General features: G+C 44.8%; 53 protein-coding genes, 2 tRNA genes and 1 pseudogene (1 of these 56 running past the window's edge). 31 read left to right on the plus strand and 25 right to left on the minus strand.

Annotated elements, in window-relative coordinates:
- Nucleotides 1-110: 110 nt before the first annotated feature.
- From CLV31_RS19100 to CLV31_RS19125, 6 genes and pseudogenes are all read left to right on the plus strand, one after another.
- Nucleotides 111-329, plus strand: a pseudogene (locus tag CLV31_RS19100) (GIY-YIG nuclease family protein); the annotation flags it as partial.
- Nucleotides 315-381, plus strand: a tRNA-Ala gene (locus CLV31_RS19105). The pseudogene CLV31_RS19100 and the gene CLV31_RS19105, both read left to right, overlap by 15 nt.
- Nucleotides 382-424: 43 nt before the next feature.
- Nucleotides 425-676 carry a GIY-YIG nuclease family protein gene (locus CLV31_RS19110; RefSeq protein WP_111394689.1) on the plus strand — a complete coding sequence of 84 codons (252 nt, stop codon included), beginning with the start codon at nucleotides 425-427 and terminating at the stop codon, nucleotides 674-676.
- Nucleotides 677-1,349: 673 nt separating this feature from the next.
- Nucleotides 1,350-2,762, plus strand: coding sequence for a PKD domain-containing protein (locus CLV31_RS19115; RefSeq protein WP_111394690.1), 1,413 nt, complete (start codon nucleotides 1,350-1,352; stop codon nucleotides 2,760-2,762).
- 71 nt (nucleotides 2,763-2,833) lie between these two features.
- Nucleotides 2,834-3,253, plus strand: coding sequence for a hypothetical protein (locus tag CLV31_RS19120; RefSeq protein WP_111394691.1), 420 nt, complete (start codon nucleotides 2,834-2,836; stop codon nucleotides 3,251-3,253).
- A gap of 254 nt (nucleotides 3,254-3,507) precedes the next feature.
- A complete protein-coding gene (locus tag CLV31_RS19125; RefSeq protein WP_111394692.1) occupies nucleotides 3,508-4,353 on the plus strand; it encodes a Cof-type HAD-IIB family hydrolase in 846 nt (281 codons plus the stop codon).
- Between the two features lie 22 nt (nucleotides 4,354-4,375).
- Here CLV31_RS19125 and ccsA (CLV31_RS19130) read toward each other — a convergent pair whose 3' ends face one another.
- From ccsA (CLV31_RS19130) to ccsA (CLV31_RS19145), 4 genes are read right to left on the minus strand one after another with little or no spacing between them, the layout of a single operon-like run.
- Nucleotides 4,376-6,895, minus strand: a complete 2,520-nt coding sequence (ccsA, locus tag CLV31_RS19130) for a cytochrome c biogenesis protein CcsA (protein WP_111394693.1) — start codon at nucleotides 6,893-6,895, stop codon at nucleotides 4,376-4,378.
- A 28-nt stretch (nucleotides 6,896-6,923) separates the two neighbouring features.
- Complete coding sequence (locus CLV31_RS19135; RefSeq protein WP_111394694.1) at nucleotides 6,924-7,340, minus strand: cytochrome c maturation protein CcmE domain-containing protein; 417 nt, start codon at nucleotides 7,338-7,340, stop codon at nucleotides 6,924-6,926.
- 9 nt (nucleotides 7,341-7,349) lie between these two features.
- Nucleotides 7,350-7,595 (minus strand): CcmD family protein, encoded by a 246-nt coding sequence (locus CLV31_RS19140; protein ID WP_181452670.1) that lies wholly within the window; start codon nucleotides 7,593-7,595, stop codon nucleotides 7,350-7,352.
- Nucleotides 7,596-7,598: 3 nt separating this feature from the next.
- Nucleotides 7,599-8,273 (minus strand): cytochrome c biogenesis protein CcsA, encoded by a 675-nt coding sequence (gene ccsA / locus CLV31_RS19145; RefSeq protein ID WP_111394695.1) that lies wholly within the window; start codon nucleotides 8,271-8,273, stop codon nucleotides 7,599-7,601.
- A gap of 194 nt (nucleotides 8,274-8,467) precedes the next feature.
- On the opposite strand from ccsA (CLV31_RS19145), the gene rlmN reads away from it, so the two are divergent.
- The 3 genes from rlmN to CLV31_RS19160 all read left to right on the plus strand — a co-directional run bounded on the left by rlmN (nucleotide 8,468) and on the right by CLV31_RS19160 (nucleotide 12,799).
- A complete protein-coding gene (gene rlmN / locus CLV31_RS19150; protein WP_111394696.1) occupies nucleotides 8,468-9,532 on the plus strand; it encodes a 23S rRNA (adenine(2503)-C(2))-methyltransferase RlmN in 1,065 nt (354 codons plus the stop codon).
- A gap of 78 nt (nucleotides 9,533-9,610) precedes the next feature.
- A complete protein-coding gene (locus CLV31_RS19155; protein WP_111394697.1) occupies nucleotides 9,611-12,280 on the plus strand; it encodes a TonB-dependent receptor plug domain-containing protein in 2,670 nt (889 codons plus the stop codon).
- 48 nt (nucleotides 12,281-12,328) lie between these two features.
- Complete coding sequence (locus CLV31_RS19160; RefSeq protein WP_111394698.1) at nucleotides 12,329-12,799, plus strand: poly(ADP-ribose) polymerase family protein; 471 nt, start codon at nucleotides 12,329-12,331, stop codon at nucleotides 12,797-12,799.
- Nucleotides 12,800-13,074: 275 nt separating this feature from the next.
- Here CLV31_RS19160 and CLV31_RS19165 read toward each other — a convergent pair whose 3' ends face one another.
- The 4 genes from CLV31_RS19165 to CLV31_RS19180 are packed head-to-tail and all read right to left on the minus strand — an operon-like array spanning nucleotide 13,075 to nucleotide 17,052.
- A complete protein-coding gene (locus tag CLV31_RS19165; RefSeq protein WP_111394699.1) occupies nucleotides 13,075-14,013 on the minus strand; it encodes a rhomboid family protein in 939 nt (312 codons plus the stop codon).
- 1 nt (nucleotide 14,014) lies between these two features.
- Nucleotides 14,015-14,806: a rhomboid family intramembrane serine protease gene (locus CLV31_RS19170; RefSeq protein WP_111394700.1), complete on the minus strand. Its 792-nt coding sequence runs from the start codon at nucleotides 14,804-14,806 to the stop codon at nucleotides 14,015-14,017.
- A 1-nt stretch (nucleotide 14,807) separates the two neighbouring features.
- On the minus strand, nucleotides 14,808-16,655 hold the full coding sequence (gene mutL / locus CLV31_RS19175) for a DNA mismatch repair endonuclease MutL (protein ID WP_111394701.1): 1,848 nt from the start codon (nucleotides 16,653-16,655) through the stop codon (nucleotides 14,808-14,810).
- Complete coding sequence (locus CLV31_RS19180) at nucleotides 16,648-17,052, minus strand: hypothetical protein (RefSeq protein WP_111394702.1); 405 nt, start codon at nucleotides 17,050-17,052, stop codon at nucleotides 16,648-16,650. Before CLV31_RS19180 ends, mutL begins: the two co-directional genes overlap by 8 nt.
- 260 nt (nucleotides 17,053-17,312) lie before the next feature.
- On the opposite strand from CLV31_RS19180, the gene CLV31_RS19185 reads away from it, so the two are divergent.
- Nucleotides 17,313-20,255, plus strand: coding sequence for a glycoside hydrolase family 3 N-terminal domain-containing protein (locus tag CLV31_RS19185; protein WP_111394703.1), 2,943 nt, complete (start codon nucleotides 17,313-17,315; stop codon nucleotides 20,253-20,255).
- Nucleotides 20,256-20,274: 19 nt separating this feature from the next.
- Here the strand turns inward: CLV31_RS19185 and CLV31_RS22310 are convergent, their stop codons facing one another.
- The 6 genes from CLV31_RS22310 to CLV31_RS19215 all read right to left on the minus strand — a co-directional run bounded on the left by CLV31_RS22310 (nucleotide 20,275) and on the right by CLV31_RS19215 (nucleotide 25,620).
- The gene (locus tag CLV31_RS22310) at nucleotides 20,275-20,580 is read right to left on the minus strand and encodes a type II toxin-antitoxin system RelE/ParE family toxin (protein ID WP_111394704.1); all 306 of its coding nucleotides are present in this window, start codon (nucleotides 20,578-20,580) and stop codon (nucleotides 20,275-20,277) included.
- On the minus strand, nucleotides 20,577-20,798 hold the full coding sequence (locus CLV31_RS19195) for a hypothetical protein (RefSeq protein WP_111394705.1): 222 nt from the start codon (nucleotides 20,796-20,798) through the stop codon (nucleotides 20,577-20,579). The genes CLV31_RS22310 and CLV31_RS19195 overlap by 4 nt, the downstream gene beginning before the upstream one ends.
- A gap of 63 nt (nucleotides 20,799-20,861) precedes the next feature.
- On the minus strand, nucleotides 20,862-22,793 hold the full coding sequence (locus CLV31_RS19200; RefSeq protein ID WP_111394706.1) for an OmpA family protein: 1,932 nt from the start codon (nucleotides 22,791-22,793) through the stop codon (nucleotides 20,862-20,864).
- 37 nt (nucleotides 22,794-22,830) lie between these two features.
- Entirely contained in the window at nucleotides 22,831-23,319 is a 489-nt protein-coding gene (locus CLV31_RS19205; RefSeq protein ID WP_111394707.1) for a hypothetical protein, read from the minus strand.
- 77 nt (nucleotides 23,320-23,396) lie between these two features.
- Nucleotides 23,397-24,188, minus strand: coding sequence for a (Fe-S)-binding protein (locus CLV31_RS19210; RefSeq protein ID WP_111394708.1), 792 nt, complete (start codon nucleotides 24,186-24,188; stop codon nucleotides 23,397-23,399).
- Nucleotides 24,189-24,285: 97 nt separating this feature from the next.
- Nucleotides 24,286-25,620 (minus strand): 4Fe-4S dicluster domain-containing protein, encoded by a 1,335-nt coding sequence (locus CLV31_RS19215; RefSeq protein ID WP_111394709.1) that lies wholly within the window; start codon nucleotides 25,618-25,620, stop codon nucleotides 24,286-24,288.
- A 102-nt stretch (nucleotides 25,621-25,722) separates the two neighbouring features.
- Here CLV31_RS19215 and CLV31_RS19220 point away from each other — a divergent pair.
- From CLV31_RS19220 to CLV31_RS19250, 7 genes are all read left to right on the plus strand, one after another.
- A tRNA-Phe gene (locus CLV31_RS19220) sits at nucleotides 25,723-25,795 on the plus strand.
- A gap of 278 nt (nucleotides 25,796-26,073) precedes the next feature.
- Nucleotides 26,074-26,565, plus strand: coding sequence for an RNA polymerase sigma factor (locus tag CLV31_RS19225; protein ID WP_111394710.1), 492 nt, complete (start codon nucleotides 26,074-26,076; stop codon nucleotides 26,563-26,565).
- On the plus strand, nucleotides 26,562-26,990 hold the full coding sequence (locus tag CLV31_RS19230) for a hypothetical protein (protein ID WP_111394711.1): 429 nt from the start codon (nucleotides 26,562-26,564) through the stop codon (nucleotides 26,988-26,990). Before CLV31_RS19225 ends, CLV31_RS19230 begins: the two co-directional genes overlap by 4 nt.
- Nucleotides 26,991-26,992: 2 nt before the next feature.
- Nucleotides 26,993-27,529 (plus strand): DUF4252 domain-containing protein, encoded by a 537-nt coding sequence (locus CLV31_RS19235; protein ID WP_111394712.1) that lies wholly within the window; start codon nucleotides 26,993-26,995, stop codon nucleotides 27,527-27,529.
- Between the two features lie 18 nt (nucleotides 27,530-27,547).
- Complete coding sequence (locus tag CLV31_RS19240) at nucleotides 27,548-28,057, plus strand: hypothetical protein (protein ID WP_146250932.1); 510 nt, start codon at nucleotides 27,548-27,550, stop codon at nucleotides 28,055-28,057.
- Between the two features lie 6 nt (nucleotides 28,058-28,063).
- On the plus strand, nucleotides 28,064-28,543 hold the full coding sequence (locus tag CLV31_RS19245) for a DUF4252 domain-containing protein (RefSeq protein ID WP_111394714.1): 480 nt from the start codon (nucleotides 28,064-28,066) through the stop codon (nucleotides 28,541-28,543).
- 507 nt (nucleotides 28,544-29,050) lie between these two features.
- The gene (locus CLV31_RS19250; RefSeq protein WP_111394715.1) at nucleotides 29,051-29,620 is read left to right on the plus strand and encodes a hypothetical protein; all 570 of its coding nucleotides are present in this window, start codon (nucleotides 29,051-29,053) and stop codon (nucleotides 29,618-29,620) included.
- A gap of 54 nt (nucleotides 29,621-29,674) precedes the next feature.
- Here the strand turns inward: CLV31_RS19250 and CLV31_RS19255 are convergent, their stop codons facing one another.
- The 10 genes from CLV31_RS19255 to CLV31_RS19300 all read right to left on the minus strand — a co-directional run bounded on the left by CLV31_RS19255 (nucleotide 29,675) and on the right by CLV31_RS19300 (nucleotide 41,497).
- The gene (locus CLV31_RS19255) at nucleotides 29,675-30,661 is read right to left on the minus strand and encodes an SAM-dependent methyltransferase (protein WP_111394716.1); all 987 of its coding nucleotides are present in this window, start codon (nucleotides 30,659-30,661) and stop codon (nucleotides 29,675-29,677) included.
- Between the two features lie 240 nt (nucleotides 30,662-30,901).
- A complete protein-coding gene (locus tag CLV31_RS19260; RefSeq protein WP_111394717.1) occupies nucleotides 30,902-31,477 on the minus strand; it encodes a flavodoxin family protein in 576 nt (191 codons plus the stop codon).
- 3 nt (nucleotides 31,478-31,480) lie between these two features.
- Complete coding sequence (locus CLV31_RS19265) at nucleotides 31,481-32,272, minus strand: SDR family NAD(P)-dependent oxidoreductase (RefSeq protein WP_111394718.1); 792 nt, start codon at nucleotides 32,270-32,272, stop codon at nucleotides 31,481-31,483.
- A 35-nt stretch (nucleotides 32,273-32,307) separates the two neighbouring features.
- Complete coding sequence (locus CLV31_RS19270; RefSeq protein WP_111394719.1) at nucleotides 32,308-32,823, minus strand: YceI family protein; 516 nt, start codon at nucleotides 32,821-32,823, stop codon at nucleotides 32,308-32,310.
- Between the two features lie 10 nt (nucleotides 32,824-32,833).
- The gene (locus CLV31_RS19275) at nucleotides 32,834-34,390 is read right to left on the minus strand and encodes a hypothetical protein (protein WP_111394720.1); all 1,557 of its coding nucleotides are present in this window, start codon (nucleotides 34,388-34,390) and stop codon (nucleotides 32,834-32,836) included.
- A 123-nt stretch (nucleotides 34,391-34,513) separates the two neighbouring features.
- Complete coding sequence (locus CLV31_RS19280; RefSeq protein WP_111394721.1) at nucleotides 34,514-35,203, minus strand: hypothetical protein; 690 nt, start codon at nucleotides 35,201-35,203, stop codon at nucleotides 34,514-34,516.
- Nucleotides 35,204-35,485: 282 nt separating this feature from the next.
- Entirely contained in the window at nucleotides 35,486-36,316 is an 831-nt protein-coding gene (locus tag CLV31_RS19285) for a helix-turn-helix domain-containing protein (RefSeq protein WP_111394722.1), read from the minus strand.
- A gap of 169 nt (nucleotides 36,317-36,485) precedes the next feature.
- Complete coding sequence (locus CLV31_RS19290) at nucleotides 36,486-37,916, minus strand: AAA family ATPase (RefSeq protein WP_111394723.1); 1,431 nt, start codon at nucleotides 37,914-37,916, stop codon at nucleotides 36,486-36,488.
- A 245-nt stretch (nucleotides 37,917-38,161) separates the two neighbouring features.
- Nucleotides 38,162-39,898: a M14 family metallopeptidase gene (locus CLV31_RS19295; protein WP_181452671.1), complete on the minus strand. Its 1,737-nt coding sequence runs from the start codon at nucleotides 39,896-39,898 to the stop codon at nucleotides 38,162-38,164.
- Between the two features lie 12 nt (nucleotides 39,899-39,910).
- Nucleotides 39,911-41,497 (minus strand): M14 family metallopeptidase, encoded by a 1,587-nt coding sequence (locus CLV31_RS19300; RefSeq protein WP_111394725.1) that lies wholly within the window; start codon nucleotides 41,495-41,497, stop codon nucleotides 39,911-39,913.
- A gap of 209 nt (nucleotides 41,498-41,706) precedes the next feature.
- On the opposite strand from CLV31_RS19300, the gene CLV31_RS19305 reads away from it, so the two are divergent.
- The 9 genes from CLV31_RS19305 (at nucleotide 41,707) to CLV31_RS19345 (ending at nucleotide 52,691) form a co-directional block, all read left to right on the plus strand.
- The gene (locus tag CLV31_RS19305; RefSeq protein WP_111394726.1) at nucleotides 41,707-42,534 is read left to right on the plus strand and encodes a universal stress protein; all 828 of its coding nucleotides are present in this window, start codon (nucleotides 41,707-41,709) and stop codon (nucleotides 42,532-42,534) included.
- 3 nt (nucleotides 42,535-42,537) lie between these two features.
- Nucleotides 42,538-43,776 carry a cation:proton antiporter gene (locus tag CLV31_RS19310; RefSeq protein WP_111394727.1) on the plus strand — a complete coding sequence of 413 codons (1,239 nt, stop codon included), beginning with the start codon at nucleotides 42,538-42,540 and terminating at the stop codon, nucleotides 43,774-43,776.
- Between the two features lie 133 nt (nucleotides 43,777-43,909).
- A complete protein-coding gene (hemH, locus tag CLV31_RS19315; protein WP_111394728.1) occupies nucleotides 43,910-44,941 on the plus strand; it encodes a ferrochelatase in 1,032 nt (343 codons plus the stop codon).
- A 174-nt stretch (nucleotides 44,942-45,115) separates the two neighbouring features.
- Complete coding sequence (locus CLV31_RS19320) at nucleotides 45,116-46,279, plus strand: CynX/NimT family MFS transporter (RefSeq protein WP_111394729.1); 1,164 nt, start codon at nucleotides 45,116-45,118, stop codon at nucleotides 46,277-46,279.
- 60 nt (nucleotides 46,280-46,339) lie between these two features.
- Nucleotides 46,340-46,942, plus strand: a complete 603-nt coding sequence (locus CLV31_RS19325) for a DUF2179 domain-containing protein (RefSeq protein ID WP_111394730.1) — start codon at nucleotides 46,340-46,342, stop codon at nucleotides 46,940-46,942.
- Nucleotides 46,943-46,998: 56 nt separating this feature from the next.
- Nucleotides 46,999-47,649 (plus strand): tRNA1(Val) (adenine(37)-N6)-methyltransferase, encoded by a 651-nt coding sequence (locus CLV31_RS19330; protein WP_245943450.1) that lies wholly within the window; start codon nucleotides 46,999-47,001, stop codon nucleotides 47,647-47,649.
- A gap of 103 nt (nucleotides 47,650-47,752) precedes the next feature.
- The gene (locus CLV31_RS19335; protein WP_111394732.1) at nucleotides 47,753-49,213 is read left to right on the plus strand and encodes an IPT/TIG domain-containing protein; all 1,461 of its coding nucleotides are present in this window, start codon (nucleotides 47,753-47,755) and stop codon (nucleotides 49,211-49,213) included.
- Between the two features lie 10 nt (nucleotides 49,214-49,223).
- A complete protein-coding gene (locus CLV31_RS19340) occupies nucleotides 49,224-51,626 on the plus strand; it encodes a TonB-dependent receptor (protein ID WP_111394760.1) in 2,403 nt (800 codons plus the stop codon).
- 3 nt (nucleotides 51,627-51,629) lie between these two features.
- On the plus strand, nucleotides 51,630-52,691 hold the full coding sequence (locus CLV31_RS19345; RefSeq protein ID WP_111394733.1) for a DUF4249 domain-containing protein: 1,062 nt from the start codon (nucleotides 51,630-51,632) through the stop codon (nucleotides 52,689-52,691).
- Nucleotides 52,692-52,747: 56 nt separating this feature from the next.
- On the opposite strand, the gene CLV31_RS19350 is transcribed toward CLV31_RS19345, so the two are convergent.
- The gene (locus CLV31_RS19350; protein WP_111394734.1) at nucleotides 52,748-54,076 is read right to left on the minus strand and encodes a saccharopine dehydrogenase C-terminal domain-containing protein; all 1,329 of its coding nucleotides are present in this window, start codon (nucleotides 54,074-54,076) and stop codon (nucleotides 52,748-52,750) included.
- Between the two features lie 122 nt (nucleotides 54,077-54,198).
- Between CLV31_RS19350 and CLV31_RS19355 the strand changes: the two genes are divergently transcribed.
- From CLV31_RS19355 to CLV31_RS19375, 5 genes are all read left to right on the plus strand, one after another.
- A complete protein-coding gene (locus tag CLV31_RS19355) occupies nucleotides 54,199-54,678 on the plus strand; it encodes a cytidine deaminase (protein ID WP_111394735.1) in 480 nt (159 codons plus the stop codon).
- Nucleotides 54,679-55,326 carry an alpha/beta hydrolase gene (locus tag CLV31_RS19360; protein WP_111394736.1) on the plus strand — a complete coding sequence of 216 codons (648 nt, stop codon included), beginning with the start codon at nucleotides 54,679-54,681 and terminating at the stop codon, nucleotides 55,324-55,326.
- A 90-nt stretch (nucleotides 55,327-55,416) separates the two neighbouring features.
- Nucleotides 55,417-55,854, plus strand: coding sequence for a UPF0158 family protein (locus CLV31_RS19365; protein ID WP_111394737.1), 438 nt, complete (start codon nucleotides 55,417-55,419; stop codon nucleotides 55,852-55,854).
- A gap of 66 nt (nucleotides 55,855-55,920) precedes the next feature.
- Nucleotides 55,921-56,403: a GNAT family N-acetyltransferase gene (locus tag CLV31_RS19370; RefSeq protein ID WP_111394738.1), complete on the plus strand. Its 483-nt coding sequence runs from the start codon at nucleotides 55,921-55,923 to the stop codon at nucleotides 56,401-56,403.
- On the plus strand, nucleotides 56,390-57,671 hold the 5' portion of the coding sequence (locus CLV31_RS19375; RefSeq protein WP_245943451.1) for a M1 family metallopeptidase. Its footprint extends 317 nt past the window's final position; the window shows 1,282 of its 1,599 coding nt (coding positions 1-1,282); the start codon lies at nucleotides 56,390-56,392; its stop codon lies off the right edge, out of view. Before CLV31_RS19370 ends, CLV31_RS19375 begins: the two co-directional genes overlap by 14 nt.

A 57,671-nucleotide genomic window follows, 5' to 3' on the forward strand; every position in this document is an offset into this window, starting at 1 on the left:
GGCAAAACCAAACTGAGGTAATCCTTTTCTTCCAATTCTTTTTTTTAACAAAGAAACCACATTGACCTAAATCCCCCAACTTTTAGGACTGATCCCTTTTTAGCTCTAAAACCAATAAATTCTACATTGGGTCTACTGACAACCTTAATAGTAGATTAAATCATCATAATTCTGGTGCTACTCCTTCCACTAAGTCGGGCGCTCCTTTTTGGGAAATAAAATACCACGAAATTCATCCTGACCGATCAGAGGCACTCAAAAGAGAACTTGAAATCAAAAAGAAAAAGAGCAAAAGATATATCGAATGGTTGATCAGCTCTGTTGGCTAGAGCGTCCCGCTAGCTAGCGGGAAGGTCATCGGTTCGAATCCGTTATCCTCCACTTTAGGCTTGCAGAAAATGCAGGCCTCTTTTATTTTTCAAACATGTACTACGTTTACATACTTTTTAGCTCTAAAACCAATAAATTCTACATTGGGTCTACTGACAACCTTAATAGTAGATTAAATCATCATAATTCTGGTGCTACTCCTTCCACTAAGTCGGGCGCTCCTTTTTGGGAAATAAAATACCACGAAATTCATCCTGACCGATCAGAGGCACTCAAAAGAGAACTTGAAATCAAAAAGAAAAAGAGCAAAAGATATATCGAATGGTTGATCAGCTCTGTTGGCTAGAGCGTCCCTCAGACTTTTAGTAACACTCCAGATTTTTAGAAGATCTTTTCTGTCTTCCTATCGATCCTTTACCATTTGCCCATTGAATTCCTCCCCTCAGGCCAATTTGAAATTCCCAGATTGCTACTAAACAAAGATTTTGATTAATTGGCCAACGGAGCAAGTTTGGCATCTCGATCAGAAATGTTTTTTTTAAGAAACTCCATCAATTTTATCCTTTTTATTTTCGTTTTCAACTCTTTTTCCTCCAGCTTTTTGATCAACATTCCGATTTTTTATTGATTCGATCATTTACATTTTGGAGCACTTTATACAGATTATATACGCTCTTTTTAGATACACACAAATAAACACCAATAGTCACTAATTATCTGTATTTCAAAATTTTACCAAACCTAAATAGGAATGACTCTTTAATTACATATTGATACAAATCAGCTTGTTATTTCAATCCATTTTATAAATTTATCCTCAGTTTGGACTCTAGATATAAAGGAAATAAAACGTGGAATTATTTAGTAAAATAAGACCTCTTATATTAATTGCTATATTATATATAGCAACTGCATTTCCCTCTATACTTTTTGCACAATGCCCACAGAACAACTTCACAGTTACAGGCTTCCAGCTTCGGGACGCTAACGGAAATTTATTCAGTGTCACAGATAATTATGTGCTAGGTCAGCCCGTCACAGGAGAGCTTTGGGTAAATTTTGGCGGTTCGACCACCAATGGATACAACATGTTGATGTACTATGATGTGTTTGTAAATGGAACAAGAACTCAGGACGATGCCTATAATTGTCTCTTTTCAGGTGTTCAAGTAGTCCAAAATGTATGGGTCAAGGTCAGGAACTTCACTTGGAACTGGGGAGATATCATTGAAATCAGAGATATCTTCATGTACTGGGAAACCGGCACAGTAAAAGCAAATACCACCTGCACGGTCAGTACAAAAAGCAATATCAATTCCCAATGTTATAGCAACCCTTCGGGATTTACCGCAGCTGTCCCCTTATTTCCAAAATTCGATTTTGCCTCCAATGGCATTTGCAATACCACCATCCAATTTACCAGTCAAACCATAGGTGGGACACCGCCATTTAACTACACCTATTCCTGGGATTTCAACAATGATGGGGTCATGGATTCTAATCTGGCCAATCCGGTTTATAATTTTCCAAGTTCAGGCACGTACCCGATTCGCCTTACTGTCAACGATGGCACGTCCATCACCATGATCACCAAAGACATCTTTATCGATCCCAATTTTGGGATTCAAGTCAGTATTTTTCCAACCAAAATAAATGACAATTCGGGAATCATCTATGTCCAAAGTGTCACAGGTGGAACTCCTCCTTATTCATACTATTGGACAGGACCCAATGGATTCACCAGCACCAACAGGGATATTTTCAATCTTGCCGACGGGCTCTACCGTTTGACAGTCACCGATGCAAACGGATGTACCCAAACCGTCGAGTATGTAATGGATATTGCCTCTGTCTTGCAGATAGAGTGGAAATCCCTTGAGGTCAAAGAGATGGGATCTAAAATCGCGGTGAACTGGGAATTAAATTCGGAAAAAGAGGGAAGCCGGTATGAGATTGAAAGGAGCTTTAAAGACGCTTTCAATTTTTCCAAAATAGGAGAACTAACTTCCTCTCGATCCTCCCAGGCACCGGTAAATTATACCTTTTCAGACGAAACGTTCCCGGTTTTTGAAACCATCCTTTATTACCGTGTTGTCCTTCATCAGGAACAATCGATCAGCTACAGTCCGGTCAGGATGATTCAAAGAAATGGAGCAAATCCACTGAAAGGAAATTGGGCTGCCTACCCCAACCCCAGTAGGGATGGCAGAATTCAACTTAAACTTATTTCCGAAAACTTGAATTCAGACGAAAAAGTCCAGGTACAGGCTATAAATGGGGGTAGTTTTTTTAAAACAGTTGAACTTACCATGGGACATGACGGTGTATTGTCTGTAGATCAGGTAATCGGATCACTCCCACCGGGATTGACCCTTCTACGAGTGCAATGGAGAAACCAGTCTGAAACCATAAAAGTGATTAGGTCAGATTAGAAAAACACCTTCTTAAACGCTTCAAAACTCCGATTCTTAGTAACTTGAGCCAGCCCTGATTTGCCTGACTTATGAAAAGAATCTTATTCCTGCTTCCTGTATTTTTTCTCTTTAGCCAATGTTCCTGCAAGCCTGAAGAGCTTTTTAAATTGGCTTTTACCGGATTAGAAAGTTTGATGGGAGAAGGTTTCTTGCCCTCCGAAGAAATTAGGAATTTGGGCAATTTTCAGGGCATGAGTGTCCAACTTGGGCAATCCTCAGTAGATGGAATCACTGAAGCTGTAATTTTTCTGAGGTTGGAGAATGGTGATCCGGCAAAACTCTCCGGTCAGCGGGAAATTTTGGCAAGAAAATGTGCGGAACTTTACCTGAAAGACTTCGAAAAGGCCATGGATTATCAAAAAATCACCATTCAATTCATCCAGACTGACCCGAATGATCCACAGAATATGGCGCTGGAGGAATACACCTTTGAGGTAAGCGATTTTTGAGTTGACTTTTTTCTAATCTGCCTATCCGCTTTTTACCAGAAAGCTTAGGTAGCATAAGGAATTTCTCGAAAAGGTTGAAATCTGGAATCCTTCGGTCACTTGTACAGAGCTTCTCGAAGTATCGGTCGCCTGTGCTGAGCGTTGTCGAGGCATCCGACTCATAAATCAAAGCGTATTTGACTGGCGGTGCCATTGCGGATAATCATATTTTCTAAATATACCTTCTACTTTTACACTGAAAAATTTTCACTCCCATGACTTTCAAAGCGATTTGCTCAGACGTAGATGGCACACTGCTCAATTCCGACCGTGATCTTTCTCCACGCCTGAAAAACCTTATCCAATCTTTATCCCCTCAAATCCCGGTCATTTTGGCGAGTTCGAGAATGCCTGATGCGATGAGGCACCTTCTAACGGACCTAGGCAGGCCTTTCGAACCAATGGTCGCCTACAATGGTGGGTTGGTCTTGGATGAAAAGGGTCAAATACTGGATTCTGTAACCATCCCTTTGGAATTGGTAAAAACCATCATCGATTGGACTGCCAAAACAGAAATCCACGTGAGCCTATTTCACGGAGAAAACTGGTACGAGTCCAAGGAAGACTATTGGTCTAAACGTGAGATTCAAAACACCAAAGTCAATCCCACATGGATGAAAAGGGAGGAAATCATGGAATTGTGGTCAAGAGAAAATCTGGGAGCCCACAAGGTCATGGTCATGGGGGATTCAAATGAAATCAGCTGGCTCTTTGGAGAACTGCATTTACATCATGGGAGTGACCTCCATCTTTACCGGTCCAAAGACACTTACATTGAGATTGCTCCAAGAAAAATTTCCAAAGCCACAGGTCTTGAGGTATTGCTGAAAGCGAAATTTGATTTCGGAATCCAAGAGGTCATCGCCTTCGGGGACAATTACAATGACATTGATCTGCTACAGAAAGCCGGCTGGGGAGTGGCCGTAGCCAATGCCAGACCAGAAGTAAAAGCAGTCGCCAATGAAATCACCCTACATCACAAGGAAGATGGAGTGGCAGAAACACTTGAGCGCTTTTTTTGGCAAAAAAAACAGAGCCCTGAATTTCTTCAAGGCTCTTAGAAGTTTCTGATCGGCTGGAGGACTACTCCATTCCTTTATCCCGCATTTTGGCAAACTCGTCAAACCTACGGAAAATCGCCACAGTAAAACCAATCAGCATGATAATGGTCCCTACCCACAGTACATTGATGTAGGGTTTTACGATGGCTTTCATCACTACATAGTCTTTCTGGTACTGGTTTACTTTGAAAACAAACTTGTTTTGCTCGGGAAGAATATTTTCTAAGCTCACTTTTAGACCAAGCTCGGTGTCAATGACCGGAAGTTTGCCCACCTGATTGTTTCGGATGATAAAGGTTGGCTCAAGCAATTTTTCTACATCGTAGTCCAGAACACGAAGCTTTGCTTTGACAGCAATATCCCCTTCCTGCAAGGTATAGCCTTCAATTTCTTTGAGTACTTCTGCTCCATCAAAATAGGTCACAAAATCTGCAATGTGAAACTGCTCCCCAGGGGCCACCTCATAGTTTTCATCGGCCTTCCAGTCGGGATCGGCATAGTCATTCATTGCCGCCACATACGTGTAAAGATCCCGATTGAGGTAAATTTTGGAGTCAGGAGATGAAATCAATCCACCCATGCTTTGGTTAAACTGTGACATCGGAGCCAGCGAAAACTTAAGGGCTTCATTTTGATAATAGTCAATTTGGAAATAATCGTTTTCTTCCAAAACCAACTTTACTACATCCCCTTTTTTGAAATAATCCTTGTAATCTGCCAAAGCCAAAGCCTCATTCACATTGCCGGTAGATTCTAAAAGCTTTGCCGGAACATATTCTGGCACTCCCACCACCTTCTTTTGCCGACCTCTATAGATTACTGTATAATCTTTCATCTGCGTAGGCTTATTGATCCAAAGCAGCACATGCTCTTTGTTCATTTCATCCTCCCAGCTGTTGCTGTAGGTGAGCCCGGACATATTGATCGAAATCACATCAGAGTAGCCCGAACTGAACATAATGCCGATCAGAATCATCCCAAGACCAATGTGGGCTAAGGAGCCTCCGGCCAGTTTGAAGGTGGACTTTTTCAGTAATCTTGCCAAAATCACCGAATTGGCCACGATGGTAAACATCCCAGCCAAAACGATAATGATATATTTCCAGTCATACACTTTTGCCAATACAATCACCACTGCAGAGAGCAAAACGGATATGATGTAAGGGGTAATTAAGGCCTCTTTGAGGGCTTTTTTATCCATCTTTTGCCACCAGAAAAACTGACCCACCGCCGTAAGCAAAGCAATGACTACGGCAAACCAAAGCTGAAATTTGGTATAAAATTCCACCTGATCAGCGGGAGGTGCCATGTTGGAAATTCCTCCGAAGCTCTCGACCAGGGCATTCCAGGCCGGAATGGATGTGGGGAGGATCACCTGAAAAGACATCAATCCCAAGGTCACTGCACCCAAGAAAATCCAAAACTCACGGGAATAAACGGAGGCTTCTTTTTCGGAAGAAGGAATGTGCTTCCATGCCCTTGCGGCCAGGAAAATAGCAATCCCCATGAAAAACAGCATGTACAACAACAGCTGACCAGAAAGCCCAAGATCGGTAAAGGAGTGTACCGAAGCATCTCCAAGCACACCCGAACGAACCAAAAAAGTGGCATACAGCACCAAAATAAAGCTCAGAATTACCAATACTATCGAAGTCTTCAGAGCCGTAGCGCTTTTCTTAAAGGTAATCATGGTATGGATCGATGCTACCAGGATCAACCAAGGCACATAAACCGCATTTTCTACCGGGTCCCAGTTCCAATAACCACCAAAGTTCAGCGTCACATAGGCCCAATAAGCCCCCATGATGATTCCCATACCCAGAATCATGGCTGAAAAAATCGCCCATGGCAAGGCCGGACGAATCCACTCGGCGTACTTTTTGGTCACCAGTCCTCCCATCAGAAAAGCAAAAGGAACCAAGGTCGAAGCATATCCCAAAAACAAGGTAGGAGGGTGAATCACCATCCAGATGTTTTGCAAAAGAGGATTGAGGCCTGTGCCGTCTTCCGGCACAAAATCCGGATTTAGGTTAAATATGGGTGCTTGCGTAGCATCTCTCAGCAGAATAAATGGTGAACTGCCAATCTTCAAATCTCCGATAACCACTCCCATGATCATGGATACCAAAAACGCCTGCACCAAGGCAAATACGACCATGACAGGCGCTTCCCAATATTTATTGGTATGAATAAGGATCACCCCAAGGGCCACATTCCAAAATGCCCAAAGGATAAAAGCACCCTCCTGACCTTCCCAGAAGCTGGAAATCATGTAATGTACCGGAAGGGCTTTGGAACTGTGAGAGTACGCGTAAAAATATTCGTAACGATGATTGTAGATGATCTCAAAAAGAGACAATGCAATCATCGTGGTGGAAATCGCATGGATATAGAAACTGATTCTGCTAAATCTCCTCCAACTGGCCTTATCGATCTCGTTGGCTTGGAAATACCGGTAATAGGCAAATGCCGAAACCAGCGCACTGACAAAGGCCACGATAGTCATCAAATGGCCTAGATTACCCACAAAGGTATTGATCATGATTGTATACTTGGGATTTTACTCAACCTCACATTCCTGCTTCCTGCACCTCTGTTTCCTGATACTTGGAAGGACACTTCATCAGGATTTTATCTGCCACGAAAATCTCTTTATCACGGTATGAACCGATCACCACCACCTGTTCAGATCTCTGAAAATCTGCTGGTACAGGCTCATTATAAAACACTTTTTGCTCTGTTCCTTCATTGTCCACCAACAGGAAGGTAAACGAGGTTTTATCTTCCCTGACTTGGATCCCGGTCACTTGGCCTTCTCCGTCTTTTTTCAATTGACCTACTACGTGAATGGCTTTATCTTCTCCATCTTGCTTCATTTCCCATGCAGTACTGAAGCTTTCATAGCTACTGGCATCGCCGATGGAGGTCATGATGATTACGATTGCGACCGCGATGATCCCCAGTCCGATGATATGTCCTTTTTTCATACTCTGGATTTATTTAGTAGGAAGATTTTTTTCAAGCTTGCTGATCTTCCGATCAGTTTGGATCACATAGAGGGTGATCCCTGCGAAAACTATGGTAATGATACCGACCAGCACGTATATTTTCCCATCTCCTCGCATTCGGTCTGCCATTTCCACGGAATTATTAGCATAGTCTGCATCAGTCACGGGAATTTTCTCCTGAGCAAGTACACTCAGAGAAAACATCAAAAGGGCTATGGTAATTAGTTTTTTCATCAATCAAGAATTAATCAATCGGTCTTCAAGTACACGCTCTACCCTACGGATTCTTACCCGTACAGTTGCTATCCAAGTACCCAATAAGGTCCAGGCCAAGATGGCAGGGTAAAAAACCATCCTCAATTTGGAATCCAAATCATAAGCATTGAATCCGGGGTTTCCTCCATTTCCCGGGTGAAGGCTATCGGTCAATCGGGGCAACACAAAAATTAAAGGAATGAATGCGGCAAACGCAAAAATGTTGTAAACGGCCCCAATTCTTCCTCGCTGCTGCTGATCTGTAATGGAGCCTCGCAAAATCAAATAAGCGAAATACATCAAAAGACCTATCGCGGAAGCGTTTTGCTTGGGATCTCCACTCCAATAATCGCCCCAGGTAAATTTAGCCCAAAGCATCCCTGTCACGATGCCCAGTACCCCAAAAAGGATCGCTGCATTGGTGAATTCCAATGCCATGTCATCATGCTTGAGGTCATTGCTTCGCAAAAATTTGATGCTGTAGACCACCGCAACGACCAGCATCAGAATCATCCCAAACCACATGGTCACGTGAAAATGAAGAGCACGGATGGTCTCATTGAGGATAGGTAGACGCGGTACGTCCATCAACAATCCCGCAATCAAGGTGTACAATAAGAGTCCGATTGTCAGGATTTTCCACCAGGATTGGCGCATAGCTGAGATTTACATTTTCAAGCGCAAAAATAAGGCATAAGTTCCTGATTCCGCTTCTTTTTATGATAAAAGGAACGGGATATAGAGATAAAAAAAGTTCTTTTCGATTGCTTGATTCTTTTCGCACATGAACTACAAAAGGCCAATTTTTCGAATTTGAAATTTTTCAATTTTCCAATCCTTAACTTTGCCCCGTGGAAAATCAGAAAAAAGACATCCGTAAGTTGACTCTGGCAGAGCTGGAGGAGTTTTTTTTGGCTCATGGGGAAAAAAAATTCCGGGCCAAGCAAGTCTACGAATGGCTCTGGAATAAGTCGCTCAAGAATTTTGACGAGATGAGCAACATCTCCCTTTCCACCCGTGAACTGCTCAAATCACACTTTGCCATCAATCATATTCAGGTTGACTTGATGCAGCACAGCAGTGACGGCACCATCAAAAATGCAGTCAAGCTTTTCGATCATAAAATCGTGGAGTCGGTCCTCATTCCTACTACCAAGCGCATTACGGCGTGCGTTTCTTCGCAGGTAGGCTGTAGCTTAGACTGTAATTTTTGTGCCACGGCAAGACTGAAGCGGATGAGAAACCTCAATCCGGACGAAATTTATGACCAGGTAGTGGCCATCAAAGACGAGGCGGAAACGTATTTCCAGCGTCCGTTGACCAATATCGTGTTTATGGGAATGGGAGAGCCATTGCTCAACTACAACAACGTGATCGAGGCCATTGACAAAATCACTTCGCCGGAAGGACTCGGTATGGCTCCCCGAAGAATCACCTTGTCAACCGTCGGAATACCCAAAATGATCCGAAAGATGGCTGATGACGAGGTGAAATTTAACCTGGCTATTTCTCTTCACTCGGCGATCAATGAAACTCGCTCCAGACTGATGCCAATCAATGATTCCAATCCGCTGGAAGAACTCGGAGAAGCGTTGAAATATTGGTATCAAAAGACCAAGAGGAAAGTCACTTACGAATACGTGATCTGGGAAGGAATCAATGATGACGAACGACACGCCAAAGCCTTAGCCAAATTCTGCAAAATCATTCCTTCCAAAGTCAATATCATCCAATACAACCCCATCGATGAGGGAGAATTTCGTCAGGCCAAGCAAGAAGCTGTCGAAATGTATGTCCGGATTCTGGAATCTCAGGGCATTATTGCAAAAGTCAGAAAATCAAGGGGTCAGGATATCGACGCAGCCTGTGGACAACTTGCCAACAAAAATGAAGTGGCTCAACTCGCCACCGATTAACATTTTTTTATTTTGATCATATAGCAACCTTAGTTTAATTACGGAGTTTATAAACCTAGATTAAAAAAATATAAACTCATGAGAACAGCTTTTTTTGCGATCTGCTTTCTATTTTCTACTTCCATTTTTGCACAAAACGAATTACCTGAACGAATTCAAACCTATTTTGACAAATACCAGGAAGATTTCCCGGTCGAAAAAGCTTACCTCCATCTGGACAAATTCACCTACACCTTGGGCGAAGACCTTTGGTTCAGTGCCTATCTGGTAGCCGGGGGGACACAAGTCCCCTCTCCCTTGAGCAACACGCTGTATGTCGACTTCTTTGACGGAGAGGGATTGCTACTCACCCAAAAAATGATTCAGGTAGAGAATGGCCGTGGTGCAGGTGATTTTAAAATCCCAAGTTTCGCAAAAACCGGCATTTACCAGATCAAAGCCTATACTTCATGGATGAAAAACTTTGGGGAAGATTATTTTTTCACGCAGCGATTTGAAGTAATTGACGGTTTGGGTGGGTCGTTTCTTCCCAGAGTTGAATTCTTGGATCTCAGTGCTGCAGAAGGAAAAGTTCGATACCAAGTATCTCTTCAAGCTGTAAATTCCTCAGGAGATCCCCTTTCCAATAAAAATATTTTGGTCCAAGCAACGGGAGACGGAGAAGTCCTCTATTCTCAAGAATTGCAACTGAGCGCACAGGGAGAGGCGGAATTTATTTTTTCCATTCCGGCCGTAGCGCATGCCTCTCAAAGTCTGGAGCTGAGTTTTGAGGAAAATGAAGACTACGTGATCACCCAAAAAATCAGACTTCCTTATTCGCTTCAGCTTGCCGACATCCAGTTTTTACCTGAAGGAGGTCAATTGCTGATGGGGAAAAAGTCTAAACTTGCCTTTCGGGCAGTTGATCCCGACGGAACCCCCATAACTTTGACAGGCACTCTAGAAGGAGAAGAAGGGACCACTTTCAGTTCTAATTTTGCCGGATTGGGAAAGGTAGAAATCACGCCTTCTAAAGATTCTTACGTCGCCCTGATTCAGTCCACACTCTACGGCGAAAGCCGTAAGGTCGCTCTCCCAAAAGCAAGCAGCAAAGGATTGAATATCCAAGTCCAAAATCCGGAAGAAGGGGCCTTTCTTTCTGCCCTGGTACAGGGAAATGAAGTGGATGGAAATTTACTTTTGGTCTCTCATACCCGAGGCCTGATCAATTTTATGGTCCAAGGTAAACTTACCAACGGAGTATGGGGAGCAAGAATTCCGAAAAAAAACCTTCCCAGCGGAATCAACACCATTGCCGTTTTGGATGAGAAAGGCAAACCCCTTTTGGAGCGCTTGGTCTTTATCCAAAATGAGGACACCTTACAGTTGAACCTCAGCTCCTCATCCCAAATCACATCCAGAGGGAAAATCGATCTTTCCCTGGAATCTCTCTTTCAAAACAACCCAAATTCCGGTAGCTTCTCCATTGCGGTAGCAGATGTAGATCAAGTCCAGGATGAAAGCGAACTTTTTGGATCCATCTTTTCGCATCTGCTTTTGAGTTCGGACTTGAAAGGCGAAATCTATCGGCCAGGATACTACTTCCAACATCAAAATCCGGAAACCAAAGAAGCGTTGGATTTGGTCATGCTGACCCATGGTTGGAGTAGGTTTTCGTGGGAGGATATTTTTACAGAAAAATTCCCGGACCAAGGCTACTACATTGAGCAAGGCATCAGCATCAAGGGAAAAATAAAAGAACAATACCCGACTAGAAAAGGACTGGGAGGAGGTAAAATCAATGTCGTCATCGGAGAGGGAATAGAACTGCTCAGTACAGAATATGGTCCCGATGGCATGTTTCTCCTCACAGATCTTCAATATCAAGATTCTGTCACCGTCACCATCACAGCAGAGGACAGCAGGGCCAAAAACTTCATAGACTTGGAGCTGGAGGACCCAAAGCTGCTTTTTTCAAAATTGAAGGTGAAATATCCATTGGAAATTTCATGGCCGGAAGGATTAGTCTCCACAGTCAGAGAACGGTCACTCATGCAGCAGCTCAATGCTGATCCCAAAATCATTGATTTGGAAGAGGTCACCATAGGCGCCAAGACCCTTCAGGAAGAAAAAACCTCGAACAGAAAAATCTACGGATCCGGAGATGCCACGTTGAAGCCCGACGAAATCCCGGGAGGAAGTGGGTTTGTCAATATTTTCCAAATGATCCAGGGACGGGTAGCCGGAGTGAGGGTCAATTTGAATGGCTTCTCGGCAAGTGTGCAAATCCGAGGGGTAGGTTCAATCCAGGCAGGCACCGAACCCCTCTATCTTTTGGACAATATACCCGTGGATGCTGCCACTCTGGGTCAGGTCAGCCCCAGAGACGTGGAGAGCATTGAGGTATTTAAAGACCCTTCCCGTACAGCAATTTTCGGGTCACAAGGTGCCAATGGAGCTATTGCTGTCTATACCAAAACAGGAGCAGGATTGTCCAGCACCAGCGTGGGAGGAACGCTGGTCACCAAATATGGAGGGTATGCATTGCCACGGGAATTTTATTCCCCCAAATACGATGAAAAATCACCTGCCACCGCCGTGACTGACAAGCGGGCTACCTTATTCTGGAATCCTTTGATTTCCACCGATGCAAGCGGAAAAGCTTCAGTGGAGTTCTATAATTCAGATTCCGCGTCAAAGCACCTAGTGGTGATTGAAGGCATGGATAGTTTTGGAAGACTTGGCCGATTGGTCAAAGTCTTGGAATAATTTGCTTAACCGGGAGAACCCTCCTACCTTTTTCCAAAAAATAAACTCATGAAGAAATTTGCATTACTCCTCTTGCTTGGAATAGGTAGCCTTGGTTTAACTCAAGCTCAAAATCAGGGCGAATCGAGAATTCATGTTTTGGGACAATACGGACTACGGTTAAATGAACCCGGAATTGGTGCAGGTTGGGAGTATTTCTTTGCCGAAAAGTTCGGTTTTATGCCGAGTTATACGCGGATTTTCCCAAACGTGGGTAATGCAGGCAACTTCAGTGCAGATCTCCGGTATTACCTTTCTACCGGAAAATCCCAAGTGTATGCCATGGCGGGATACAGCCTGACCAGTGAAAACCCACAACCCGGATCTGCCGGAACGCGAAGAAACCAAAGCGGAGCAAATGTAGGGGTGGGGGCTGTCATTCCTTTGACAGAGTGGATAGGACTGAGCACGGAGTTTAAATTTCAGAGCCAAGGATTCCGACAACCGATCTTTCGATTTGGCTTTGCATTTCCGCTTTGATATAATCCCGAGTGCTGAAGATCTAAATTCTTGGCAAATTGGAGCAGTCCAGCCAAACTCATGATATGAACCATGACAACAGGTTATACTTGTAAAAAATGAGGGGAGTCGATTCCCCTTTTTTATTTTTCTGTTTATCCGCTTTCATACTAGTAGGCTTAGCCAGCTTATGAAATTTTTCAAAAAAGGCAGAAATCAAGAATCCTTCGGTCATCGGTCTTCCGACCCATTAACAAAGAGAATTTGGCTGGTGGTGCAATTGCGGACAATCGTATTTATTTTTTACTAAACTCAAATAGCTTTCGTTTTTCCTCTTTAGTCAGCCCATCGTATCCTTTTTCTGCAATTTTGTCCAAGATCCGGTCTATCTCGTCCTGACTGATCAACTCCTTGTTTGCAGTGGCAGGGCTTTCTGATGCAGGTTTAAATCCTCCAAAAGCACTTCCGGTGGATGTCGTTTTGGCTTTGCGATAGCTCACCTTGACCTTGCTTTTTTTGCCACTGAACAGGCCTTCAAAAAACAACCCGACTTTCTGAACGGGTTTACCCAGATCCACCCCTTTTCTCAGTTGGACAATATACAAGTACCCAAGAAGTGCACCTCCCAAGTGGGCGATTTCCCCGCCGGCATTGGCCCCGATCGAATTGGCAAAGGACAAAATCACATAAAAGGCCGCGATATAGACGATCTTGACCGGTCCCAGAATAAGCAAAAAGAAAGTTGTATTGGGAGTCAGCGTAGCCGCTCCTACGACTATGGCGAACACACCCGCACTGGCGCCAAGCATCATCGAAGAGTCAACTGAAGCGCTGAAATACGGCGCCAGATTGTAAATCAAGACATAAAAGACCGCTCCAAAGATTCCTCCAAGGATATAGAGATTGGCCAGTTTGCGACTACCGAGATACTGATGGATCAAGAGGCCAAACCAATAGAGGAAAAGCATATTGAAGAGAATGTGAAACAATCCCTCATGCAGAAACATATAGGTGAAAACAGTCCAAGGTTGCGTGGCAAGCTTAGGAAGAGATGCAGGCATCATCAGGTACTTCAATCCGGCCTGATACCATTCCCCAAATCCACTGATGGTCATCAATACTCTGAAGACCAAGACCACAAAAAAGACGAGGATATTGATCGCAATCAGCTTGTAAAGGCTGTTGTCCCGGTGCGTGAACGCATTTTTCAGATTGTCCCAAAAGCCGCCGTACATATCAATAGAATGAGTTTCTGTCTTTTTTCCAATTGTAAACCAACACCGCTCCGATCAGCAATCCACTCAAATGCGCAAAATGAGCCACATTATCTGTGGGACTGTTGAGTAATACGTTGTAAACCGTGTAAAGTCCGTAAAACAATACCAGATATTTCGCCTTCACCGGCATGGGAGGGAAAAGCAAAAAGAGTTGGGTATTGGGGAAAAGCATGGCAAAGGCGATCAAAATACCAAAGAGTGCTCCGGATGCACCTACCATGGGCTGATTGGCATGAAGTCTCAAGATTGCACTCAAGGTTTTTTCTGCCCGCTCGATATACATCGGATCCTCAGGATTTCGGCTGTATTGATCGACAAAATCAAACACCTCAGGAGAAAAGTATCCTCTGTTTTCGATGACCAAGCGATTAAAATACTCCGGGTCAGGAGAGGCTTCAAAGGTGATTACTTTTTCTTCCAGGGATTTGTACTGATAGATGGAATAGCCAGAATAAAGTACGCCGGCACCTATTCCGCAGACCATCCAAAGGGTAAAAAGTTTTTTAGGCCCCAGAAACTGCTCCAATAGCGGCCCGAAAATCAACAGTCCGAACATGTTGCTGAACAAATGCCAAAAATCGGCATGCATAAACATGTAGGTTAGGAATTGAAAAGGACTAAAATATTCACTTTGAATATTGTATAAAGCAAACCATTTATTTAAGACCGGAAACACAAAGCTGGCTACCAGAAAAACGATCACGTTGATCAGCAGCAGATTTTGAACGACCGGAGTGATATTTCTAAACATATTATTTTCCGAAGAATGCGTGAATGCTAGTTAAATCCAATTTGACAAAGGTTTTGTTCCCTGAAGGCGAATAGTTTGGATGTTGACAGGCAAAAAGCTGCCCCACCAAGGTCTCCATCTCCTGGGAATTAAGCTTCTGCCCTTTCTTTAGAGAGGACTTACGGGAAAGTGATCTCGCAAGATTTTCTCTTTTGTCCAAAGACAATTCACTTTTGAAATTTTTAAACTGTTCAATCAATCCTTCAAACAATTCTTTTTCATTTTTCACCTGCACATCAGCCGGCACGCCCTGAATCAAAACGGTATCTTTTCCAAACTCCTCCACGACAAAACCCAAACTGAAAAGTTCGGGAAGCATGTCCATGACCAGAGCGAAGTCAGCCGGATTGAGCTGCAAAGTAGGCGGAAAAAGACACTGTTGGGAGGCTCCCTGATGAGTTGCCAATTGTTTGATGTATCGTTCATACAAGATCCGCTCATGAGCCATCTGCTGATCCACAATGAGCAATCCGGTGGACATTTGGGCTACAACGTAGCTCAGTTCCACCTGAAAAGTGGTGCCGGTGGCTTCCTGTTCCGAGGGCTGGATTACCAGTCGGGATTCGTCTCCCGAAGCCCGGCTGGGAAAGGTCAGGATTTCCTGTTCTTCTCTGGGGTGGGATTGACCGGGATACTTTGGTGCATTTTCAAAATTTCCCTCAAATAATTTTTCCCATCCGGAGACAGCAGACTTTTTGAATTCCGGTGTATTGAATGTCTTATAGCTGTACTCCCGATCGACTTGGACAGCCGTTTCCGGGTTCTTGGTCCAATTTTCCTGAAAATTGACATCCACGCTAAAATCCAAGGCAGGCATCACATGATGTGCGCCGAGGGCCTGCTTGACGGCAGATCGGATGACCGCATAGACTGTCCGCTCATCATCAAACTTGATTTCGGTTTTGGTAGGGTGAACATTGATATCGATATGTGCAGGATCTATCTCCAAAAACAACACATAAAAGGGATGCTGATCCGCCTGAATCAATCCCTCAAATGCCGAACTGACGGCATGATGCAAGTAACTGCTCCTGATGTACCGGTTGTTGACAAAGAAAAATTGCTCCCCCCGAGTTTTCTTTGCGTGTTCGGGCTTGCCGATGTAGCCGGTTACGTTGAGATGAGGAGTGACCTCTTCACAAGGAACGAGCTGACCTTGGTAAGATTTTCCAAATAGACCAACGATCCGCTGACTGAGTTTACCCGGTGTCAGGTTATAGGTTTCAAGGTCTTGTTGATAAAGTGTAAATCCTATCTCAGGATAAGAAAGTGCTACCCGCTGAAATTCATCCACGATGTGGCGCATTTCCACGGGATTGGATTTGAGAAAGTTTCTTCGGGCAGGAACGTTGAAAAACAGATTCTTCATTGCCACCGAGGTGCCAACAGGAGCAGAGATCGGTTCCTGTTTCTTTAACTCCGATCCTTCGATCTGAATCAAAGTTGCCAATTCCGAATCTGCCTGGCGTGTTTTCAATTCCACTTGGGCTACTGCTGCGATGGAAGCCAAAGCTTCACCCCGGAAACCAAATGTCCGAATGGCAAAAAGATCCTGGGAAGTACGGATTTTAGAGGTCGCATGACGCTCAAAACTCATACGGGCGTCAGTGGGAGACATGCCTTTGCCGTTGTCGATGACCTGGATCAATTGCTTGCCGGCATCTTTTACAAGAACTTGAATTTGAGTAGCCCCTGCATCCACTGCATTTTCCAAAAGCTCTTTGAGCGCTGACGCAGGTCGCTGCACCACTTCTCCTGCTGCAATCTGATTGGCGATTGCATCCGGGAGAAGCTGGATAATATTATTCATTTCTCCCTTTCTTTTTTAGTCTTAAAAAGAAATAAACCGCCCCCACAATCACTGCAAAATAAATCAGATAGGTAAATATGACCGGCCCGATATAGATATAACCAAAGGCTGCTGTGATCATTCCGAAAAATAAAACAGTCCGAATCATTGCCGTGGAGTTAAACAGAGAAGTGTCTCGCTGTTTGATCCCCCGGTAGGATGAAAACGAACCCCGGATAGAAGCACCATAGCCTTTAGGATTATGTCCGTCTTCCCCGCTCAACAAGCCTTCTTCTTCCAATTCTTTTTTGATGCGGGAAGTACGCTGTTCAATCTCCTCTTTGACGGGATCGTAATACCTGGGTTTGATATCAAATCGCTGTGGGGAGGAAGTTTTGAATAGGGCGGGAAATTTCATCTTTGGTTCAAATTTTTCTGAAAAGCGTACGTTTTCATCCAACGAAACTGGCTTTGAAGAAGACTAACCGATCATCAGATTTCTAAGCAATTTAACCCGAGTAATCGATTAATGTTGCCCGATCTTTGCTATCTTGGTTAGAGTGATCCCTTTTCCAATGCATCATCAGCGACCAGGGACATTGATGAAGGCTGAAAATGCCAAGTCGTCGCTCGGACAAATTTACTTCAAAAGTTAAGGAATTAAAACCAATCTCATCCATGAGTACAAAGCATTGGAGACTTCTGTCTTTGGTCCTGCTAGTCGGACTGTTTTCCTCCGGAAAATCAGATCCATTTGTGGCCAATGAAGACCCACTGGAAAGCAAAGACCAAAATCATCAGCTCAGTTGGGTAGACAGCGTATTCAATGCTTTGAATTTTGAAGAGCGACTCGGCCAACTTTTCATGGTGGCGGCCTATTCCAACAAGGACCAAAAGCATGTGGATGAAATCAGTAAACTGGTCAGGGAGGAAAACCTCGGTGGACTCATTTTTTTCCAAGGCGGTCCCAATCGACAAGCCCGATTGACGAATTTTTACCAAGCTCAAGCCAAAACCCCGCTAATGATTGCCATGGACGCCGAGTGGGGTATCGGAATGCGATTGGATTCGGTTTGGAATTTTCCAAAAGCGATGACTTTGGGCGCTATTCAGGATCCAGCACTCATCTATCAGATGGGCTCTGAGATCGCCCGTCAGTTCAAAGAACTGGGAATGCATGTCAATTTTGCTCCGGTAGTAGATGTGAATTCCAACCCGCAAAATCCGGTAATCGGCTACCGTGCTTTTGGTGAAAACAAAGATGTGGTCACCCAACGTGCTGTGGCTTACATGAAAGGACTTCAGGACAATGGAATCATCGCCAACGCCAAGCATTTTCCCGGTCACGGTGATACGGAGAGTGACAGTCACTACACGCTACCTGTCATCAAGCATGCCGAGAAAAGAATCTGGGACGTGGATCTCTATCCTTATCAAGAGCTTTTCAGGGAAAATCTCATGTCAGTCATGGTCGCACACCTCAATGTACCCAGCCTGGACAACGGTTCCAATATTCCCACAAGCCTTTCCAAGCCTGTAGTTACTGACTTGCTCCAAAACCGAATGAATTTTCAGGGATTGATTTTCACAGATGCCTTGAATATGAAAGGGGTGGCGAATTTTAGCCGTCCGGGCGAGGTGGATCTAAAAGCTCTTCTCGCAGGAAATGACGTGCTACTTTATTCACAGGATGTACCCAAAGCAAAAGCCCTGATCAAAGAAGCGGTCGCTAATGGAACAATCAGTGAAAATGAAATCAATCGAAGGGTCAAAAAAGTCCTCAAAGCAAAATATTGGGCCGGCCTAAATGAATACAAACCCATCGATACATATAAAATTTCGGACCGTCTCAATACCGAAAAGACCAAAGAGGTCATCGAAAAACTTTATGCGGATGCGATCACCATTGCTTCAAACAAGGACGACTTGCTGCCTTTCAAGCAGCTGGATCTGAAAAAATTTGCCAGCTTGACAATCGGAGACGAAGGAAAAGAATTCAGTCAATACCTGAACAAATACACCAAGGTGGATCATTTCACCATTCCAAAAGCTTTGGGAGAATCAGCCCATTACAATCTGATGAAGCAGCTGGAAGATTACGATGTGGTGATCGTGGGCCTGATGGGAGTAACTAACAGCCCTCAACGCGCTTTTGGAGTTGCACCCGGAGATATTCAATTGATCAAAAGCCTTGAAAAAAGGCAAAAAGTGGCAACTGTACTTTTTGGAAATGCCTATGCCGCCAAGGCCCTGGAAGGTTTTGGGAATGTGGTTTTGGCTTATGAAAACACAGGAATTACCCAACAACTGGCACCTCAGATTCTATTTGGAGGGAGACCCGGAAAAGGAATTTTGCCGGTGACCGTCAGTGGTCAATTTTCACATGGGGTAGGAGGATATTTGGCAGACCTCAACCGTCTTTCCTACGGAGTGGCCGAAAGCGTGGGCTTGGACAGTAAAAAACTGGACAAAATCGATGAGGTAGCTAAGAAGATGATGCTGATTCAAGCCGCCCCTGGTGCCAATGTGTTAGTAGTTAAAAACGGAAAGGTGGTATTTGATCGATCCTATGGGTATTTGGATTATAAAAAATCAACTCCGGTCACTTCAGAAACCGTCTATGACCTAGCCTCTATCACCAAAGTCTTGGCCACTACACAGGCGGCCATGTTCCTCCACAGTCGTGGGGAATTGGATATGACCAAGACCTTGGGTGACTATCTGCCTGAATTGAAGGGAACCAACAAGGCCAATCTGGTCTTGAAAGACGTGATGGCCCACGAAGCTGGGCTCAAGGCATTTATTCCGCACTACGTCAACACCGTTCAGTCCGGACAATGGAAGCCAAGTTACTATCAGGCCAGCCAAAACCCCGGTTTCAACAGACCGGTGTCCAATGATATGTATGCCATGGATGGTCTCAGAGACAGCATTTGGCATTGGACGGTTAAATCCGAACTGCTGCCCAAGCCCAACAAATATGTCTACTCTGACCTGACTATGTATTTTATGCAGGCAGTGATCGAGCGGATTGTCCGGCAGCCATTGGACGAGTTTTTAGATCAGAATTTCTATGCGCCTTTGGGTCTTCATACCCTTACTTTCAATCCTTTTCAGAAAATGCCATTGACGCGGATCGCACCTACGGAAAATGACGTGGCTTTCAGAAAAAGACAAATTCAAGGATATGTCCACGATCCCGGGGCTGCCATGTACGGAGGAGTGGCCGGTCACGCAGGTCTGTTCGGTACCGCCAATGACCTAGCCGTCATGATGCAATTGATGCTCAATAAAGGTTCTTATGGGGAAATTTCCCTTATCAAACCTGAAACCATCGAAGCCTTCACCAAGCGGCAGTCCAATATGAGTCGACGGGGATGGGGATGGGACAAACCCGAACCGGAAAAAGGAAAAGGAGGCTCAGCCGGAAAATTGGCCCCAAAAAGCACCTTTGGACATACCGGCTTTACGGGAACCTGCGTCTGGGCCGATCCTGAAAATGACCTGATCTATGTCTTCCTCTCCAATCGGGTTTATCCGGATGGGGGAAATAACAAACTGCTAGACGCCGGTATCCGTACTCAAATCCATGATTTGATCTATGAGGCAATGGAAAATTGATAGAAGGTTTAATGATCTTTTAAACTTTTGTTTTCGAAGGATTTCTCCTTGTATCAAAAAAATCCGTGACAATAACCTGATTTTCAACTACCCGATATACAATCTTGAAATTGCCTTCAATTATCCGGCGATGCCCTAGATTCAAAAATGACAACATGGGCTCTTCCTGACCTAAAAATGGTTCAGAGGAAAGTTTTTTGCAGCTCGCGAGTAAGTTTGATTTTATCTTACGCACAGTCACTTTCGGTATTCCGACTTCCTTGATGTAAAAATCCAAGGTGTCTTTTAAACTCTCAAGTGCCTGTTTTGTGATTACTACCTTCACTCCAAAATATGCTGATCCAAAAGCTTTCCTGCATCATCGAGAGAGATCAAGTTTCCAGCGGCAATGTCTTTTTCAGAGGATAGTGCTCGGTTGACCATTTCTAGAAATTGGTCATTCTCCTGAGCTTGTGATAGGAGTTTTTCGACTTGGACAAAAAGTCTTTCGTCCATCGTTTCAATTGACCTGATCAGCGCTATTTTTCGCTCTTTGATACTCATTGTCAGTTATTTGATTTCAATTTAAACAAAAAGCGCTCCCATTGGAGCGCTTTAGATTAATTTCTATTCCTTGATTTCGATCACTTTAAACTCGGTTCGTCGGTTCACCTGATGCTCCTCCTCGGTCTTGGCATCTTTGATGATCAGCTGGGTTTCGCCATAACCCTTGGCCACCAATCGCTCGGCAGCTATACCTTGGGATACGATGTAATCCACGGCGGATTGGGCTCTTCTCTGGGAGAGGCTTAGGTTGTAGGCATCACTGGATCTGGAGTCTGTATGTGAGCTCAGTTCAATGCGGATCGAAGGATTATCCTTCAAGATTTTCACCAATTTGTCCAACTCGAGAGCAGCATCAGGACGGATATCTGCTTTGTCTAAGTCATAATAGATATTGTCCAGTACAATCGCTTTTTCTAAAATCAACTGATCCAAGATGATTGTAGTATCCAAAGACACATTAGTCACATCCTGCACCAATGTGGCCGGATCAGGCGTTTTTCCTTTTGTGGTATATGGGATGGATTTGGAGAAATATCCTCCCTTCGATGCAATGATGGTGTAATCCTGGTCGGGAGCCATGGTAAATCTCACCCTTCCCTGCGCGTTGGAGAAATCTCCCCCTTGTTGTTTGTTGTCTGCACCATAAAGCACCACTCGGGTTTGAGGTAATACCGCCTCACTGCCGTCCGCTTTTTCTTCTTTGGTAAAAACATTGAGAAGAACGTTAACGATTTTTGGTTTGGGCGTCTTATCCTCAAAAAAGTAGATGTCATCATCACCAACACCGCCTTCACGATTGGAAGAAATAAATCCTGCCTTGGGGTATTCTGTAAAGAAAATCCCGAAGTCATCGTCTTTGGTATTGAAATTTTGGCCAAGATTTTTGATGATTTGGGCACCCGATTCATCTTTTTCGGCTACAAAAAGGTCCAATTTGCCAAAGCCGGGATGACCGTCAGAAGCGAAAAAAAACTTACCGTCGGGAGCAGGTCTTGGAAACAGCTCATTTCCTGGAGTATTGATCGTAGGCCCCAAATTTACGGCATTCCCAAAGTCGCCGTTTGCCAGTTTAGTGGCTTTATAGATATCGATCCCTCCATATCCTCCCGGCCTGTTGGAAGCAAAGTAGAGTTCTGAACCATCGGGGCTAAATGCCGGAGTGGAATTCCACCAGAATTCATCCTCATTTACCGGCATCCATATCGGCTGGGTAAATCCAGCGCCCCTGAAATACGAAGCAAAAAGAGCGACATCCGGAAGATCTTTGGAAGAAGTCGAATTCCCTCGGGCATAGATAATGATATTTCCATCAGGACTGATCGCTATGGCAGCCTGATTGAGTCCTTCTTCATTTCTGAATTCGGGAAGTGCCTGAACGGACCCTACATCTACTCTGACGCCTTCGGCACGGGTTCGGAATAGCTTGGTATAGGGTGTCCCGGTAGCCGGATAAATTCCCGAGGCTTGACGTGCTGAGGTGAAATAGAAAAAATTTTCACTGACCAAAGGTGCAAAGTCCGGCCCTGTAGTATTCAATTCCTTAAAGTTGACCAAGACATGGTTTGGCCAGTAGTCGGCAATTCCTTCTGCAAGTTTGATAGATTCAATTTCACGCTGTGTTCGGGCAAGTAAACTTTCGTCAGAGGTATATCCCTTTGCCTTTTCGAAGGCCTCTTTTGCCTCGCTGTTTTTTTGTTGGGCCTTTAGACTTTGTCCCAAAAAGAAATAGCTGTTGAAACTGGGCTCTTGTTCGACTACTTGACGATAGTACGGTTCGGATTTTTCGATTCGGTTAGAGAGGCGATAGCTTTCCGCAACGGTCTGATTGGCTTTGAGATTGGTAGAATCTTCCTGAAGTATCTGGCTAAACGTCGATATGGCGTATTGATATTGACCGGAAAGGAACTGGTTGTCTCCTTTCTCCATTAAGCTTTTGCAGCTGCCCAAGCCAAGTGTTATCAGAGCCGATATCCAGAAAAAATGCTTTTTCATTAGTAGCGATTGAAGGTCTAGTCCTGAATATTACTAATTAATTTGGAAAATATTTGTTCAACCAGCTATTTCGGACAGGCTGCCACAGCTGGTGAAGATCGGCTTTAGTCCGAATCAGTGGGTTGATTACTTCCTGCTCCAGAGTCAATTCCCCTGCCTGAACTTTACTTTTTAGTCCCAAAGCCGGAAATACCTTTAAATCTCCGGAGGAATTGCGAACACTCACTTTTCCCTGATCCGTCAGATTGACTCCAAGCATCGATTCCAATTCTTTGAGCACTTTGACAGAGCTGTCAATCGAGCATCCACTCGCACCAAGGCCGCTTTCATCCACTGCCAAAACCAGTATTTGCTGTTCGAAAATATCAAATGAGGTCGGCATTCCATTCCCGTGCGTGTTCCAACCTTCGCAGAATCGAGTCAGTCGCTGCTTTACAATTTCGATCTCTTTTTCAGTCAATATTCGCTCCGCCTGATAGATCCATACTCGGGAGTGTGCAGGAAGTTGCTCAAATGGGATGTACATAGTTTAAAACTTTGGTCAAAGAAAAACCCTTTCTGCATAACGGCAAAAAGGGTTGAATTGATTCAATTCATACGCAGTTAAATGCCCATATCCTTGGCAATCATCTCTGCCAGGTCATAGACTTTGACCTCAGCCTCCCGCTCTTTGTTTTTCACACCATCGGTCATCATCGTGAGACAAAAAGGACAGCCCACCGCAATCGCTTGGGCTCCTGTGGCCAAAGCTTCCTCGGTACGCTCGATATTGATGTCTTTTTTACCAGCTTCCGGTTCTTTGAACATCTGTGCACCACCTGCACCACAACACAAGCCTTTGGTCTTGCATCGCTTCATCTCCACTAGCTCTACATCGAGTGCTTTGATCACTTCGCGAGGTGCTTCATAGACATCATTTGCCCGGCCGAGATAGCAGGAATCATGGAAGGTGATTTTCTTTCCTTTAAACTCACCTCCACCTTGGAGTCTTACTTTTCCTTCGTTGATAAGCTGTTGTAGGAACTGGGAATGATGGATTACCTCATAATTTCCGCCCAAAGCAGGGTATTCGTTTTTTATGGTGTTGAAGCAATGCGGGCAGGCTGTCACGACTTTTTTCACTTCATAGCCATTCATCACCTGAATATTGGCAACGGCCTGCATTTGGAAAAGAAATTCATTCCCTGCCCGTCGGGCAGGATCACCGGTACAAGTCTCTTCAGGCCCAAGTACCGCAAAGCTGACTCCGACTTTATTCAATATTTTCACAAAAGCCTGCGTAACGGCTTTGTAGCGCTCATCAAAAGAACCGGCGCAACCCACCCAAAAAAGTACTTCGGGTGTTTGGCCATTGGAGGCCATTTCGGCCATGGTTGGGACTTTATAGGTAGACATTTTTTCAGATTTTAGACGTTAGACACAAGACGCTAGAGACAAGAAAAGAGAGAAGGAATTTCCATCGGACATCGGTCACCTAGCTTCGGACATTTAATCACTTCATTTCCTCTTCTTTTACTTTTTCTGCCCAGTTGAATCGGTCAGAAGGACTGAATTTCCACGGGGAGAAGCTGGTTTCCATGTTTTGAAACATCGCATTCCATTGTGCGGGAGTGCCGGATTCCTCCATGGCCACGTATCGACGAAGCTGTAGGATGATGGAGAGCGGATCGATATTGACTGGACAGGCCTCCACACAGGCATTGCAACTCGTGCAGGCGTTGATTTCCTCCTTAGTGATATAGTCTCCCAATAGCGACTTGCCATCTGCCAATCCAGGTCCACCGGTGTCGATGCTTTTTCCAACTTCCTCTGCACGGTCACGCACATCCATCATGATTTTGCGGGGAGAAAGCTTTTTGCCGGTCAGATTGGCCGGACATTCGGAAGTACATCGACCGCATTCGGTGCAGGAGTAGGCGTTGAGTACGTTGATCCAACTCAGGTCATTGATGTCTTTGGCACCAAATCGTCCGATTTCGGCAGGAGGCTCGGCAGGATTTTCTACAGGAATACCCAGCATCATATTCACTTCATTGGTCACTTCAGGCATATTTTGCATTTCCCCTTTTGGCTTAAGGTTTGAATACCAAGTGTTGGGGAAAGCCAAGAATATATGCAGATGCTTGGAATAGGTCACATAAATGGCAAAAGCCAAAATCCCTACAATGTGAAACCACCAAGCGAAGCGTTCGATCGCCACTAAGGCTCCATAGGAAAACCCTTCGAATAAAGGCTGCAAAAAGCTGCTGAAAAAGAGCGTGCCCAAAGCCAAATAATGTTCATCTCCTCTTGCTGCCAAGATTTGATCAGTCGCATTCATGGTGAGGATGGCAAACATCAAAATAATCTCGATGACCAAAATCAGATTGGCATCCAGGGCTGGCCATCCTTTGAGTTCGGGTTTGGTGAAGCGCTCCACTTTCATCACATTTCTCCGAATGAGAAAAGCCACGCAGGAAACCAACACCGCCACAGCGAGGAATTCGAACATATTAATCGCTGCTGTATAAGCTCCTCCTAAAATCGGCGCAAAAAGCCGGTGCGTGCCCAAAATTCCGTCCAGCACAAACTCCAGCACCTCCAGATTGATCACCAAGAATCCCACATAAATTAACAAGTGTAAGAAAGCCGGAATCATTCGTGAGAACATTTTCTGCTGACCAAAGGCCACCAAAAGCATGGTCTTCCATCGGTTTTCGGATTGGTCATTTCGAGTCTCAGCCTTACCGAGCAGGATATTTCTCCGAAGAAATTGGATCCTTTTGCTCAAGATATACCCCGCTGCACCTAAAATCAGGAGAAAAGCGAGTTGTGGTAAAATGCTCATATTGATCAAATTAACTGGTTTTTATAAAATTTGGGCTTATTTTTTCTGAAAAGGGTTTGTACGGAAAACTCATTTTTCTACCTTTGCATCACTTTACAAAACGGTGATATAGCTCAGTTGGTAGAGCATCGGACTGAAAATCCGTGAGTCGGTGGTTCGAGTCCACTTATCACCACCCTCCCGATCCCTCAAGGATCGGGATTTTTTTTGCCCTTTTCCTTTGATTGATCGCTTAGATGTGGGTTGATTTTTCATGACTGCCAAAATATAAAATAGTCTGCATGCATACTATTTTTCAATCCAATTTAAAATGAATCTACTTTTTTTGAACCAAAATCCATAGCCATCTCTGTTGGGGTAACCTGGCCCTGTCTAAAATGGTTTTTGAAAAAAAAATCGGAAATTTTTATTTCACCTTGTAACTTTTTGATCCTTCACGCATCATCTTCCCGAATGAAGTCATTTTTCGAAGCGCACATCTGGCCCCTGAGAGGTAGGCTGTATCGAATGGTCTATCTCTGGACCAAAGATCGCGACCTGTCTGAGGACCTGCTCCAAAATGTCTTCACCAAAACCGTGGAGCGTCAGACGGAACTCCAAAACCATCCCAACTTGGGTGGGTGGCTGGTCAAAAGCCTGAAAAATGAAGCCCTCATGCACTTTCGGAAAGCCAACCGCATGTCTGGATTGGAAGGAACCGAGGAACTCCCGCAGCCGGAATCCCAAAGCTTGGAAAGCAGAGAGCAACATCAGCAAATCTTCGGCTTGGTAGAGCAGCTGCCACAAAAGCAAAAAGACGTTTTCCTGCTTCGTGAAGTGGAGGAGATGACCTACGAAGAGATCGCCCAGCAACTGGAAATCACTCTGGACCAAGTCAAAATCAACCTACACCGGGCAAGAAACGCGGTCCGGGAAAAATTAATCAATCACGGAATAACCCGATGAAAACGAGAATAGAAACACTTATCGAAAAATATTGGGAGGCAGAAACCAGCCTGGAGGATGAAAAGGAACTCAAAGCTCTTCTCAAGAATGCAAAAGGATATGATGCGGAAAAAGTCCTTTTTGGAATCGTAGCGGATTTCAAAAGCGAAGAGCCTCAACAACTCCAAATTCCTGCCGAAAAACCTGCTCGAACAATCCGAATGCATTGGTTGGGTTGGGCAGCATCGGTTGCCTTGATTGCCGGATCGATTTGGATTTGGCAGGATTATGAGCAAAAAAAGCAAGAAGAACTTGCGTATCAGCAGGTCATGGAAGCCTTGGCATTGATCCAAAACAACCTTTCTAAAGGTCAAGAACAAATGCAGCCGCTCAACGACCTCAAATATCTTAACACAACCAATCAGCTATTTCAAACTACGCAGTGATTATGAAAAAAATAATGATACTGGCCTTTTTGATCCTTGGAATCGGGATTCAGGCCTTTGCCCAGGAGGATGCGATTCAGCGATTTTTCTCCAAATACATGGAGGATGAGCGATTTTCCAGAGTATACATCTCTCCCAAAATGATGCAAATGGCAGGTGGTTTCTTGAAAAACAACTCAGAAGGTGACAAGGATGCTGAGCAGCTCGGTCAACTCATCGGGAAAATCAAGGGAATCCGAATCTTGTCTTCCGAGGGAGTAAATGGAAAATCCCTGTACACCGAAGCCATGGGTACACTGACCAGAAATAAGTATGAAGAGCTCATGGATGTGCAGGACAAAGGGAGCAGTTTGAAATTTATGATCCGAGAAGAGGGAGGGCTGATTCGGGAACTCACCATGATTTCTGGGGACACCAAGAGCTTTTCGCTGATCTCTATGCTGGGAAGCTTTACTTATGATGATCTGAACATGCTGGCCGAAAAGACCAACATCCCCGGTATGGAACAATACAACAAAGGCTCAAAAGGGCCGAAATAGACTTAAAATCAACAAACCATGAAGACATTATTTTCCACACTTAGCTTTTTGATCATTGCGATCTCAGCTGGATTTGCACAGCAAAATCCCTACGAAACCCTCAAAGAATCCTTGGGTTCCGAGCAGGTTAATCCTTCCGTACTTTTTCCCTTGGAAATCGAGGGAGTCAAGGTCACCGATGCAAAAGTGGATTACCGCTTTCCTTTAGAAGAAGGTAAATCTGAATTGATCCTAACTATGGATGACTTCAAATCCTTGGAAAGCGCCGTTTTCAAATTTGATGTGACCGATCGGGCGAAACTTATCGAGGCTTTTGATGCGGGGACTTCGAAAGGATTTACCGTCGATTTTGAAAAGGATGGACCGGTTAATTTCTGCCGACTGATCTCTATTGGAAATAATCCGGATGAAGCATACCTGTTGGTAGGCAATGAAAAACAGGCCGAACTTCTCCGAATCGTCTATCCCAAAAACTCCCAAAAACTCATTCAATCTCTAAAAATCAAACTCGAAAACACCTTAAACTAAACCACTATGAAAAAACTGATTTTGACCCTTTCCCTTTTTGCTTTAGTTCTTGGAGCACAGGCTCAAAGCAAAAGCATCGCAGCACTCAAAGACAGATACAAAAGCAATGATGACTTCTTTCACATGGAGTTGGGCGGCAACTTTATGAATTTTGCAGATGGCTTCAAGATCAATCTCAACAAAAACGACCTTGCTACTGTGGCCAAGTCGGTAGAGAGGCTCCACTTTTTCACCCTTCCTGAAGGATCACAGGCAATCGCTGAATATCGCTCACTCCAAAAAGGCTTGGAAAAAGAGAATTACGATCTCTTAATGGAAGCAGCCGAAGGTAAAAGTGGGGTGCTGATCTATGGCAAAGGCTCCAGATCTCTTTCAGATTTGGTGATTCTGGTAGGGGATGAAAAAGAAGGAGATTTGATCGTTGTCGAGCTGAAGGGGAACTTTACCCAAGAAATGATTGCCAAAGCAAAAAGCCAATTGAACTAATCCCCCTTACATTTTACCCCCTCTAAAGGCCTGAAATATCAGGCCTTTATTGATTATTCACATTTTTTTAAAGAAAATATCAGATTTTATCCAATTCCATACAATCGATTGCGAAACCTATAATAAGTATTTTCATGTAGAGACATGATTTTACTTTTATTTATTTATACAAAATAAAATTCTGTTATTTTTCGAAAAATCCAAACAGACTCATCACCGCTATCGATTGCGCTATAATTTTATGTTATTTTCATTTTTTAATATATTTTATTAATGATTTGAAAAATATTTTATTGTTTTATTGAAACTATTGCAATTAAGGTTCCGTTTGGTAACTTTGTATTCGAATTGCATCGAAGACCCTGTAGCCCAAAATCTCCCCCTGATGGAACAGTCCATCCAGCGGTTACACATCTTAAATCAAAACCTATTTAAACTTTATCTATCCGGACTCCATCCGGGTCATTATTCAATCATTCATCACAACTTATCAAACCAACTAAGAAAATGAAAAAATTCATGACTATGCTTTTTGTTGCGGGGATCGCATCAGGAGCTTTTGCCTACAACGACGAAAAAACAGTAGAAATCAGACAGACTGAACCTGCTAAAGTAATGGTGGCAGTTGCCGACGCTCCACAGGGAACCCTCGTGGTAAAAATTACAGACGCTCAAAATCAATTAGTGTTGAGAGACAGGATTTCCAAGACAGAAGCTTTTGCCAAAAGATATGACTTGAATGCACTTCCAGTAGGTCAGTACTCCATCGAGGTTTCTGATGCAAATGGAACTCTGAGAACTGCCACTTTCAACACGGCTGTGAAAACAAAACCCGAGGTATTTTCAAGAGTGACAGCACTGGGAGATAACCAATACAGATTATTGGTATCCAACTTGGAAGCAAAAGAGGTTACCGTCCAAATTTTTGACGGAGACAAGTTGATCCACACCGAGGTGATCGACAATCCACAAGGCCTTCATAAAGTATATACCATTGCTAAGCCAGGTTTTCCTGACGCGATCAGCTTTAAAGTATCTACTTCCAATGGATTCTCAGCATTTGTAGCTTCAAAATAAGCTAAGCCAACTTTAACTTGAACCCCTGCCCGTTTGGGTCAGGGGTTTATTTTTTTAGGCTTTCTCAAAAACCAAGCGGGCATGTCCCATGATCTCCCGCTCAAAGCATACTCGGTTTGGCCGAACCCTCAAGATTGCCAACTGATGTCGAAACTCTTTGTCAGTAAACAGTTTGGGAACCAAAGAAGCAAACCACAGGTATTTTTTAAGATTAAACTTATAAAACCGCTTAGTCCATTCCCGGTTGGTATGAATATAATCCAGGCGTCCATCGCTATGAAATGTGTTTTTCAAAAATGGACTCGCTGTCTTGACGATATGCTGATATCCATAAGGGACCCATGAATCGGGATTATGCTTCAAAAGCAACGCAAAAATGTAACTGTCCGAATCCTTGGGAGCATGGATATCGATTTGATCAAAGGGAATCATGTTTTTTTCAAATGTCATACTTTGCATGTAAAATTTACCTCCAGGATTAAGAAGGTTGGCTACATGTCGAAAGTAGTCTTGGTAAACTTCATCCTGCCTGCCTTCCAAGTAATCCTTCACTGTGGCCACATGCTCAAAACTCCCGAATGCAGTGATGGCATCAAAGGTCCCAAAGTCCTCTGGCTTCACAAATCTTGCATCCTTAAGATAGGCCGTCAACCCGTTTTTTCTGCACGAGTTTACTTGGCCATCAGAAAGATTTACGCCAATTCCCTCCGCCCCCACTTCATCTTTCAAATACTTAAGCCAACCTCCCCAACCACATCCAAGATCCAACACCCTCATTCCCTTCTTGATTCCGAGCGCCTTGGTGACAAATTCATGCTTCCTCCGTTGACCTTCTTCTAGACTGAGGGAATAATCTCCGTCAAACCATGCATTACTGAATACGGCATTTTCCCCGAGACTATACCTTATAAATTTATCAATATTGGTATAGGTAAAGTCCATTTCCTTTTTCTTATCCCATGCCTGCCCCTCCCGTTCGCTGACACTGCTTCCACTCCAGGATTTTGCCAATAATTCCTTGTTGATATCTGTTTGTTCCATTTTCGAGAGGGTTTTTGTTTCACAATAAACTATTGATTTTCATAGCTTTAAAAAGATACAGCTTCCTAGTCAGATAAAAAAGAAGAAGGAGGAATCATCTATGTATCAACTAAGAATGTCTATAAAAAAAACAGAACAAAAAGTACCACCCGAGTAAAAATCATGCATTCGGTAGAAAAAAGTGTAGTGCCCCAAGGAAAGGAAGTCGGCAGTAGATTTTTGATGCAATACAGCGGTATTTTACATCTTTTGAGGAAGGCGAAGCACCAATTGTGAAACTCGTCTGCCCAATCCATTGGCTTTGATCCTAAAAATCTCCTCCCAATCACCTTCTTTAAAAGGCCCCTCATCGGTAATCGCAGACGCTCCAAAAGCAGACTCCACCTTCTCTCCTCCTATGACGATCATGCCGTAAATCAACATGGACCGGAGAATATCAATCATAACTCCCTCTTCTCCTATCGAAATCCCTCCGCCTGTAGCGAAAGCGGCCCCGATTTTATCTTTCAATGGCCTGCCTTCAAAGGGCCAGGAATTGATGAATTCCTGTACGGCAGGTGCGACATTTGCATTGTAAACCGGGGAACCCACGATTATGGCGGCAGCCTCGAGCAAATCTTTTTCGCTCACCTCTTCGATCGACTTAAGCCTTACTTCCACTCCGGAAACTGACTTGGCTCCTTTGGCCACTTCTTCAGCCATTCGTTTGGTATTGCCTGATTGTGAATAATAGACCACCAGCACCTCAGGTTGAATTTGCGAGAAAACCGGAAAGGTCAAAAGAAAAAAAACGGAAAGGGCAAGAAATACCTTCATCGCTTATTTAGGAGTCATTTTGCTTACCAACTTCCGCATAATTCCCGGAAAATACTTACCCAAAAATACCGCCACTTTTCCGTGACCTGTGAAGACCACGATTTTCTTCCGTTTCAAAATTGCATTTACCATGACCTTGGCTGCCTTTTCAGCAGGCCACATCAGATTGGCCGGTCTGGGATCCGGGCGATCGGGATGAAACCTTCCGGAATTATCCACTCGGGCAATATTGCTTTCAACAAATCCGGGATGGATAGTGGTGCAACTCACCCCAGTTCCCGCCAATTCCACCAAAAGTGATTCTCCGATATTTTGGACTGCTGCTTTGGATGCGCCGTAAGCAGAAATCCCCGGATTGGGAACGAAGGCAGCCACGCTACCGATCAAGGCCAAACGGCCTTTGGTTTTCCTGAGATGTGGTAGGGCATACTTGCAGGTCATCGCCAAGCCTGTCACATTCACCGCCAACTGACGACTCCAGTCTTCGGCTGTCAAATCTTCCATCTTCCCAATGACCCCAAAGCCTGCATTAGCTATAGCTACATCTATTTGTCCAAAATCCCCGATGACCTGCTCCACACAAGAAGCTATGCTTTGAACATCCAACACATCGCAAAAATAAGCCTTGGCCTTTCCTCCTGCACCTTGGATTTCTTGCACTACCTCTTCCAGTAAGTCCATTTTCCTCGCAGAAAGCGCCACTATTCCACCCCGTCTGGCAAATTCCAATGCCATGGCCCGCCCGAGTCCTGAGGAGGCTCCAGTAATCCAGATGACTTGGTTGTTGATTTTCATGTTAGGGCTATTTTAAGTTAGCTAACCAAAAAAAGTCACTCTTTCCTTAATTTTATTTCCACCACCACCTCATCTCCCAGTACCAGACTTTTCTCCCCAATTCCGAAATCCAGGCGATTGATCGAGAATTTGGCTTCAAACTCATACCCTTTGCCTTTTGGAATTGCTGAAAATGAAATGGTCTTATCCTGGCGGAAATCCTTAATCTGGATTTCAAAAACTCCCTCATATTGATTTTTTCCCAAGCTTCGGATCCGCTTGGAGTGCATCTGTACCTCCGGATAGGAAGCGGATTGGAAATATTGCCTTCCCTGAAGGTGCTTGTCTCTAAGACCGATTCCGGTGTTGATGCTGGAGGGAAGGACTTTGCCTCTGAGGTAGGAATTGGATAGATCTTTAGGATTGAACTGGACATCAAAGGAAGACTCAGAGAAATGGCCCTCAACGGTAATCCCGGCATTTTTGATCTGGAAACGGACTGGAAAGGCAGATTGAAATCCGGCTGGAACGGACAGAAAAAAACTGAACAGAGCGACAAAAAGTAGTCTCATATACTGAAAGTCAAAGTGTTTTTAAATAGGCGATCAGTGCTTCCTTGTCTTCTTTTCCCAAATCCATCCCAAATTCATGTCCTTTCACCGCTCTTGTTTTAACCGTATGCGGCTTGAATCCGGTCGGCACATAATCCCCTCTAAGTCTCGCAGGATCAAATAAGTCCTCCAGTTTGGCCAAAGAAGCATCATGTAAAAACGGCCCCCGATACCATAATCCAAGCAAAGAAGGGATTTTGTAATATCCAGTCCCTCTTCTGGTATTCAAGGTATAACCGGGATCGGTCCCTACAGAAATGTCGAAGATGTCATACTTGCCGTAATGCTCCTCCGGGATCTCAAATCCATCCGCCGGGGTAAGCTGATTGTTGGTGAAAAGTGGCGGGGTATGGCAGGTCACACAACCTTGCTGGGCGAAGATAATTTTTCCTTTTTCGCTCAAGGTGGATAGTTTATTGGGGTTTTCTGGGGGAGTCAAGGAGTAGACATATTTGGCAATCGCCAGTAATTGCTCATCAGAATGACGGTCATAGGTTCCGGGAAAGATAATGGGCTGCCCGCTGTAAAGTCTTTCTTTGGTCAAGCCCAAAGGATTGTAATCCCCGTAAAAATTCAGAAAATCCAGCGCCTGATTCATTGCAATATAGCGCATCATGTCTTCGATATTCCGATGCTGCCCCAAGCCTCCATGATCCAGGTATTTTCTATCCTTCACCCCGATCAGATTGGGGGCTTGAGGAGGATAAAGGATACTGGTTCCCTGCCGACCAAAAGCACCCTCCGGCACAGCCCGATATGCTGCTACCAGAGAATCCTTCCCACTTGCGATCAATTTTCCATGGGGATCCCCTGCCACAAATGGACTGGAAAATAAGAATCCGGTCACATTTTGAATGGCTTTTTCAGAAGCCCCATCCTTTTCAAGTGCATAGGCAAAAGCCTTATCCCCGGGCCAGTTTCCCTGAGCTCCCTTAAGCAAAGAGCCATCTTCCATCACTCGGGTATGACACATGCCACAAGAGAGATTGCCAAGGTAAACTTTTCCCTTTCCTGCCACTACCCATTTGGCAAAAGGCATTACTCCCTCAGAGGTAAGGGGCATTTGGGTATCTCTGTAAAAATCCCTGTCGCGGACATGTTCAGTCCCAATCACTGCCCCCAAGGTGTCGATGGGATAGTCAAAAAGCAATTCACCCGCACGGATCCAGTCTTCTTCAGTTTTTAGATTTTTGGGATCAAATACGATTTCAGCCTCTTGCTCGTGAAGCCACTCCCAGTATCCATCCGGCTCGTAGTCGGGATGGTAAACCGGATAGGTCTTGAAAATGACTCTCTCAGGAAGGCTATAGTAAAACTCCTCAGAAACAGGTTGAGCCGAAAATTCAGGATTGGAATTGGGAAGTTCCCAATTTTTCATGGCCAAATCTGTCCAGATTCTTGGAATTTCCTGAATGAATTGCACACTGAAATTCCCCCATTTCCCTTTTCCAACCCCAAACGCTAAAAGGGGAAGAATTGCCAAAATCCAAGTCCAAAGAGGCAATTGTACAAGCTTATTTTTTCCCATTTCAATTTGGTTAAATCCTCTTTGAATTATTTAAACTATTGAAATTCATTGATTTCGCAAAACATCTTCTGCTCAATTTTGAAATTAGAAGATTAGGAAAATCGAAACCCGAATCTGATTTATTCACCAAATCCTCAACCGCACATCATGGGTAGATTTGGTAATGGATTTTACTTTGTATTCAAAGCGCTGATTAGTGGCTGAAATAACTCCTTCCGACTCGATGACCAAAAGATGATCTTCTGCAGTCCTGGGTTTGTTATATTCTTCATATCTGGAGGCTACTCCTTTTTTGGGATTGAGGGCTTCCAACTCATTCAGGGTAAGCTTCCCGTCTGCCATCGCATTTAGCAAAGGTGCCCTTTCCAAAAACCAAACTGGCATTTCTGTTCCAATCCCGTAAGCGATGAGGGGAAAAGTTCCCTCAGGTGCATTGGGTTCTATCAATCCCTTTCCAGAAAGGGTCAATGGGCAAAAAAATGCATTGGGTACGTGAAACAAATCCAGCAGATTAAATTCAGGATCGATACATCCCGGCTGCCTCATCATGGGAATAATGACCAAGCCATCGGCTTCCATAAACAACCTATCCGCTCCCATCTCGGCTATTCTGGCATAAAATGGAGGTCCGGGATTATCTTCCGGAAAGGCAAGTTCGACAAATCCCGGGTCAGCTTTCAACTTTTGATACTCCAATCTTGCTTTTTCAAGATCTGAGACGTCAAGCATGCCATCCCCATTGGAACAGGCAAGGACCAAAAAACAAAGACCAAACAATACGTTCAGCAGCAGGTAATTTTTTGTGCGTTTCATCTGTTTATAATTTGATTTTTAATGGCCAGATGGAATGCCCCGGATAATCATTCCCCTGTGTGAGAAGCATTTTCTCATGGGCATTTCAAGACTTTTTGAATAAGGTTTAGACTGATTACCTCACAAACCTAAAGTCAGCGCTAAAAATTGGATAGTAAGAAAACGACAAGTTGAATGAAGGTGTCTAATTTCAGAACCAAAGGCACGACTTAGCGCAATAAAAAATCGCTTACTCCTTTCTCGTGGCATTTTTTCTAGCCTCTTGCCTCAAAAATCCGGATTCTAAAAAGTAAGGGAAGCTTGAAACCTCAGCGGTTTCCTTAGCAACTCCTCCTCCATCATCGTGGGAGTAATTCCTGCAAATTCCTTGAAATCTTTGATAAAATGCATCTGATCATAATACCCGGAATGATAGGCAATCTCCGTCCAGTTCGGCTTTTGGGACCGTTCAAAAAGTCGATAAGCATGAGAAAAGCGGATTAATCGGGAATAAACCTTGGGTGAGAACCCCACCCTTTCTCTACACTTGCGCTCAAACTGCCTAATGCTCAAACAAGAATAATCCGCTGCCTGTCCAATGGATAAATTCCCTTGAAAGCGAAGCATCTCGGTTAGCGCTCTGTCTATGGGCAACTGCTCTTTTACCTTTGTTAATCTGCCTAAAAGGTAATTTTCAATGCACACATGGATTTTGCCCAAATCATTTATTTCCGAGCAACGATCCACCAACTCGTTGATGTCGTTTCCGATCAATTCAAAGGCATCAAATCCATCGTCAAAAATCTCCTCCATCGGGATACCAATCAATCGGTACAATCCTCCTGGCATAAACCCTATGATCGCCACCCGGTGATCATTTTCTACAGCCAACTCCATCCTGGTAATCTGAGGCCCCACTACCACTGCCCTAGGCCTCACTTGATAATCCAGGTCCGTAATTTTTTTGGCTTTAAATTTTTCTTTGATGTATAAAAAAATACAATGCTGTGGAGTGGGTGGATATTGGCCGACAAGTGGTGGAGCATTGGACTCCATCACATTATCGACCAAAATAATATTCTGGACGAAGCTCGATAACAGGGGATGGGGATCAAAAATCTGAAGTTTAATCATATCGAAAAAACATAAAGCTAAAGGTCTTTCAAGCTAGCAAAAGCCGAAATAATTTCCTCTCAAAATAGCATTAAATCTCTCAAAATCAATCCCCTATTAAATCAGCTCAAAAGTTGGGACGGCAAATTTACGTTCCCTAAAGGTCTTGGACCTGTTGAAATTTTCTGGATCAGTCAATCTTTTCAAATAATGCGTCCATCATCACCTCGCTCTGAACGAGCAGGTCGCTGTAGGCATTCCGGTGCAGTCCATAGGTGCTTATAAAGGTGAAATGCACGGCTTTTTTGGTTTTGGACACGTCCTTGAATACAGAGATTTTGGATCTCAATTGATCGGCATAGTCTTTAGAGATGCTAAAGCTGTCCAGGTGAAATTTGCATTCACAGATCGTAATCACATGATCTCTTCGGTCGATCAGCAGGTCAATCTGGGCTCCTTTGTCACCCGTAGTGCCACGCCAAGCAGCATGCTCGGCCTGAATCCCGCTGATTCCAAGTGCCTTTTTGATCTGCACTACATGATCAAGACAAACCTGCTCAAAGGTAAATTTCTCCCAAGCGCGATGAGCAGGCTGATCGATGAGTTGCATCCAATCGCTGCTTAGAGGCTTTTGCAAAAACCGAAAATAAAAGGCCGTGAAATAGTCGGAGAGCCGATAGACCGTGTTCTTTTGATTTCGGTCTAAGGATGGGTAGGAGGTGATAAAACCGCTTTCCTCCAAGTCAACCAAAACCTTCGTCAGCGTACCACCGGATTGCAATCCGGAGACGTGAATGATTTCATTCCGGGACATGCCGTAGGTTTTGGTGGAAAGGACTTCCACCACTTTTTCATAGACGTCATGTCGTTTAAAAAGGGCCCGATAGAGATTGTGAAATTCATATCGGAGAAGACCGCTTTTTTCAAAAAACAGCTCCTGAATAGTTTGAGCAGCACTTTTTCCCGGTTCCACGGCATCCAGGTAGTAGGGAATTCCCCCCAAACACATATAAAGTTGAATGAGCTGATAACGATCCAACTGACAGCCTTTGGCGAGGAGCAACTCTTCCGTTTCGCCGAGGGTAAAGGGTTCGATTTTTAGCTGAGCCGTGACTCGATTGTGCAGACCTCCGGTGCTGTTGATTACTTCAGTCAGCATCCAAGAAGCTGCCGATCCACAGACAATCAGCAAGACGTCTTTGCGATGGGTGGCCCAAGTGTTCCAAAAGTGCTCCAAACCCATCATAAAGTCCGATCCATGGGTGTGCATCCACGGCAATTCATCTATGAAAATGACTAGTTTCCCATCCTTCTTCTTGGATTCCAAATGCTCCCGCAGTCGCTGAAAGGCAATCAGCCAGTTGGCAGAAGGAGTGTCAAAAACCAAAGGGGATTGCCGGCTTAGCTCGGTATCAAAATTAAAAAGCTGCTGATCTGTCGTCGCATTGGCCATGCCGGTGATGGAGAAGTCAAACTGATACTGGAAATACTCTTTGATCAAAAAGGTCTTTCCCACCCGTCTTCGACCATAGACAGCCACAAACTCAGACTTTTTGCTTTTCAGAAATTTCTGGAATCGCTCCTTGGCTTTCCTCCGCCCGACCAGATCAGAATCATTCATAACCTATTTATTTTCAGCCAAAACCGAATCAAAAATATCATTTCTGGCTGGAAAGTGAAATATTTACAGCCAAAAATGTCATTTAAATATAAATTCTGGCTGTGAAAAATATTTATAACAGCCAGAAATGCCTATAAAAACTGGGTTTTGGCTGGAAAATTTTCTTTCCACACATCCTGAAAACCAAAAAAAATCCCGTCAACAAAGCTGACGGGACCTATTTAATACATTATAAATCAATCCATTTACTTCTTCCAGCTGGCTTTTCCACCTTTGGCAGAATCCACGGTGATACTATAGTTGGAAGCTGAAGAGACGATCCAACGGACTTTCACCGCTCCCATACCCGGGATATTTTCCACAGCCATCTTTTCAGGTGAGGATTTTTGTTCTTTGAATTTCTTCATGTCCTCATCTTCAACCACAAATCCCGCGACCACTTTTGCACCCGAGATCGTCACATAGTCCGGACGCTCGATTTTGTACTTCAGGTCTTGGCTGGCGTGAGTTGGCATCATGCGCTCATTGAAGATAGTGGCCGTGATGGCTTTCAAACCTCCACCCAGATCTTCTTCTTTCACATCCATCACAGAAAGCTTTGGGGTGTGATAGGCGTGGTAAATCGTAAAGGCGGCATTACGGTGTGCATCTTGCTCCAAAAGGAATCCCGGATGAGCCCGGCCAAAGGTCTTTTTAAATCCACCGATCTCCACGGTGCCAAATTGCGGATGCTTATACTCTTTGAAATCCACAAAAGCGTCTCCGAAAGTCAGCAATTGATCTACCTTCAACTGCTCATCCTGGCTGCCTCGACCCGCATTTTGGTGAAAATAAAGGTAAGAAACCATCAGTTCGTTAGAGTAGGTGAATATTCCCCGATTGCCATAAAACCAATCTAATTCTCCACCAAAAACGGAATAAAGATCTTTGTAAACGGTAAGATAGCGGTAGCCGGGGATCATTTCCTCACCCTTTTTGCCAATGGCATCGTAGATTCGGATATCATCTCTATTATAAGTGTTTACATCTTCCTCAGCTCCAGGGCCCCTTAAAATCATCCCTCCGGAATTGTGGAAACTTTGCGCACCAGCGATATTCGGGTGTTTCATCACAAATTCCATTACAGCACGATTTTCAGGAAGGGTAAATGGATATTTCAAAGCGCCTCGCTGAATGTAATCCGGCTGCCAGTTCCATCCCCAATCCCGGTTTGGGTCGTAATAGCCAATTCCATCCTCGTTGACAAATCCATCCCCATCATTATCCATGCCCTCTTGTCCCAGCATTTCATACTCACCGACTTGATCGGGACCTACTTGAATTAATTTTCTGGAATCCAGCGGATCCTTGATAAATCTTCCGGTAGGTGATTTTCGAATCATCATGGTAATATGCCCATCGCCGTCCAGGTCGTTCATCATGTCTTCACCAGCCTGTCCATCACCATCATTGTCGAGTACCAGCATACCTGAGCGTGGTGTATTGGCATTATTGGGTTCCTTGAAGAAATTATTTCTCGCGTCAGGATTGATTGTCGGCGTGATGTAAAAGGTCTTGTCCCTCAGCAATTGCTTGACAAATTCATTGTCGGCATACATCTCAGTCAGATACCAAGCTGCGTAAAGTGAAAATTCACCACCTTGAATCTCATTTGAATGGATATTACCATCGATCCACATGGCAGGTTTGTCTGTGTCTTTTCCGGTTGAAAAATCCGTGATGGTCAGGGTTAGAATATCTCGCCCTTCTACAGATTTTCCAATCGATTCCACTTTAGCCAGATTTGGATGGGCCGCTGCTATTTTTTTCATCCAGTCCCAAAGTCCCTCAGCGCTGTAGTAGCGATTCCAGGCGATTTCTACTTTGGGTTTATGTGGAGTTCCAATGGCACGGAAGTAGTTTTCCTGCTGCGCTGTGACTTCCATAGAACCCAGACTCAATGCTCCCAAAGCCAGGGCCGCAAGTATATTTTTGGTATTCATCATCTTCATGGCTTAGAGTTTTACAGTTTGGGTAGCAAATCCGGTATGTGAAGCGCCGGCTTTGATCGTCACATTGCCGGTTCCTCTGATGATCCAGCTAAAGGTGGCTTTTTCGTAAGCCCCCATCGAATCTACCAGCTTAACTTTGTCACCCGAAATCAATTTGTCAGGTGTGGCATCGATGTCGATCCGTACTTTTCTCAGCCAACGGGACCTTGCCCCCATTTCAGAATGGGTTGGCAGGGGAGAATTATTGTACAGGTCCAACGTGATACGGGTCAGTCCATTTCCCAAGGATTCAGTTTTTAGGTTGTGAAATTCCAACTTGGGCTGCATAGCCGCCAACTTGAGGATAAAGTCGGTGTGCTGCTGAGCGATTTCTCCTACTTTTTCAAAAGGTGGATTCACCATCACAAAGGGTTTGATACCACCCACTTCGACCTTTTGGTTCGGGAAATCAGGATGTTTTACTTCGGTCCAAGGGACAAAAGAATTCCATCCCAAGGAATCTGCCCAAGCTAGGTAATTAGCTTCTGCATTGGTTTTTCCCTTAAACTCGGGCGTCCAATATCCCGGAGTCGAGAAGCTTAACCGTGCAAAATGGAAATAGGCCCACTGGAAGAAGTCCCCGTCTGTGCCCTGATTGCTTTGTTGAAAAGCTTTTTGGCTGACAGTCTTGTTGTACATCTCCGACACCATGGCATTGATGGCTTGGTCTTTTTCCAAAATAGAAGTCACCACGCGCTTTCGCGCATCAGGAGCATTGTATTTCAGCGGAGAGCTTAGGTTATTTGCCGGCGAAAAGGTCACAAAGGCGAAGATGTTCCATTGCTCAAAGAGGTAATCCAACATCGCCCGTGTTTCCAGTTGAGATACCGCAATATCCCCAGCCAATGGTTCGAAAACCGGGAACTTGTAGGTTAGATTTCTGTTGAACGCAATGCCTTCTTTAAGATCTTCTGCAAAATTGCCGTCTTTGTCATCATCCTTGGATTCTTTGAATACTCGGTATTTACCTGCCTCACCTTTGGATCGATCCGCTTTGACCAAGACTCTTTCGTCTTCTTTGGAAATCATCCAGTCACCCATCGGATCTTCTACTCGCATCCAGGTGATCAGCCCATCTCCGTTGAGGTCAGTGTAGCCATTGTCATTTGGAGTTCCATCCCGGTCATGATCTGCGGCCACCGCATTTCCCCTTCGCTCATACTTCAATGCCGCATGATACTGCTCATAGGCATCGGGAGACATGTTGGGAAAAATATAGAAAGTGGTGGACTCTAAAGCTTTGGAATTCTCAGCCACTAGCTTTTCGGCAAACTGAAGGGCCAGTTCCACACTGAGAACATGAAAGCCTTCCACACCACCCACCACTGCTATGGCTGGCTTTTGATCCTTGTTTCCGGTACCGATTTTTAAGACTTGGATGTCTTTTCCGCCCTCGGTTTTGGTAAGGGTTTTCAAATCCACGGAGGCATTGCTGCCGAGCTTCTGGAGTCGCTGGGTGACCTGACTGAGTGTAGGGTAGTCGGTTTGGGCATTAGCACTGCCGCAAATCAGACTTCCCAGCAACAGTCCGGTGAGTAAGAATTTTCTCATAGGAAACTTGTTTTCGGGTTATTTCTGAAGAATTGAATGAAAAATCCATGGGAAGTTTATAAAAAAATGGGCGAAACTACAGCGCTACTTTTCAAGACAATGGAAATCAAACTCAGGCGGAAAAGGCTTGGGATAAATGGCTGACGTTTTTGTTTAAATTGGTCATTTGCCGAAAAATCTCTTATTTCAGAAAACTAAGCAGGTTTAGTATGTATCAAAAAGTAGCGTTAGCCATAGCATTTTCCCCCAGAATGGAAGCCTTAATTGCTGAAGCAAGAAGGCTGATTGGAATCTTTCAGGGGGAACTCATTCTGATCCATGTTGGAATAAAAACCGATGAACTGGAATCCAAACTGGATGAAATACTACACCGGCATTGTTCTGATTTAAAACAAATTAAGACTCTCTGGAAAGAAGGGAAACCTGCCAAAACGATCCTCAAAACCTGCGAGGAAGAAGGCGTGGACCTCCTGGTTTTAGGGGCCTTAAAAAAAGAAGGCCTGCTCACTTATTACTTGGGTTCTGTTGCGAGAAAAGTAATCCGCAAATCACCCTGCTCAGTACTGACTCTGATCGACCCGAAAATTGAAACCACTCGATTTTCCAAGGTAGTCATCAACGGAACACAGCTTGAAGTTACCCCCAAAGTCATCGCAAAGGGTTTGAAATTCTGTCAGGCAGAAGGCGCTTCACAAGTGCATATCCTGAATGAAATCAAACTATATGGATTGCAGATGGCTACTGCCGGTGAGGGTTCGGAAGATGAAGTGGCTCTGACCCGAAGAAAACTCGTTCAGGACGAAATCAAATATGTACAGGAAATTTTGGACGGACTGGACCAATCCGGCTTAAAAATCAACATCAAAGTCACTGCCGGAAAATGGGCTGTAGAACTGGTCCGCTATTGCGATTCGATCAATGCCGACCTGCTGATCATGGGTGACGAAAAAGGATACAGCTTTATTGATAGAATTTTCCCACACGATCTTGAGGAAATCCTCACCGAACTCCCCTGTAACCTTTTAATTGTGAAGTAAGGTATGGAGAGTTTAGCGCACAAGGACGTCATCAATCTGCTTTTACAGCTCGCCAGTATGCTGCTGATGGCCAGGGTATTTGCAGAAATCGCCCAAAAATTCAAACAGCCGGCGGTCGTGGGGGAAATTATTGCCGGGATCATTTTGGGCCCGACTATTTTAGGAATCATCGGTCCGGACTTTTTTGAATTTTTGTTTAGAAGTAATCCTTCAGCCAATCTTGCTTTGGATGGTATCGTCCAAATGGCCGTCATCCTCTTGCTATTCATTGCAGGACTTGAGGTGGAGCTTCATTTGGTCTGGTCTCAGGGCAAATCAGCTGTCAGTATCAGTTTGCTTGGGTTAGTGATCCCGTTTATTCTGGGATTTATTTTTCCCTATTTCTTTCCAACCTTCTTTGGCCTGGCCGAAGGTAGTCAGATGCTCTTCTCCCTCTTTATGGGTACAGCCATGTCCATTACCGCGCTGCCGGTGGTGGTGAGAATCCTCATGGACATGAATCTTTTCAAAACGAAAATGGGCATGGTAATCGTAGCCGGAGCAATGGTCAACGATATTATCGGCTGGCTAATCTTCTCTGTCATCCTTTCTTTCATGGGACAAAGCAGCAATCTATCGCTGATCAATACCATCGGGATTACGCTATTATTCACCGTTTTCATGCTTACCCTTGGCAAAGGGCTTCTCAACAAAGTGCTACCCTGGACCAACAAAAAATTGGCCTGGCCTGGTGGGGTGCTCTCTCTTTCCATGGCATTCTGCTTTATGCTTGCCGCCTTTACCGAATGGCTGGGAATCCACGCGATTTTTGGCGCATTTCTATTTGGGGTAGCCTTAGGAGATTCCGATCACCTTTCCGAAAAGGCCAAGGAAATCATCCATCAATTCATCAACAACATCTTTGCCCCGCTCTTTTTTGTTTCCATTGGACTAAAGATCAACTTCTTTACCAACTTCGACATTGGGTTGGTATTGGCTGTTATTGTCATTTCTTTTGCGGGTAAAATCATTGGGAGCGGCTACGGTGCACTCAGGTCGGGTTATGCCAAAATGGATGCCCTGGCAGTAGGATTCGGCATGAATGCCCGAGGGGCCATGGAGATCATTTTAGGTCTGATTGCTTTGGAAAACGGCTTGATTAATGAAAAGCTTTTTGTCGCTTTGGTAGTCATGGCATTAGTCACCTCGATGACCTCCGGACCGCTGATGAAGTGGGCGCTGAAAAAGAAGGCCGCTTCGTAACCCAAAAATCCCGATCAGCCCGGGATTTTTATTTTGGGAAAATCGCTGAACTATTCCTCTTAGAAAACTTCAATCAAAGAAATCGAACAAAGGGGCTATTTTTGGGCTTTCCAAAGGAAATTGAAATCAGTCCATGGCTAAAAATAAAGCAAAAATCGGTGTCCTTCTCGTCAATTTGGGCACACCCGACAGCACCAAGACAGGAGACGTTCGCAAGTATTTGAGAGAATTCCTGATGGACGGACGGGTCATTGACTTCCCTTTTATCCCCAGGTGGATGCTGGTCAACTTGATTATTGCACCTTTTCGAGCTCCAAAATCGGCAGGAGAATACCGGAAGCTCTGGACAGATCGCGGGTCCCCGTTACTTTTCCATACCGAAGATCTCAGAGACAAACTGATCAAAAAGCTCGATCCGGAAAAATACCTCGTGGCCATGGCCATGCGCTATCAAAACCCGAGCATCGAGAAAGGCTTGGAAGAATTGATGAAAGCGAAGGTCAAAAAGATAATTGTGCTTCCGCTTTTCCCACAATACGCCTCAGCCACCAATGGCTCGGTCATGGATCGGGTGATGGAAATCGCCCGCACCTGGCAGATCATCCCCGAGATCACTTTTATCAGCAATTACGTAGATCATCCGCTTTTCCTTGAAGCTTGGGCCGAACTCGGACGCGAAGCCATGCAAAAGCACGAATACGACCGCTACCTGTTTTCTTACCACGGATTACCCGAAAGACAAATCCGGAAAGGCAGTGTCGAAGGCTATTGTCAACTGGGTGCCTGCTGTAACAAATATGGTCTGAAAAATCAGTTTTGTTACCGTGCGCAATGCTTTCAGACTACCCGATTGGTGGCAGAAAAACTAGGTTTACCCGAAGATAAAGTTGTCACCTGCTTCCAATCCCGACTCGGAAAAGACCCTTGGATCAAGCCCTACACCGAAGATATGATCAAGGATTTGGCTAAAGAAGGCGTTAAAAAAGTATTGGTCTTCTCTCCGGCCTTTGTCGCAGACTGTCTGGAAACAACCGTAGAAGTAGGCGAGGAATACAAGGAGCAATTCGAAGAGCTCGGTGGCGAGCATTGGGACTTGGTACCAAGCTTAAACTCCAACGACACTTGGGTGGATTGCGTGAAGGATTTGGTCGAGTCAAGGGCTTGATAGAGCCTTCTCTTCCATATTCCCTAATTGATATTTATAAGTACGATATACGAATGAGGATTGACGACGTCTAGTTTGATTTCAATGGTTCCTACCAATCGTTATAGCCTTAAGAAGTAGAATTGAGGTTTAGAAAAATGTCGTAAATCGTAATTCAAAATTCGTCCATCTTTCATGTCCAAATCCTCCAACAAAGCCCTACTAATCCTCGGAATCATCCTGATCTCGATCAATTTGAGGACGTCGATTGCTTCGGTTGGGCCCTTGATTCCGTTTATCCGGGAGGACTTGGGGATTTCCAATGGGCTGGCGGGTTTTCTGACTACTCTGAGTTTGATCACCTTTGCGATTTTTTCCCTTTTCGCTCCGAGTTTGGGGAAAAAATTGGGACACGGAAAAGCTATTTTCCTCGGTATTGTCCTATTGACATTGGGTGTGGTAATTCGGGTTTTGGGAGGAATTGAATTGCTTTATTTTGGGACAGCATTGACTGGTATCGGGATCGTGATTGCCAATGTGCTGATGATTCCATTTTTCAAAGCACGGATTCCTGAGCAAATTGGTCTGATGACCGCGCTTCTATCTACAGGCATGTCTCTTTTTGCTGCGATCGCCTCCGGGGTGAGCGTGCCGCTAGCCATAGATTTGGGACTAGGCTGGAGAGGCTCCTTGATTTCATGGGTTGGACTGATGATTCTCGCGCTGATCGTATGGATTCCCCAGCTAAAACCTCAGGGAAGCAGCCAGCAGCGGGAAATATTTGCTCCCAAAAATGTCTGGAAATCCCGCCTGGCTTGGCAAGTCACGCTCTTTATGGGAGCCCAATCGGTGATGTATTTTACCATGATCACTTGGCTGCCTGATATGCTGATTGCCCGCGGGATCAGTCCGGTCAATGCCGGGATTGCGCTTTCTTACATGCAGCTGATCTCCCTGATCGGGACTTTTTTTGCCCCCAATCTCCTGATGAGACTCAAGCAACAGTCCGGAGTGGTACTGATCGTGGGAATCGGATATTTGATAGGCTATGGGGCACTTTTCCTCCCCAATGAACTCATTACTTTTGGGGCACTTACCATCATTGGCATAGGTAGCGGAGCAAGTTTGAGCATCGCCTACACCCTGATTTCCATGCGGACAGCTGAAGATCTGACGACTGCAAAGCTCTCCGGGATGGTCCAGTCGGCAGGGTATGTTTTGGCGGCACTAGGACCTTTGGTTTTTGGGATTTCCCTGGATTTGTTTGACAACTGGAACTTTTTGATTTGGTTTTTGCTGGCCATGACGGTACAGTTTATCGTCTTTGGATGGCAGGCCGGTAAGGACAAAAAAATCTAATCTTTTAATCCCGGAGTTTTCTACTCACCTCTGCGAATAAAGGGGTATTTTTGCACCATCATGCAAGACCTCTTTCATTCTCTCGGCATTTCGGACAATCTCCTCAATTATGTATTGATGCCTTTGTTGATTTTTGTGGCCCGGATCGGGGACGTGTCGATCAACACCCTACGCATCATGTTTATGATGAATGGAAAAAAGAACATTGTGCCGATATTGGGCTTTTTTGAAGCTATGATCTGGCTATTGGCAATCGGACAGATTTTTCAGAATGTCAACAACCCTTTTTCTTACATCGCCTATGCGGGAGGGTTTGCCACAGGGACCTATGTAGGAATGACTCTAGATGAAAAACTTGCCTTGGGCAGAGTCTTGGTGAGGGTCATTACCCCACATCCTCTACCGGCCCTTTTGGAGTTTATGAAGGAGAAAAATTACCGATTTACCAATGTGGGAGCAGAAGGTCGCTATGGAAAAGTGAACCTTCTTTTCACGGTGATGAAGCGAGATCAGCTTCAGGAGTTTATTTCCAAAGTAAAGGAAATCGATGAAAAGGCCTTCTACACCATCGAAAGCGTGAAGCGGGTATCTGAAGAAGAACTCAACGTGATGGAAGACAAATCGAGATTCCGATCCAAGTTCTTTAGCCGGGCACGTACTTGATGGGGAACAGCTGGTTTCAATTTCAACAATTCAGAATCCATCAGGATCGCTGTGCAATGAAAATCAGCACGGATGCGGTTTTACTGGGGGCACTTGCTGACAAAAAGCTTCCTCTAGGTATTTTAGACATTGGCACAGGTACCGGTGTGATCGGATTGATGCTGGCCCAGCGTTTTTCTGAGGCATTGATTACGGGGGTTGAACTTGATCCCGAAGCAGCAAGACAAGCCGAAGAAAATTTTCAGGAAAGTCCGTTTTCTGAGAGACTTCAACTTATCGAAGGAAGCTTCCAAGCATTGGCCGAGGATATCGCTTATGATCTGATCGTAAGCAATCCACCCTATTTTCCCGATCATCTCAAATCCAAAGATTCCAAGCGGAATCAGGCGCTCCATACGGATGCCCTTTCTTTTGAAGAATTGATCAAAAAGGCGGCAAAAATACTATCGAAAGACGGTGAACTCTGGATTATCCTTCCTCCAAGACAAATGAAGGATTTAGAAAATTTAGCGGCTAATGAGGGACTTTTTTCAATCCGAAGGATCTGGGTAAAAGATAGGAAAACAAAACCCGTGATTCGTGAAATAGTCGGATTTTCGAGAAAGCCTCGAGCTCATATACCCACAGAAGTCATCTTAAAAAACGAGGACGGAACTTTTTCAGATCCCTATTCCAACCTGATATCCGGATTTCTATTGGGATTTTGAAAAGAGACGCCGATTTATCTACCGTTTTTTAGTAAATAGGCATGATGATTCTTTTCCAAGGTTTGATGATGTTTTACTTTTGAAAGCACCACTGATTGACTGCATGCGAAAACTACTAACCCTTTGTATTTTTTCCATATTCCTTTCTTTTTCTTCCTGCAATCAGGAAGATACTTCTCCCATTTTGGTATCCACAGAGGACCTCCTGTTTGTAGGAGGGGACAAGGTCCGGATATCCGGGCGATTGTTGACCAACCGGGAAGTATTGGCGACGGACCATGGATTCCTTTTTTCTACAGAACCTTCTTTCTCCGGAGCCCAAACTCTATCCCTTGGGGAGAAAAATGGACCTGGGCGATTTATTGGAGAATCAGCAGGATTCAAGATCGGCCAAACCTACTTCGCCAAGGCTTTTGCCGAGGTCAATGGACAGCGGATTGAAGGAGATGTGGTGGAATTGAAAACGCTGACTCCTTTTGTAAACAACTTTTCTCCAAGGTATGCCTCAGCAGGGAGTCAAATGGTAATTGAGGGCAGGAATTTTCCAGAGGGCACCAAGGTGTTTTTCGGTACTCAAGAAGCTCAGGTAATTCAAAATCTGTTTGAATCACGATTGACGTTACGCATACCGGCAGCATCTGGTCAGGTGGTAGTCCCGGTCAGAATTGTCATCCAAGATCAAGAAATCATCCTTCCCCAGCCTTTTGAATACCAGGCTGGAAAGTTTACCAAGATCACCGAATTTCCAGGCGGGAGCCGGATTTATGACAATACCTTCTTTTACAATTCATCCGGGTTTCATGTAGGACTGGGTAGGCTGCGGTTGGCAGATCCTTATCCTCTTTTCCAACGCTATGACCCAGCTGGCAATACCTGGGCGGAGGTGAGTTTTCCGGGAGCACCCAGAAGGTTTGCCTTTTCTTCCCCTACCTATTTGGGAGGTGGGGCCTTGGAAACTTCTCGGGACGTTTTCCAATTTGACCGGAGCTTTTGGAAGATCCAAGGCAGCACATTTGAAAGACTTCCCGACCTCCCGTTCAACACACGAGAAGCCATGGCGGTAGATTGGAAGGGAAAGCTCTACCTTTTCGGTGGTAGAGATGGGGCAGGGTCGGTGGTAAGGGAATATAATCCAACAACGGGCAACTGGACTCTCAAACGTAACGCCCCCTTTGATATGAGTGGGACCACGGCAACATTTTCCTTTGGAGACCGGGTATTTGTATTATCAAGTTCTGGGGCTATTTGGGAATATTTGCCTCAAGAAGATGAGTGGAGAAGAGATTCGACCTACCCGGGGAGTACCGGAGAAGGGTATCCTTTTGCTCAGGTGATCGGAAACAAAGCCTACATGGGATTGTATCGTAGGACACAGGAAATCTGGGAACTCAACCTGGAAACCGGGATATGGAAATCAAAAAATCAAATCATCGGGCTGCCTCAAAGTATCAACATGGGTTCCTTTGTTTTTGGAGAAGCAATCTATATTCTGAGAGCAGCCGAAGAATCAGTAAATGGCGCCCTTCCCATGGAATTATACAAATTTGAACCTGATGCGATCTAAGCCTGATGGTATGAAAAAACTACTGCTAGTAACTTTTCTGTTTTTTGGGCTCACCTCTCTTTGGGCTCAAAATAATCCTATCAAACGGGAGGTCATCGGAAGGGATGTAGGACAGCTGAAGGGTATTCGGCTTTCTGGAAGGATCATAGATGAAATCACCGGGCAGGCCATGGTCGGAGCCACGGTCAGTATTCCTGAGCTTAACCTCACCCGAATCACGGACAACAACGGCAGCTTCGAGCTGGTCCTGGACCGGGCTGAATACACACTGGAATTCCGCTATGTAGGCTATGAAACCAAAATTTACCCGATTACAGCCGTTGGTGATGGAAGATTGTCGATACGGATGATTCAGGAAGATTTTACCCTCGATGATGTCGTCATCTATGGAAGTGATCCGGAGAAAAACATCCGATCCACTAATATGGGAGCAGTCACCCTGAGCGTAAATACCATGCGGGAGTTGCCTCCTTTTTTGGGTGAAGTAGATATTGTAAGATCCCTGGCTACGCTTCCCGGAGTGAGTCAAGTCGGTGAAGCTTCCTCGGGGCTGAACGTTCGTGGTGGCGGAGTGGATCAAAACCTGATCCAGTTTGCCGGTGCTCCGATATACAATCCTTCCCATATGTTTGGGCTTTTTACTGCGTTCAATCCGGACATGGTCAATGACGTCACCCTTTACAAAGCCGTAGTGCCTGCCCGATTTGGAGGGAGAAGTTCTGCCATTCTGGATATCGCCCCCAAAGCAGGCAGCGTGGACAAGTGGGGAGGTGAGGTAATGGCCAGTAGCTATTCCGGGAAAATATCCCTCAACGGGCCTTTGATCAAAAACAAAGTTTCTGTTTTGGGAGGCTTTAGGGCCTCTTATATCAATTGGCTCCTTCAGTCCCTCACCAATCCTACACTCAATACCTCCAATGCCAATTTTTACGATGGGAATCTGATCATTAATGCCCCTTTATCCGACAGGAACGAATTTACCTACAGCTATTACACCAGCTATGATGATTTTGCTTTTGCCTCCGACACCACCATTTCCTGGAAAAACACAGCGCATTCCCTGATTTGGAAAAGCAAACTCAGCGAGAAATTGGCCATGGAGGCCAACGGTTTTTACACCCTCTACGACTATGGAATTTTTAACAGGTCAGGAATCAATGATTTTGAGATCAATTCGGATATCAAAGACTTGGGGGGGCGCCTGTTTTTCAGTTATGCCTTGGGTGAAAACAATAAAATTACGGCAGGGGCTGAGTACAAACAGCTCAATATTCAGCCAGGAGAACTGATTCCAACCGGAGTCGAAGAAGAAATCTTACCCAAAAAGGTCCAAAATGAATCAGGCAGAGAAATGGCAGCTCATTTCCAACATGAGTTTGAACTTGGTGAAAAAGTCGGATTTTCCTACGGATTGAGATACGACCTTTATCACTATTTAGGGCCCCGTGTAGTGAGATCCTACCAAGCCGGCAAACCTGTCTCGGATGGAAGCGCTATCGCAGAAACTGCCTACGGAGAAGGTGAAGTGATCCAAACCTATGATGGGTTGGCTCCGAGAGCCTCTTTTCGCTATTCATTCAATAAGGCAAGTTCAGTCAAGCTGGGATACAATAAAATGTACCAATTCATTCACCTGATCTCCAATACCGCGACCATTGCGCCTTCGGATGTATGGAAGCTAAGCGACGGATTTATCCAGCCTCAGATCGCGGATCAATTCTCACTCGGGTATTACAATAACTTCAAAGGAAACATTTTTGAAACCTCCGTGGAGGTCTACTACAAAGATCTTCAAAATGTGGTCGAATACAAAGACGGCGCGAATCTGATTCTACAGAATCACCTCGAAACGGAATTGATTCCTGCTGAAGGAAAATCCTATGGTGCTGAATTCTATGTAAAAAAGAATCTGGGAAGACTGACAGGTTGGATTTCTTATACCTATTCGAGATCCTTGCGGAGAGTCATTACACCATTTGAAGAGGAAAACATCAACGATGGCAAATGGTACGCCGCCAATTTTGACAAACCGCATGACCTAACCCTCATCGGGAATTATAAAGTCAGTACCAACACTTCTTTTTCGGCCACTTTCGCCTACAGTACAGGAAGACCAATCACCTTCCCTGAAGCCAAATTTGACTTTTCCGGAAATAACCTGGCCTATTTCAATGACCGAAACCAACAGCGGCTCCCGGATTTTCACCGATTAGACTTTGCGATCAATTTCAAACTAAACGGAACAGGAAAATTCTATGACGGGAACTGGACGTTTTCAGTTCTCAATGTGTATGGAAGAAAAAACCCATTTTCCATCTTCTTTGACGATGCTCCCGGCCAACCACCCCAAGCCCTGCGATTGGCACTCTTGGGTATTCCGCTTCCAAGTTTGAGTTATTCCATTAAGTTTTAGACCATGCTGAGACGACTGATTTATCTTTTCCTTTTGCTTCCGTTGGCATGCATCGATCCATACAAGGTCGAAGTTCCGGAAGGAGAGCAGCTACTGACGGTGGAGGGAATCATTTCCACCGGGCCTGGGCCCCATGCGATCACGCTGACCCGAAGTGCCACATATGGAAGTGTATTTGAGGGTTTGATTCGGCCGGTGTCCCTGGCCACCGTAGTCATCCGAGACAATGAGGGCAATGTGACTTTTTTGACAGAAAGCGAAAACGCCAAAGGAAGCTACTTCACGCCCGCGGGCTTTCGGGCACAAGTGGGTAAATCTTATACGCTTCAAATATTGACTGCAGAGGGAAAAGTGTTTACCTCAACACCCGAGCGCGTGGAGTCTGTTCCTCCAATTGCATCTTTGGAAGTCAGAACAGTCACCATTCCGAACAAGGGCATCGAAACTCCCCGATCCGGAGTCCAACTCATCGCCGAAATCGATGACCCAGCCGACCAGAATAACTTCTATTTCTGGAGAAATGGCCCTGCGGTTTATATTCTGGAGACACGTCCCGACTTATTTACCCCGCGACCGAGTCCTGAAAACCCCAATCGGACACCCCAACCCAAACCATGCTGTATTCAATGCTTCCGGTCTGAGGTTGGCAATAACCAAAGCCTTTTTGTCGTCAACGATGACAATTTTAACGGACTGACCGCAAGAGTTCCCGCTGCTTTTATCGAAGATGACGGATTGCGATTTGTCAACAAATTCAGGATGGATCTCAAGCAATACAGTATTTCCCAGGGTGCCTACCGATTTCTGAGACTGGTGAAGCAGCAGGCCGAAATCAGCGGATCCATCTTTGATCCTCCTCCGGCTACCATTCGGGGCAATATGATCAGTCTGGACAATCCTGATGAAGTAGTGCTTGGCTACTTCATGGCCGCCGGAGAAACTTCCAGAAGAATCTATATTGATAAAGACGACTTGACCTTTAAGCAAATCCGGGCTATCATTCCGGATGACTGTAGAGAAGTAGCGGGAGCAAGTACCAATCCCCCGGCTGACTGGAATCCTTAATTGAACAAAATCCCGCCCAAGATTCTTGGGGCGGGATCTTGTTGATCAATTTTCAATCATATCCATTCTTCCTCCACAAATCGGATTTGGTGCTTTTCCAACTCATTCAGAATAGGCTCATAAATCTCCGGCACGACCGGTAGACATAATCCTTTACTCTTTATTTTCCCCTCCAAAAACAAATCCACTGCGATCGCCAATGGCAGTCCCACGGTTTTTGCCATGGCTGTGTAGCGAGAGTCTTTGCCGATTTCCACCAGGCTGGAGGTGACTTTCTTTATTCCAGAAGCGGTTTTGATCTGCAACTGATGCTGCATCACGATCATGTCCCTATCCTCCGGTAGCAACTGCCAATCTTTTTCCAAGATCGCCTGAAGGATCTGAGCCGGACTCCCCTCACCTCGAGGCAGTGGTCGATGTTCAAAAAATCCCAACCATTGGAGCTTTTCAAACATGGAAAAATCCAAGTCAGGTATTTCTTCGGCGAGTTTTTCCTCCACAGTCAAGGTGTCGGACCAAGGCAAAAACGCATTCAAAAACTGTCTGTAGGTGCTTCCCCCAGGAAACTTCATCAGAAAGCTGTCATCGGTCATCCCTAGCTGGACAAAAACATCCCAAGCTTTGCAGAAGCCTGCTCTTCTTAAGGTACCCCTGAGAAGCGTAGGAATATTTTCAAGATGATACACATGGCGATAGCTCAGCGAATCCCGGTTAGGATACCCGTCAAATTCCCCCAATCCGGGAAACTTGATGGTTTCGACACGTCTGAAAAGCCGATGGTAAGGCACATATTTCAGTTCCCCATTTTCAATAAACCGGGAAGTGCCTTGCCCTGCCAAAACGACATTTCTGGGATTCCAGGTGAATTTGTATTTCCAGGGATTGTCCTCACTTTCTGGTGCCAGCAGGCCTCCGCAGTAGGATTTAAAGGAAAGAATATCTTCCCCCTTGGATCGGGCTGTATCAATGATCTTCATGGCAGACATGTGATCGATCCCTGGATCAAGGCCACATTCATTCAGGAAAAAAAGTCCCCTTTTCTCAATTTCAGGGGCCATTTCCCGTAGCGCATCACTTTCGTAGGAAGCAGTAAAAAAATGTTTTCCCAAATCAAGACTGTCCTTCGCAACGACCGGATGCATCATTGCCGGAAGCATGGAAATGACCACATCTGCCTTTGCAATCAGGTTCCTTCTGGATTGGGGATTTTCCAGATCCATTTCTTCAACCTCGGTTTGGGGACGATCTTTCAACTTGGACTTGGCCAGATTGGGATCTAAGTCAGCCAAGAGAAGTTTTCTGCCTTTTTCCACACAGGAATCTGCCAAATAATCAATCAGATAAGTCGACGACTTTCCTGCTCCCAGGATCAAAATGGTTTTCATGCACTTGGGTTTATGTAGCTAAATTGCCCATATTTTTTGGTGGTGAAAAGTCAATTTCCAAAGAATTAAGGAACATTTGCGTACTTTGACCGTTAGGTTTTTCCCAATCTGATCAATCGCCCGTGAAAAAAGTAAACTATACCGCTGAAATCGAAGAACTCCAACCCGGGGAACTAAACCTGATCGAACAAACCCTGATCGACCGTGCAAAGGCAGTTTCGAAACACGCCTATGCACCTTACTCCAATTTCTATGTTGGTGCTGCCTTATTGTTGGCAAATGGGGAGATCCTTCAGTCTTCCAATCAGGAAAATGTCAGTTTTCCGGCCGGTACTTGTGCCGAACGACTGTTACTTGGGTATGCAGGCGCCAATTTTCCGGATCAAGCGCCTGAAATGATTGCTATCGTAGCCCATCGCGGAGGGGACGAAAGATGGGCAGGGGTGGCACCTTGTGGAATCTGCAGACAAAACATCAATGAAGTGGAAAACCGGTTTTCCAAGCCCATTACCCTCTTGATCCTCTGTGCCAATGGGAATGTGATCCGTATTCACGGCATCTCCAACTTACTCCCTTTGAAATTTGACGACCTCAACACCTAAGTGAAACGCTCCCTGATTTTTGAATACGAGGCACACTTTGCTGTTTCTCACGAACCTTCCGGATATGAAACAGATATTTGGCTGGTCCTACATGGGTACGGGCAATTAGCTGAGTTTTTCATTCGGAAGTTTCTCCCTTTTGACACCAAGGATAGGCTGGTAATTGCTCCAGAAGCAACCAATTACAGCTATCTCAAGGATTTTCAGGGAAGAGTAGGGGCCAATTGGATGACCAAGCACGAAAGGGAAGTAGCCATTGCCAACAATCATCGGTACTTGAATCTCCTGATGGAAGAAATCCTGAAAAACTTTAAAAATCTTCCAAAAATCCATGTCCTGGGATTTTCACAAGGTGCAGCTACTGCGAGTCGATGGGCAAGTCAGTGGTCAGGCCAAGTGGATACCCTGGTCCTCTGGGCCGGAGGTTTTGCCCACGATTTATCCTTAGATTTGAGTAAGGAAAAGTTTGAAAAAACCCACCTGATTTTAGCCTATGGGGAGCAGGATGAATTCATCAAGGATGAGCACCTTCTTCAGCAAAACGAGTGGATTAAGGCTCTCGGCAAGTCATTGATCACTTGTAGCTTTCAGGGTGGGCACGAATTAGAACCCCAAGCGCTGGAAAAAATCATAAATCTTGAATTATAGGCTAATTTTTGGCCTTGACATTGCTATGTTTAAAACAATTTGATGAAATTTCAACTTTCACTATTTTTCCAAAAATCTTGAAACCATCCCATGCTTTTGCTTACTGAAAAAGAGGTAGATTTCATCGCCTCCCAATTGCTCAAGGGTAATGTCTGTTTTTACCAAATTGACAAGAAAAAGATTCATCATATGCCGGATGATGAAGATTATTTCAACTATGATCTGACCGAAGAGGAAGAGGACATTCTCGACGAAATTGAAGATCAGCCTGAAAACTTCGCCGAGTTTACCAAAATGGAACCTGCTCAAGAGCATTCCATGATGCAGGATTTCATTGACCGTAAAATAAAGGAAAAGAATCTCGCGGAAGATTTAGTCAATGCACTGAGCAAACCTAAAGCTGCCACCGGGTTTAAGTTTTTGATCGATGAATCCAAGTACAAAAATGAGTGGATTGAATACCGAAATGGGAAATACCACGATTGGGTCAAAGAACAAGTGGACTCGTTCAACTACGCAGAAGATTGATCTCAAGCCGTCCGGAAAGAATTCCGGACGGCTTTTTCTTTTCATTCCTTTGGGCTAGTTTTCAGCATGGCAAGTTATACGCTCAGAAATCAACTTCTTCCCGGCGATCTCAGTCAGGTAGCACTACTCCATGCGACCATTTATTATGAGGAACAGGGCTTCGGAATGGGATTCGAAACCTATGTGATGGAGAGCTTGGTGGAATTTTACCGACAATATGATCCTCAGCAGGACAAAGTCTGGATCGTGGAGGGAAATGGCAGAATCGTCGGATTTTTGTTGTTGATGCATCGTCCCAATTTTCAGGCACAACTCCGGTATTTTATTTTGGATAAAGCCTATCGTGGCCTTGGTATCGGCAAAAAATTGATGCAGGAATGGATGGATTTTTATCGGGAAAAAGGGTATAAAGGTGCCTATCTTTATACTACCTCAGGCTTGGACTCGGCAGCCCACCTTTATGAAAGTATGGGTTTTCAAAAAGCCTCCGAGAAAGCTTCCGAGGACTTTGGCGTACCCCTTTATGAAATCCGATATGAACTTTACTAAGACTTTAGCCATGCGAATCATCTCTTTTCTGGCCATTTTCATCAGCAGTTGTACAGGTGCTTTTGCACAAAATTGGGATTGGGGAGGCCCAATCGATCCACTTCAGGCAAAGATGAAAATCCGGCATTATCGCCTGGAACTGGAGCTCCTTCCAGAAACTCAAAGTATTCAGGGTTCCAATACGATCACCTTTTCGGCAGAAGAAAAACTCGACACGCTCCGATTCCAGCTGATCAATGAATATGAAATCAGCAAAGTCCTGATGGATGGCAAAGAGGTGAAATTCACCCATGAAAAGGATCTGTTGGACATCATTCCTGTAGATTGTACCTGCGATCAGGTCCAAATCTTTTACGGTGGAAAAAACCCCATCGCACAGAATCCGCCTTGGACCGGTGGGTTCACCTGGGAAAAAGACCTTTTGGACAATCACTGGATGGGGCTCTCTTCCCAAGGTGAAGGGGGGAAAATATTTATGCCGGCTCTCGACCATCCCTCGAGCGAACCGAGCGAAGGAGTGGATCTGATTTTCACAGCACCCAAGCCCTATTTTGTCGCTTCCAATGGCCGACTCATCGAAAGTCAGGAAGTAGGCCAAAAAATGAGGTATCACTGGCAAACCGGCTATCCGATCAGCAACTACAACATCAACTTCACCCTTGGGATTTTCCACGAGGAAAAATTGGATTTCACTTCCGTTTCAGGAGAAGTAATTCCTATGCAGGTTTGGGTTTTACAAGAAAATCGCGCCAAAGTGAAAGAGCTTTTGGAACTTCTGAAGATCAGCACCGAAACCCAAGAAAAATACTTCGGCCCTTTCCCTTTTTCTGAGGATAAAATCGCCGTAGTCGAGACGCCTTACCTGGGCATGGAGCATCAGACCATCAATGCCTATGGCAACAATTTTCAGTTTGTCCCGATGGGAAAAGTGAAGTACGATTGGCTGCTGCATCATGAACTGGGACACGAATGGTGGGGAAATAAGGTGACGGTCTCCGACTGGGCAGATATGTGGATTCATGAAGGATTGACCGCGTATGGAGATTGGCTATTCTTTTGGGAACATGGCGGTCCCGAGGCCTATTTTGCCAAGGTTAAAGCTGAGTCGAGAAATGTACCCCACGCCAAACCTGTCGTCAGTCCACCCAATTCGACCGAGGAGGAAGCATATCATCCGGAGATTTATACCAAAGGGGCTTTGGTCATTCATGCCTTGCGGGGAGTTTTGGGCGACGAGCTCTTTTTCCCTGCCATCAAAGCCTTTGTCA

It is taken from the genome of Algoriphagus aquaeductus (assembly GCF_003253485.1).
Classification (GTDB): Bacteria; Bacteroidota; Bacteroidia; order Cytophagales; family Cyclobacteriaceae; genus Algoriphagus; species Algoriphagus aquaeductus.

Bases quoted from the DNA above. Each gene is read 5' to 3' on its own strand.
- CLV31_RS19325 (WP_111394730.1), top strand. From the start codon at position 46,340: ATGCAAGACCTCTTTCATTCTCTCGGCATTTCGGACAATCTCCTCAAT.
- CLV31_RS19270 (WP_111394719.1), bottom strand. From the start codon at position 32,823: ATGAGACTACTTTTTGTCGCTCTGTTCAGTTTTTTTCTGTCCGTTCCA.
- CLV31_RS19230 (WP_111394711.1), top strand. From the start codon at position 26,562: ATGAAAACGAGAATAGAAACACTTATCGAAAAATATTGGGAGGCAGAA.
- CLV31_RS19160 (WP_111394698.1), top strand. From the start codon at position 12,329: ATGAAGAAATTTGCATTACTCCTCTTGCTTGGAATAGGTAGCCTTGGT.
- CLV31_RS19210 (WP_111394708.1), bottom strand. From the start codon at position 24,188: ATGTCTACCTATAAAGTCCCAACCATGGCCGAAATGGCCTCCAATGGC.
- CLV31_RS19165 (WP_111394699.1), bottom strand. From the start codon at position 14,013: ATGTACGGCGGCTTTTGGGACAATCTGAAAAATGCGTTCACGCACCGG.
- CLV31_RS19365 (WP_111394737.1), top strand. From the start codon at position 55,417: ATGCTTTTGCTTACTGAAAAAGAGGTAGATTTCATCGCCTCCCAATTG.
- CLV31_RS19330 (WP_245943450.1), top strand. From the start codon at position 46,999: ATGAAAATCAGCACGGATGCGGTTTTACTGGGGGCACTTGCTGACAAA.
- CLV31_RS19305 (WP_111394726.1), top strand. From the start codon at position 41,707: ATGTATCAAAAAGTAGCGTTAGCCATAGCATTTTCCCCCAGAATGGAA.
- CLV31_RS19295 (WP_181452671.1), bottom strand. From the start codon at position 39,898: ATGAATACCAAAAATATACTTGCGGCCCTGGCTTTGGGAGCATTGAGT.
- CLV31_RS19290 (WP_111394723.1), bottom strand. From the start codon at position 37,916: ATGAATGATTCTGATCTGGTCGGGCGGAGGAAAGCCAAGGAGCGATTC.
- CLV31_RS19280 (WP_111394721.1), bottom strand. From the start codon at position 35,203: ATGAAACGCACAAAAAATTACCTGCTGCTGAACGTATTGTTTGGTCTT.
- CLV31_RS19225 (WP_111394710.1), top strand. From the start codon at position 26,074: ATGAAGTCATTTTTCGAAGCGCACATCTGGCCCCTGAGAGGTAGGCTG.
- CLV31_RS19340 (WP_111394760.1), top strand. From the start codon at position 49,224: ATGAAAAAACTACTGCTAGTAACTTTTCTGTTTTTTGGGCTCACCTCT.
- CLV31_RS19370 (WP_111394738.1), top strand. From the start codon at position 55,921: ATGGCAAGTTATACGCTCAGAAATCAACTTCTTCCCGGCGATCTCAGT.
- CLV31_RS19195 (WP_111394705.1), bottom strand. From the start codon at position 20,798: ATGAGTATCAAAGAGCGAAAAATAGCGCTGATCAGGTCAATTGAAACG.
- CLV31_RS19255 (WP_111394716.1), bottom strand. From the start codon at position 30,661: ATGGAACAAACAGATATCAACAAGGAATTATTGGCAAAATCCTGGAGT.
- CLV31_RS19125 (WP_111394692.1), top strand. From the start codon at position 3,508: ATGACTTTCAAAGCGATTTGCTCAGACGTAGATGGCACACTGCTCAAT.
- CLV31_RS19135 (WP_111394694.1), bottom strand. From the start codon at position 7,340: ATGAAAAAAGGACATATCATCGGACTGGGGATCATCGCGGTCGCAATC.
- CLV31_RS19245 (WP_111394714.1), top strand. From the start codon at position 28,064: ATGAAAAAACTGATTTTGACCCTTTCCCTTTTTGCTTTAGTTCTTGGA.
- CLV31_RS19335 (WP_111394732.1), top strand. From the start codon at position 47,753: ATGCGAAAACTACTAACCCTTTGTATTTTTTCCATATTCCTTTCTTTT.
- CLV31_RS19275 (WP_111394720.1), bottom strand. From the start codon at position 34,390: ATGGGAAAAAATAAGCTTGTACAATTGCCTCTTTGGACTTGGATTTTG.
- CLV31_RS19300 (WP_111394725.1), bottom strand. From the start codon at position 41,497: ATGAGAAAATTCTTACTCACCGGACTGTTGCTGGGAAGTCTGATTTGC.
- ccsA (WP_111394693.1), bottom strand. From the start codon at position 6,895: ATGATCAATACCTTTGTGGGTAATCTAGGCCATTTGATGACTATCGTG.
- CLV31_RS19310 (WP_111394727.1), top strand. From the start codon at position 42,538: ATGGAGAGTTTAGCGCACAAGGACGTCATCAATCTGCTTTTACAGCTC.
- CLV31_RS19260 (WP_111394717.1), bottom strand. From the start codon at position 31,477: ATGAAGGTATTTCTTGCCCTTTCCGTTTTTTTTCTTTTGACCTTTCCG.
- CLV31_RS19235 (WP_111394712.1), top strand. From the start codon at position 26,993: ATGAAAAAAATAATGATACTGGCCTTTTTGATCCTTGGAATCGGGATT.
- CLV31_RS19180 (WP_111394702.1), bottom strand. From the start codon at position 17,052: ATGAAATTTCCCGCCCTATTCAAAACTTCCTCCCCACAGCGATTTGAT.
- CLV31_RS19155 (WP_111394697.1), top strand. From the start codon at position 9,611: ATGAGAACAGCTTTTTTTGCGATCTGCTTTCTATTTTCTACTTCCATT.
- mutL (WP_111394701.1), bottom strand. From the start codon at position 16,655: ATGAATAATATTATCCAGCTTCTCCCGGATGCAATCGCCAATCAGATT.
- CLV31_RS19240 (WP_146250932.1), top strand. From the start codon at position 27,548: ATGAAGACATTATTTTCCACACTTAGCTTTTTGATCATTGCGATCTCA.
- CLV31_RS19140 (WP_181452670.1), bottom strand. From the start codon at position 7,595: ATGAAAAAACTAATTACCATAGCCCTTTTGATGTTTTCTCTGAGTGTA.
- CLV31_RS19250 (WP_111394715.1), top strand. From the start codon at position 29,051: ATGAAAAAATTCATGACTATGCTTTTTGTTGCGGGGATCGCATCAGGA.
- CLV31_RS19120 (WP_111394691.1), top strand. From the start codon at position 2,834: ATGAAAAGAATCTTATTCCTGCTTCCTGTATTTTTTCTCTTTAGCCAA.
- CLV31_RS19350 (WP_111394734.1), bottom strand. From the start codon at position 54,076: ATGAAAACCATTTTGATCCTGGGAGCAGGAAAGTCGTCGACTTATCTG.
- CLV31_RS19185 (WP_111394703.1), top strand. From the start codon at position 17,313: ATGAGTACAAAGCATTGGAGACTTCTGTCTTTGGTCCTGCTAGTCGGA.
- CLV31_RS19110 (WP_111394689.1), top strand. From the start codon at position 425: ATGTACTACGTTTACATACTTTTTAGCTCTAAAACCAATAAATTCTAC.
- CLV31_RS19285 (WP_111394722.1), bottom strand. From the start codon at position 36,316: ATGATTAAACTTCAGATTTTTGATCCCCATCCCCTGTTATCGAGCTTC.
- ccsA (WP_111394695.1), bottom strand. From the start codon at position 8,273: ATGCGCCAATCCTGGTGGAAAATCCTGACAATCGGACTCTTATTGTAC.
- CLV31_RS19320 (WP_111394729.1), top strand. From the start codon at position 45,116: ATGTCCAAATCCTCCAACAAAGCCCTACTAATCCTCGGAATCATCCTG.
- CLV31_RS19345 (WP_111394733.1), top strand. From the start codon at position 51,630: ATGCTGAGACGACTGATTTATCTTTTCCTTTTGCTTCCGTTGGCATGC.
- CLV31_RS19205 (WP_111394707.1), bottom strand. From the start codon at position 23,319: ATGTACATCCCATTTGAGCAACTTCCTGCACACTCCCGAGTATGGATC.
- CLV31_RS19200 (WP_111394706.1), bottom strand. From the start codon at position 22,793: ATGAAAAAGCATTTTTTCTGGATATCGGCTCTGATAACACTTGGCTTG.
- hemH (WP_111394728.1), top strand. From the start codon at position 43,910: ATGGCTAAAAATAAAGCAAAAATCGGTGTCCTTCTCGTCAATTTGGGC.
- CLV31_RS19170 (WP_111394700.1), bottom strand. From the start codon at position 14,806: ATGTTTAGAAATATCACTCCGGTCGTTCAAAATCTGCTGCTGATCAAC.
- CLV31_RS19215 (WP_111394709.1), bottom strand. From the start codon at position 25,620: ATGAGCATTTTACCACAACTCGCTTTTCTCCTGATTTTAGGTGCAGCG.
- CLV31_RS19265 (WP_111394718.1), bottom strand. From the start codon at position 32,272: ATGAAAATCAACAACCAAGTCATCTGGATTACTGGAGCCTCCTCAGGA.